Origin of the sequence: Myroides odoratimimus, assembly GCF_038039805.1 — a bacterium.
Taxonomy (GTDB): domain Bacteria; phylum Bacteroidota; class Bacteroidia; order Flavobacteriales; family Flavobacteriaceae; genus Flavobacterium; species Flavobacterium odoratimimum_B.
In genome coordinates, this window is the sequence record NZ_JBBPHK010000015.1 from 57672 (window position 1) to 105337 (window position 47666).

General features: G+C 33.4%; 40 protein-coding genes, 2 tRNA genes and 1 pseudogene. 33 read left to right on the forward strand and 10 right to left on the reverse strand.

Translation table 11 applies throughout. From position 1 onward, the window contains the following. Positions 1 to 283 precede the first annotated feature (283 nt). The 6 genes from AABL85_RS11915 (at position 284) to AABL85_RS11940 (ending at position 9456) form a co-directional block, all read left to right on the forward strand. Positions 284 to 1393: a sensor histidine kinase gene (locus tag AABL85_RS11915; protein ID WP_341310253.1), complete on the forward strand. Its 1110-nt coding sequence runs from the start codon at positions 284 to 286 to the stop codon at positions 1391 to 1393. A gap of 33 nt (positions 1394 to 1426) precedes the next feature. Next, a complete protein-coding gene (locus AABL85_RS11920) occupies positions 1427 to 2188 on the forward strand; it encodes a LytTR family DNA-binding domain-containing protein (protein ID WP_341310254.1) in 762 nt (253 codons plus the stop codon). 166 nt (positions 2189 to 2354) lie between these two features. Next, the gene (locus AABL85_RS11925) at positions 2355 to 3536 is read left to right on the forward strand and encodes an efflux RND transporter periplasmic adaptor subunit (protein ID WP_341310255.1); all 1182 of its coding nucleotides are present in this window, start codon (positions 2355 to 2357) and stop codon (positions 3534 to 3536) included. A 44-nt stretch (positions 3537 to 3580) separates the two neighbouring features. Beyond that, entirely contained in the window at positions 3581 to 6742 is a 3162-nt protein-coding gene (locus AABL85_RS11930) for an efflux RND transporter permease subunit (RefSeq protein ID WP_341310256.1), read from the forward strand. A 32-nt stretch (positions 6743 to 6774) separates the two neighbouring features. Next, positions 6775 to 8166, forward strand: coding sequence for an efflux transporter outer membrane subunit (locus AABL85_RS11935; protein ID WP_341310257.1), 1392 nt, complete (start codon positions 6775 to 6777; stop codon positions 8164 to 8166). A gap of 141 nt (positions 8167 to 8307) precedes the next feature. Further along, positions 8308 to 9456, forward strand: coding sequence for an efflux RND transporter periplasmic adaptor subunit (locus AABL85_RS11940; RefSeq protein WP_341310258.1), 1149 nt, complete (start codon positions 8308 to 8310; stop codon positions 9454 to 9456). A gap of 1091 nt (positions 9457 to 10547) precedes the next feature. On the opposite strand, the gene AABL85_RS11945 is transcribed toward AABL85_RS11940, so the two are convergent. Further along, positions 10548 to 10632 (reverse strand) — tRNA-Ser (locus AABL85_RS11945). A gap of 242 nt (positions 10633 to 10874) precedes the next feature. Here AABL85_RS11945 and AABL85_RS11950 point away from each other — a divergent pair. The 6 genes from AABL85_RS11950 to AABL85_RS11975 all read left to right on the forward strand — a co-directional run bounded on the left by AABL85_RS11950 (position 10875) and on the right by AABL85_RS11975 (position 15260). Beyond that, positions 10875 to 11453, forward strand: coding sequence for a Crp/Fnr family transcriptional regulator (locus AABL85_RS11950; RefSeq protein WP_341310259.1), 579 nt, complete (start codon positions 10875 to 10877; stop codon positions 11451 to 11453). A gap of 59 nt (positions 11454 to 11512) precedes the next feature. Then, positions 11513 to 11938, forward strand: a complete 426-nt coding sequence (locus tag AABL85_RS11955; RefSeq protein ID WP_341310260.1) for an acetyltransferase — start codon at positions 11513 to 11515, stop codon at positions 11936 to 11938. 324 nt (positions 11939 to 12262) lie between these two features. Then, a complete protein-coding gene (locus AABL85_RS11960; protein ID WP_006259332.1) occupies positions 12263 to 12439 on the forward strand; it encodes a histone H1 in 177 nt (58 codons plus the stop codon). Between the two features lie 69 nt (positions 12440 to 12508). Further along, positions 12509 to 13174 (forward strand): metallophosphoesterase family protein, encoded by a 666-nt coding sequence (locus AABL85_RS11965; RefSeq protein ID WP_341310261.1) that lies wholly within the window; start codon positions 12509 to 12511, stop codon positions 13172 to 13174. Positions 13175 to 13254: 80 nt separating this feature from the next. After that, a complete protein-coding gene (locus AABL85_RS11970; RefSeq protein WP_341310262.1) occupies positions 13255 to 14661 on the forward strand; it encodes a PLP-dependent aminotransferase family protein in 1407 nt (468 codons plus the stop codon). An 83-nt stretch (positions 14662 to 14744) separates the two neighbouring features. Next, entirely contained in the window at positions 14745 to 15260 is a 516-nt protein-coding gene (locus AABL85_RS11975) for a hypothetical protein (protein WP_341310263.1), read from the forward strand. A 75-nt stretch (positions 15261 to 15335) separates the two neighbouring features. Here the strand turns inward: AABL85_RS11975 and AABL85_RS11980 are convergent, their stop codons facing one another. Together AABL85_RS11980 and AABL85_RS11985 are read right to left on the reverse strand one after the other, a co-directional pair. Beyond that, on the reverse strand, positions 15336 to 16061 hold the full coding sequence (locus AABL85_RS11980; protein WP_341310264.1) for a hypothetical protein: 726 nt from the start codon (positions 16059 to 16061) through the stop codon (positions 15336 to 15338). Between the two features lie 240 nt (positions 16062 to 16301). After that, entirely contained in the window at positions 16302 to 17027 is a 726-nt protein-coding gene (locus AABL85_RS11985) for an SDR family oxidoreductase (RefSeq protein ID WP_341310265.1), read from the reverse strand. Positions 17028 to 17504: 477 nt separating this feature from the next. Between AABL85_RS11985 and AABL85_RS11990 the strand changes: the two genes are divergently transcribed. From AABL85_RS11990 to AABL85_RS12015, 6 genes are all read left to right on the forward strand, one after another. Next, a complete protein-coding gene (locus tag AABL85_RS11990) occupies positions 17505 to 18317 on the forward strand; it encodes an AraC family transcriptional regulator (protein WP_341310266.1) in 813 nt (270 codons plus the stop codon). Between the two features lie 66 nt (positions 18318 to 18383). Next, positions 18384 to 20063 (forward strand): alpha/beta hydrolase-fold protein, encoded by a 1680-nt coding sequence (locus AABL85_RS11995; protein WP_341310267.1) that lies wholly within the window; start codon positions 18384 to 18386, stop codon positions 20061 to 20063. Positions 20064 to 20132: 69 nt separating this feature from the next. Beyond that, a complete protein-coding gene (locus AABL85_RS12000) occupies positions 20133 to 20531 on the forward strand; it encodes a hypothetical protein (protein WP_341310268.1) in 399 nt (132 codons plus the stop codon). Positions 20532 to 20684: 153 nt separating this feature from the next. Next, on the forward strand, positions 20685 to 21254 hold the full coding sequence (locus AABL85_RS12005) for a DUF6090 family protein (protein ID WP_341310269.1): 570 nt from the start codon (positions 20685 to 20687) through the stop codon (positions 21252 to 21254). Positions 21255 to 21299: 45 nt separating this feature from the next. Beyond that, positions 21300 to 21740: a S41 family peptidase gene (locus AABL85_RS12010; RefSeq protein WP_341310270.1), complete on the forward strand. Its 441-nt coding sequence runs from the start codon at positions 21300 to 21302 to the stop codon at positions 21738 to 21740. 795 nt (positions 21741 to 22535) lie between these two features. Further along, positions 22536 to 23261, forward strand: coding sequence for a hypothetical protein (locus AABL85_RS12015; protein WP_341310271.1), 726 nt, complete (start codon positions 22536 to 22538; stop codon positions 23259 to 23261). 243 nt (positions 23262 to 23504) lie between these two features. Here AABL85_RS12015 and AABL85_RS12020 read toward each other — a convergent pair. Next, positions 23505 to 23589, reverse strand: a tRNA-Ser gene (locus AABL85_RS12020). Between the two features lie 504 nt (positions 23590 to 24093). Here AABL85_RS12020 and thrS point away from each other — a divergent pair. The 5 genes from thrS to AABL85_RS12045 all read left to right on the forward strand — a co-directional run bounded on the left by thrS (position 24094) and on the right by AABL85_RS12045 (position 27984). Beyond that, positions 24094 to 26046 (forward strand): threonine--tRNA ligase, encoded by a 1953-nt coding sequence (gene thrS, locus AABL85_RS12025; RefSeq protein ID WP_341310272.1) that lies wholly within the window; start codon positions 24094 to 24096, stop codon positions 26044 to 26046. Between the two features lie 105 nt (positions 26047 to 26151). Continuing rightward, positions 26152 to 26646: a translation initiation factor IF-3 gene (gene infC, locus AABL85_RS12030; protein WP_217645600.1), complete on the forward strand. Its 495-nt coding sequence runs from the start codon at positions 26152 to 26154 to the stop codon at positions 26644 to 26646. A gap of 54 nt (positions 26647 to 26700) precedes the next feature. Next, entirely contained in the window at positions 26701 to 26898 is a 198-nt protein-coding gene (gene rpmI / locus AABL85_RS12035) for a 50S ribosomal protein L35 (RefSeq protein WP_016361612.1), read from the forward strand. A gap of 105 nt (positions 26899 to 27003) precedes the next feature. After that, positions 27004 to 27348: a 50S ribosomal protein L20 gene (gene rplT, locus AABL85_RS12040; RefSeq protein WP_155093124.1), complete on the forward strand. Its 345-nt coding sequence runs from the start codon at positions 27004 to 27006 to the stop codon at positions 27346 to 27348. A 114-nt stretch (positions 27349 to 27462) separates the two neighbouring features. Then, positions 27463 to 27984, forward strand: a complete 522-nt coding sequence (locus AABL85_RS12045; protein ID WP_341310273.1) for a class IV adenylate cyclase — start codon at positions 27463 to 27465, stop codon at positions 27982 to 27984. Positions 27985 to 28076: 92 nt separating this feature from the next. Here the strand turns inward: AABL85_RS12045 and AABL85_RS12050 are convergent, their stop codons facing one another. Next, positions 28077 to 28766 (reverse strand): cell division ATP-binding protein FtsE, encoded by a 690-nt coding sequence (locus AABL85_RS12050; protein WP_006259285.1) that lies wholly within the window; start codon positions 28764 to 28766, stop codon positions 28077 to 28079. 447 nt (positions 28767 to 29213) lie between these two features. On the opposite strand from AABL85_RS12050, the gene AABL85_RS12055 reads away from it, so the two are divergent. From AABL85_RS12055 to AABL85_RS12100, 10 genes are all read left to right on the forward strand, one after another. Beyond that, positions 29214 to 29558, forward strand: a complete 345-nt coding sequence (locus AABL85_RS12055) for a CidA/LrgA family protein (RefSeq protein WP_341310274.1) — start codon at positions 29214 to 29216, stop codon at positions 29556 to 29558. Further along, the gene (locus tag AABL85_RS12060; protein ID WP_341310275.1) at positions 29555 to 30253 is read left to right on the forward strand and encodes an LrgB family protein; all 699 of its coding nucleotides are present in this window, start codon (positions 29555 to 29557) and stop codon (positions 30251 to 30253) included. Before AABL85_RS12055 ends, AABL85_RS12060 begins: the two co-directional genes overlap by 4 nt. A gap of 269 nt (positions 30254 to 30522) precedes the next feature. Further along, positions 30523 to 33546: a tetratricopeptide repeat protein gene (locus tag AABL85_RS12065; RefSeq protein WP_341310276.1), complete on the forward strand. Its 3024-nt coding sequence runs from the start codon at positions 30523 to 30525 to the stop codon at positions 33544 to 33546. A 24-nt stretch (positions 33547 to 33570) separates the two neighbouring features. After that, positions 33571 to 35334, forward strand: coding sequence for a TonB-dependent receptor (locus AABL85_RS12070; protein WP_341310277.1), 1764 nt, complete (start codon positions 33571 to 33573; stop codon positions 35332 to 35334). A gap of 169 nt (positions 35335 to 35503) precedes the next feature. After that, positions 35504 to 35956, forward strand: a complete 453-nt coding sequence (locus AABL85_RS12075; protein ID WP_341310278.1) for a hypothetical protein — start codon at positions 35504 to 35506, stop codon at positions 35954 to 35956. Between the two features lie 154 nt (positions 35957 to 36110). Then, positions 36111 to 38051, forward strand: a complete 1941-nt coding sequence (gene gyrB, locus AABL85_RS12080) for a DNA topoisomerase (ATP-hydrolyzing) subunit B (protein ID WP_341310279.1) — start codon at positions 36111 to 36113, stop codon at positions 38049 to 38051. Between the two features lie 76 nt (positions 38052 to 38127). Next, complete coding sequence (locus AABL85_RS12085) at positions 38128 to 39057, forward strand: malate dehydrogenase (RefSeq protein ID WP_341310280.1); 930 nt, start codon at positions 38128 to 38130, stop codon at positions 39055 to 39057. 143 nt (positions 39058 to 39200) lie between these two features. Next, positions 39201 to 42191, forward strand: a complete 2991-nt coding sequence (gene secDF / locus AABL85_RS12090; RefSeq protein WP_341310281.1) for a protein translocase subunit SecDF — start codon at positions 39201 to 39203, stop codon at positions 42189 to 42191. A gap of 213 nt (positions 42192 to 42404) precedes the next feature. Further along, positions 42405 to 42974, forward strand: coding sequence for a hypothetical protein (locus AABL85_RS12095; protein ID WP_341310282.1), 570 nt, complete (start codon positions 42405 to 42407; stop codon positions 42972 to 42974). A gap of 39 nt (positions 42975 to 43013) precedes the next feature. Then, positions 43014 to 43202, forward strand: a complete 189-nt coding sequence (locus AABL85_RS12100) for a DUF4177 domain-containing protein (RefSeq protein ID WP_341310283.1) — start codon at positions 43014 to 43016, stop codon at positions 43200 to 43202. A gap of 40 nt (positions 43203 to 43242) precedes the next feature. On the opposite strand, the gene lgt is transcribed toward AABL85_RS12100, so the two are convergent. From lgt to AABL85_RS12125, 5 genes and pseudogenes are all read right to left on the reverse strand, one after another. Next, complete coding sequence (gene lgt / locus AABL85_RS12105; RefSeq protein ID WP_341310284.1) at positions 43243 to 44175, reverse strand: prolipoprotein diacylglyceryl transferase; 933 nt, start codon at positions 44173 to 44175, stop codon at positions 43243 to 43245. 162 nt (positions 44176 to 44337) lie between these two features. After that, on the reverse strand, positions 44338 to 44562 hold the full coding sequence (gene yidD / locus AABL85_RS12110) for a membrane protein insertion efficiency factor YidD (protein ID WP_006259273.1): 225 nt from the start codon (positions 44560 to 44562) through the stop codon (positions 44338 to 44340). A 199-nt stretch (positions 44563 to 44761) separates the two neighbouring features. Then, on the reverse strand, positions 44762 to 46240 hold the full coding sequence (gene cysS / locus AABL85_RS12115) for a cysteine--tRNA ligase (RefSeq protein ID WP_341310285.1): 1479 nt from the start codon (positions 46238 to 46240) through the stop codon (positions 44762 to 44764). A 17-nt stretch (positions 46241 to 46257) separates the two neighbouring features. Next, complete coding sequence (gene folE / locus AABL85_RS12120; RefSeq protein WP_121965587.1) at positions 46258 to 46929, reverse strand: GTP cyclohydrolase I FolE; 672 nt, start codon at positions 46927 to 46929, stop codon at positions 46258 to 46260. Positions 46930 to 47170: 241 nt separating this feature from the next. Then, a pseudogene (locus AABL85_RS12125) lies at positions 47171 to 47389 on the reverse strand (hypothetical protein); the annotation flags it as partial. Positions 47390 to 47666 lie beyond the last annotated feature (277 nt).

Here is a 47666-nt window from a genome sequence, read left to right on the forward strand (position 1 = left end):
CTAAAAGTAGTATAGCTAGTGGATGTTATACTACTTTTTTGTTATTATATAATTAGCATATTGAGATGTGTCATTTGTATTAATCTCTGCTACTTTTGTTTATTTATGTTTTTTTCGTATTAATTGCATGGTTTTTGGGAATTAAAATAGGTGATTGGGGTAAGGAATACAAGTAGGTATAGTGTTTTTTCCGTTTCAAGCTAGAATATATCATTTTGAGTAAGGTAGCTTTCTAAATGTAAAAATATAAATTTACTTTTGTTGAAGAATTTAAATAAGGAAGATGGCGGCCAAGAAAGTAAAAGAGGAATCACTGTTTTTAAAACACTACCGATTAATGGTAGTGCCATTAGTATTTTTACTTTATTTGTTTTCTCATTTCTTACTTAATCCTTATGATGCGGATTGGTTCAGAATGGATGTGGGGGAGATGTGGGAATCAGCTTTTGTTCTTTTTCTGTATTGTATGGCTATCACAGAGATAAGCCTATGGTTGAGCAGAGCATTGAATAAGTTCTTACCTTGGGATAAACAACCTGTGATGCGTGTAGTAGTACAATTTTTCTTACTACTGTTCTTTATTTTCACAGTATATTTTGCTATTAACTTTGTGTATGTTTATCTATCTCCTTATGAGTCTTTTGAGTTAATAGACTTAGAGGCGAAGATAGATATCTGGCAGTCGTTAATTATTAGTTTGAATACAGGTATTTTTATTAGTGCTATTCACACAGGATATTTTTTGATTAATAACTGGAAAAAATCTATGGTCGATGCTGCAGAGCTTAAATTAAAAGCAGAACAGTTAGAGCGTATTGCGAGTCAGTCAGAGTTAGAATCACTAAAGATGCAACTGGATCCTCATTTTTTATTTAATAATTTCAGTACACTATCTGAGTTAGTAATAGAAGATCAGGATATTGCTGTTAAGTTTATAGATCACTTATCACTAGTGTATCGCTATATGCTATCTAATGTGAGAAAGAATACAATAAGCCTGTTAGAAGAGTTGACTTTCGTAGAGTCTTATTTCTATTTAATCAAAGAAAGGATGGGAGCGAAAGTACAGTTAAATATCAATGTGCAAGAGGAGCAAAAGAAAAACTTCTATGTGGCGCCTATTGCTATACAACTATTAGTGGAGAATGCTGTAAAGCACAATAGTGCCTCTAAAGAGAATCCGTTGAGAATAGATATTTATGTAGAAGAGAATTATGTGGTGATTAGAAATAATATACAAGAGTTAGTCGTGACTCTACCTTCTTCTAAAGTAGGGTTGACAAATATTAAAGAGCGCTATCGTCTGTTAAGTAAACACAAGGTTCTTATTCAGAAAACGGATAAAGATTTTGTAGTAAGGTTGCCTTTGTTACTTAATAAGAATGACAAATAATTAGAAATAATAGCTTAAGAAAGAAAAATATACATGATGAAAGTTTTGATCGTAGAGGATGAGGTAAGAAATGCTAATAAATTATCTCGCTTATTGCAGGTATTAGATTCTACTATAGAAATCGTAGCTGTAGTAGAAAGTGTAAAAGAATGTATAGAATGGTTAAAACATCATGAGGAACCGTCCTTGATAATGATGGATATTAGATTAGAAGACGGTTTGTGTTTTGAGATATTTGAGCAGATAGAGATAAAGGCACCTGTGATATTTACGACTTCTTATGATGAGTATGCATTAAAGGCATTTAAGGTGAATAGTATAGACTATATTATGAAACCTGTCAGAGAAGAAGAATTAGCGCAGGCATTGAATAAGTTTAAAGCTCTTAGAAGTTCTCCTGTATTAAGTGATTCGATTAAAGATATATTAGGTAGCTTACACAAGAAAGAAGCATTTTATCGTTCTCGTTTTTTGATTCCTTATAAGGATGGTTTTAAGACTGTGAAGGTGGGGGAGATTGATTTTATTTATTCAGAATTAAAGATTACTCACCTAGTCTTAAAGGATAAATCTACTGTAATTGTGAGTCAGACCTTAGAAGAATTAGAAGAAGAGTTGTCACCAGAGATATTTTTTAGAGCGAATAGACAGCATATCGTTAGTGTAGATAGTATAGAGCATGTACAGAACTATTATAATGGGAAATTAAAAATAGGCTTGTTAAAGGATCCTCAGAGAGAGGTGATTGTAAGCCGTGAGAAGGCACCATTACTTAAAAATTGGTTAAATTCATAAAGCTACATTAGTAGCTTTTTTTATGGCTATCTATAAGCATAAGAGCGTGTTTATTCAGGTAAGTAAGCTCTTTTGACGTTTCAGGTTCGAATTTTTACGCTTCGAACTGATTCTAGAAGTAGGAGCGGTATAATTTTTGATTTTTGTTGTGTTAAAAGCGTTAGAAATGAATAAAATTTATAGAAGTACGAAAGTTTTGTTTTTAGGAGGCCTATTATTTGGTTTATCTGTATTTTTCGTTAGCTGTAATAAGCAATCAAATGAAGGAGATGCAGGTCTGCCTTCATTAGAAGTTAGAACAAGTGTAGTAGAGAAAGGGGATGCCCTAGTCTTGAAAAAATATACAGCATCTCTAGAAGGAAGGGTGAATGTAGAAGTACGTGCACAAGCTTCAGGTTATATTGATAAGATTCTTGTAGAAGAAGGAAGTTATGTGAAGAAGGGACAAGCATTGATCTTGATAGACGCTCAACCATATAAGATTCAATTAAATAATGCTAATGCAAGTTTAAAAGCAGCTCAAGCGGCTTTAGTAAATGCACAATTAGAAAAGGATAAAGTACAGTCTTTATTAGATAATTCTTTTGTATCTCCAATACAGTTAAAAACGGCTATGGCTGTTTTAGATAATGCTAAAGCAAATGTAGCTATGGCTGAGGCGGCTGTAGCTGAGGCTAAGTTAAATTTGAGCTTTTGTACAATTACAGCGCCTGTAGATGGATTCTTAGGACGTATTACGAAGCGTGTAGGAAACTTAGTGACTGCAGGTGAATCGGAAGAATTAACTACGATGTCTGACATTTCTCAAATGTATGCATACTTCTCATTGACAGAAGCAGATTATTTTAATTTAGTAAAAGAAAATGGTGGTTCAGAGAATGTACTGAAGATGCCAATAGAGTTAGAATTAAGTAATGGTGACAAATATCCTATCACAGGTAAGGTAGATGTGATCAATGGTGAGTTCGATGCAGGTACTAACTCTATCAGTGTACGTGCAGTATTTGATAACCCAGATCGTCTGTTGAGAAATGGAGGTACAGGTATCGTTAATCTAATGGCTACACATAAGGATGCTGTACAAGTGCCAATCGCAGCAACTGCAGATTTACAAGATAAAATATTCGTATATGTATTAAATAAAGATAATACAGTTGATCAAAGACAACTTAAAATTATTGGAAAGAACTTACATACATACTTTATTTCAGATGGAGTGAAAGAAGGAGAGACACTTGTAACAACAGGAGTAGATAAACTACAGGATGGTATGACAGTGACAGTATTATCTGCAACTAAAAATGCGGAAGGTAGTACTAGTACAGAAATGGCAAAAGCAAGTGAGTAGGTAGACTCAAAAGATTCTTTATTTAATTAAAACAAACAGATCAAATGCTTAAAAAGATAATACATAGACCTGTATTAGCTACAGTTATATCTCTTATCATTGTTATATTAGGAGCAGTAGGACTTACGCAGTTACCTATGGCACAGTTCCCTGATATTGCACCACCGAGTGTAACTGTAATGGCTTCTTATCCAGGTGGTAATGCTGAGACAGTATTGAAATCAGTAGTGACTCCGCTAGAAGAGGTAATTAACGGGGTAGAAAATATGACTCATATAGAGTCTACAGCTAGTAATGATGGTACAGCAGCTATCACAGTATTCTTTGATTTAGAAACTGATCCTGATCAGGCAGCAGTAAACGTACAGAACAGAGTAGCTCAGGTGACAGGTATCTTACCTGCTGAGGTAATACAAGCGGGTGTAATCACTCAGAAAGAACAGAGAGGTATGATCATGGTAGTAGACCTTATCAGTGAGGACGCTTCTTTATATGATGAAACCTTCGTGCAGAACTATGCTCGTATCAATTTAGTGCGTGAGTTAAAACGTATTAAAGGGGTAGGTAATGTACAGCTATTCGGTGAGAAGGATTATGCTATGCGTGTATGGCTAGATCCACACAAACTGGCAAATAGAGGATTAACTCCAGCTGATGTAGAACGCGCTATCCAAAGTCAAAGTATGGAGGTAGCTGCAGGTAACTTAGGTCAGAATGCAGGTGGAGCAGTACAATATACCTTGACATACCCTGGTAAATACAATACTCCAGAGCAATTCGAGAATATCGTAGTACAAGCAGATAAAAGTGGTAACGTACTTTATTTGAAAGATATTGCACGAATTGAGTTTGGTGCAGTAGCGTATGATGAGGAGAATAAGATCAATGGAAAAGAGGCTGTGACTATGGCTGTGTTCCAAACAAAAGGGTCTAATGCAAATGAGATTCAAACTCAAGTGTATAAGGTATTAGAAGAATTAACTCCTCAGTTGCCAAAAGGATTAAAATACAATGTAACGTTCGCTAATAAGACACAATTAGATGAGTCTATTAATCAAGTAAAGACAACGTTAATTGAAGCATTCTTACTAGTATTCCTTATCGTGTATATCTTCTTGCAAGATTTTAGATCAACTATTATTCCAGCGATAGCTGTACCAGTGTCATTAATCGGTACGTTCTTCTTCTTGAATATGTTAGGGTTCTCGATTAATATGTTGACGTTATTCGCCTTGGTATTAGCTATTGGTATTGTGGTAGATGATGCTATTGTAGTAGTGGAGGCTGTACACAGTACGATGGAACTTGAAGGCTTAGATGCTAAAGAAGCAACTACTAAAGCGATGAGCGAAATCTCAGGAGCGATTATCTCGATTACATTAGTAATGTCAGCAGTATTCTTACCTGTAGGATTTATGGAAGGGCCTGTAGGGGTATTCTATAAGCAGTTTGCATATACACTTGCGATAGCGATTATGATTTCTGCTGTAAATGCCTTGACATTGAGCCCTGCTTTATGTGCCTTGTTGTTAAAGAATCACCACCATGATTTAGAACATACGGGAGAGGTAAAGAAAGATGGTTTTAAGAGAAGGTTCTTTAGATCGTTTAATGCAGGATTTACAGCATTAACCAATAGATATATAAAAGGAGTACATTTCTTAATTAAAAGAAAAGTATTGAGCTTCTGTATTCTAATAGGTTCTATAGTAGGAATGGTATTCTTAATGAATACAACTCCTAAAGGATTTATACCTAATGAGGATCAGGGATTTGCGATGTTTGCTCTATCATTACCTCCAGGGTCATCTATTGATAGAACAGCTCAGGTTCTAAAAGAAGGAGATGAGATCATGAGAAAAAATCCAGCTATTAAGTCTGTTACTACTATTTCTGGATTCAATATATTAGGTAACGCTGCCAGTCCTGCATATGGTATGGGATTCATTTCTTTTAAAGCTTTAGAAGAAAGAGGAGAGATAACGGATATCAATGAGTTGATTGCACAGCTAAACCAAGATTTGTCAGCACTAAAAGAAGGAGATTTCTATGTTTTTGCTAACCCAACAGTTCCAGGATTTGGAGACTTTGATGGATTAGAGATGGTAGTTCAGGATAGACGAGGAGGGGATATTACAGAGTTTGCAAATGTTGTAAATCAGTTTAACCAAGATTTAAGTGAAACTGATGAGGTACTAAGTGCTTTCACGATGTTTAAAGCAAACTTCCCAATGTATAAGATCATAGTAGATCCTGTGAAGGCAAAAATGCATGGAGTAGAAGTAAGTGATATGATGAGTGCTGTACAGTTATTCTATGGATCAGCACAGGTGAACGACTTTAACCGTTTTGGTAAACAGTTTAAGGTGTTTGTTCAGGGTGATGCACAGTTTAGAGCAGATGAAGAATCGTTTAAAACAATCTATGTAACTGCTGGTTCAGGAGAGATGATTCCGATTAGCTCTTTAGCACATTTAGAAAAAGTGTATGGTCCACAGGCTATCAGTCGTCATAATTTATTTAACTCTATTGCTGTAAATGGTATTATTAATCCTGGTACAAGTACAGGAGATGCAATGGCAGCAGTAGAGAAAGTAGCAGCAGAAAAACTACCTGCAGGATATAGTATTGAATGGTTAGGGTTAAGTAAAGAAGAGAAAAAATCAGGAGGACAAATGGTGTTTATCTTTGGATTATCAATCTTATTCATTTACTTTATTTTATCAGCACAGTACGAGAGTTATATCTTACCATTAGTAGTATTGTTATCATTACCTGTTGGTATTATGGGGGTTTTCTTAGCGATAGGGTCAGTGGGAATAGCCAATAATATTTATGTGCAAGTAGGACTCATCATGCTGGTCGGACTGTTAGCAAAGAATGCAATTCTGATTGTAGAGTTTGCCGTTCAGAAGCGTCAAGGAGGAATGAGTATTGTGGAGTCGGCTTTAGAAGCTTCGCGTTTGCGTCTTCGTCCTATCTTGATGACATCATTTGCCTTTGTAGCAGGTCTAGTACCTTTAATGTTTGTTCAAGGATCGTCAGCTCAAGGTAACCACTCTATCAGTATCGGTACAGCAGGAGGAATGGTATTAGGGGTTATTTTAGGAGTATTTGTTATTCCTTTCCTTTATGTCGCATTTCAGTACTTACAAGAGAAAATTAGTGGTAAGCAACCAGACGTTTCTGAAGTTGTAGAAAACTAAGAGATTAATGGTAGTTCAAAACAAGAAAAACAATGAGAAAAATAGTATATATAGCGATTGGTTCAACATTATTAACTGCTTGTAAAGTAGGTAAGAATTATGAAAGACCAACTGTAGACACGCCAGAGCAGTTTTATACAAAAACAGTTTCTGATACTACGGCTAATAATCTAGCGAAGTTGAGTTATTCGGAATTCTTCAAGAATCCAGAATTGACTAGTTTGATAGAATCTGCGTTAGAGCGCAATGCCGATTTACAAGTTGCTGTTAAAAATATCGAACAAACAAGGTTATTATTCACGCAGTCAAAAATGGCACTATTACCACAGTTGACTATGAATGTAGCAGGTAGTAGAACAGAATCTTCTAAGAATAGCCAATTAGCGGCTAGTGGGGCAGGACGTGTTAATGATGATTTTACAGCAAGCCTTGATTTATCATGGGAGTTAGATATATGGGGAAAGCTTAGACGAGAGAAGGAAGCTGCATTAGCAACTATGATGCAGACGGAAGAGGTAAAAAGAGCAATCCAAAATAGATTAGTAGCTGAGGTAGCTACTAGTTATATCAACTTACTTATGTTAGACGAACAGCTCGAAATAGCGATAGAAGGTATTGCACTTCGTGAGAGTACATACTTATTAACTAAAAAGATGTTCGAGGTAGGTAACGAGACTATTGTAGCGATGCAACAAGCAGAAGCACAGTGGTTAGAATCTAAGGAATTGCTACCTCAGATAGAGCAAGAAATTGCTTTACAAGAAAGTGGATTGAATTTGCTTTTAAATAATTATCCGCAGGCTATATCTCGCTCTGTTACAATTGGAGAATTAGATTTTTCTAAAGATTTAAATACTGGTGTTCCTGCGGATTTTTTAAGTACTCGACCAGATGTTCAAGTTGCAGAATACACATTAAAAATAGCGAATGCCAAAGTAGGCGCAGCACAAGGACAGATGTATCCTAATTTAATCATTTCAGCGCAGGGAGGATTAAATGCTTTTGAAAGTTCGGAGTGGTTTAAGACACCAGCTTCTTTATTTGGTATGTTTGGCGGTGGTTTAATACAGCCTATATTTAATCAAAAGAAGTTAAGAACAGCTTATGAAATTGCTGTTGTAGAAAGAGAAAAAGCAGGTATAGAGTTTAAAAATAAAGTGATAATAGGTTTTACTGACGTGCATAATGCATTAGTTAAAATTGACAAAATTTCTCAAAAAGAAGAAATGATGCAAAAGAGAGTGAATATTTTAAACACTTCTCTAGCTAATATTAAATTCATGTTTGAGATGGATAAGGCTTCTTACTTAGAAGTTATCAATGCTCAAAGTTTAGCGTTGCAAAGTAGTTTGAGTTTTGCAGAGTTAAAAAGAGATCATCTGGCATCGCTAGTTGATTTATATAGAGCTTTGGGAGGACATTAATAACTTTGAGTAGATTTTTGATTGAGGATGAAACCAATATTGTTTACAATATTGGTTTTTTTTATTGTAATTTAGACGTTTGGATTGTTTTTTTTCAGTCCTTTGTATCTGTTAGTTATCTTTGTAAGGATAAGAGTGGTTATGGATAAAAAAAATGTAAAGCTTCAGCAAATTATAATGACACTTCTAAGTATTGTATTCTTAGTAGGGGTAGGTTATTATGGAAATAAAGATAAGGGAGGAGAAAATGAAGTGATTGAACCTAAAACGATCGCAGTCACTGAAGAAATAATTCAACCTGAAAATGAGGTGACTTTAGAAGAGGAAGAGGAAGAAACAGAGGAGGTGAAAGTAAATGTAGCTCCTACTGTGTTAGTATTAAATAGTAAATATCATACCTATACTAAGGAATATCCAGCGAAGGTCAAGATGAAATATAGTACACCTGTCAGAGAATCTGTAGAAGGAAAGGTAGTCTCACTTTTTATAAAAGAAGGACAGGCTATCGCAGAAGGCCAAGTAATCTATGAAGTGGAGGTGGGGAGTTTACAGATTTCTAAAAAAGAGAAAGATAAAGAACAGAATGAGTACAAGGGGTTAAAGAAAGATTTAGAACGTGCTGAGAATCGATTACAGAAGTTAGCTAGAAGGGATAGTGTTGCTTTTGTTAAGCAACGCGAGGTTGTAGAAGAATTGCGCAAGAGTCTGGTTGAACTAAGTGAAAGAATAAACGCATCTGATACAAAATATAGTAGACATACTGTTAAGTCTGAATATAGTGGTGTTGTGAAGAATATTTCTGTAAAAGTAGGAGATATCCTAGCAGGTAATGACAAGCATAATTTGTTTACTATAGTAGGGTATGATGTGTTTTTTGAAATACCTGCTAATGATATGGTGCAGTGGAGACAAGGTATTACAGGACAAAATACCCTTGTAAGTTCATTTGAGACTAAAGAAGGGCAACGCATTCCTATCAAAGTAAACTTAAAGAATGATACGGATATTTTCTTTTTAGATAAATCTCCTCAAATAATGGAAGGATTAAAATTAAATGGAGAAGGTATTGCAGAGAATAGAGTGGTGATTTCATTGGTATATAAAGATGTTATAGAGATACCTTATTCTGCAATAAACTTAACTAGTGAAGGAAAACAGCTTATTACGATTATGGATACAAATGGCGTAGAAAGTAAAAAAGAAATAATTCCTATCAGGAAATATACTTCATATGTGTTAGTAAGTGATTCTACTTTAGAAGGAGTGTCTATTCAGAATAGAAGTAACTAATAAGATAAATTTTATATATAAATAAGCCCTTGTAGATAATCTATGAGGGCTTTTGACTTGACATTGTCTCTTAAAGTGTGTATATTTTTTTTAGAAGATTATCTTACTTTATTTTTATTTAGTATAAAAGGGGGGATGTAATCAATTATAGATTTCCATTTTCAAAATACCCACACCTTAGCACAGGTACACAGTTACTAATATTAAAATCACTAGCTAGTAAGACATCTTTATCAAATCCTCTATCTATTAATTCTTTTCAAAACTACATTCTTTAATATCACTTAGTAGTGTTTCTTTGCTATTTTTGAATATCGCTAGACTAGCCTTACTTTCTGGAGATAATCTACCTTCTAAATAAGAAATTATTGTTCCAGCTTCTATTACATCTTCAAGAGAGACTCTTAAAGAATTGTCCAGCTATTGTTCTCCTGCAGCAATTATAGATATTTTCTTTCCGTACTTTTTTGCAAAATTGGCTATTGCTTTTCTTAAGCAACCACATAGTGTTGGAGTATTTCCGGTTGTTAAACTAAGGGTTGCTCCATTAGGAGATGGTAAGACTAATTTTTGAAGAGGAGTAATATGGGTTAGAGAGGTTGGGGAAAGTGAAAAAACATCTGTATACTTTCGTTTAAAATCAGCTAAAATAGCTCCTACATTTTTAGCGTATTCTATAGCTGATTCATTTTTTCATTGATGTGGATAAATGAATGTACTTCTATTATTTGCAATATCTGCACAAGTAGAAAAAGACAAAACATCGATTATTATAATTACATCAGAAATAGGAGCAAGCTCTTCTACTTCCTTTAATCCCCATTCCATTCTTATATCGTATTCGTGTTGATTGTATATCATATATGTGGTAATAAAAAAGTTGTTCTAGATTTCGGTCATAATATAAATATAATCACTTCTTGTAGAATATAGATCTTCATAATACCAGTAAAAAGGTGCGCAATATATAAAGTTTATTTAAAGCACCTAATTAGCGTAGTTTATGGGATAAGATATTATATTTTTAAGTAATAGAGGGGGAGCAATAATGCATAAAAAAGCCCGATAACGAGTGTTATCGGGCTTTTCAGCGGAGAAAGAGGGATTCGAACCCCCGGACCTGTTACAGTCAACGGTTTTCAAGACCGCCGCATTCGACCACTCTGCCATTTCTCCAGTGGTCTGCATTACTTCCGTATTGCGAGTGCAAATATACTGCAAATACTGGGCTTTGCAAGGATTTTTGAATAAAAAAGATATTCTTTTTTATGGTGTTATTATAACTTGTTTAAAATGAGTTGGTAGTAATTATTTAAAATGTCAAGTTTTATATAATCTTGTACGAATGGACTTTTTCTTATTTTAACTCCTTGATTTCCCTAACTGTTTTATATATTTATCAAATTAATAAATAGGATATGCTTTTAGAGAAGTTATTAAAAGAGTTTGAAGTCGAATTATCTGTATTTACTTCTTCACAATATGCTTTGTTTGATGAATACTTTGAGCGAATTTCCATTTCTAAAAATGAATATCTAATAAAAGAAGGAGAGGTAGAACAATATAGCTATTTTATTTATGAAGGAATATTTAGATGTTGGACTTTAGATCCTAAAGGAATAGAACAAACATTTTGGTTTTGTAAAGAAGGAACATTTTCCATGTCAAATATTTCTTTTTCTCTTCAAGAGCGTGCAGACTTTTCTGTGCAAGCTGTTATGGATGCAGTAGTATATCGAATTAATAAAGAGCAAATAAGCGATTTATACGCTGCTATCTCTGGATTAGAGATAATGTTCGGAAAATTAACAGCAAGGCTTTTAAATCGTCTCCTACAGCGTAATATAGATCTGATCAAGTATTCTTCAGAAGAATATTATTTGAGAATGCAAGAAGAATATGGATTGACATTTAATTATATCCCCTTAAAAGATATAGCTTCTTATTTAGGAATTACCCCACAAGGGCTGAGTAGAATTCGCAAGCGAATTTTTTAACCCAGGTTCAGTAGATTGTATTTCAAAGCTTAGAAATTTGCCTTATTAAATTTACAATTATGATTAGAAAAGTAAAAAGTCAAGAATATCCAGTATTAGTGGAGATATGGGAAAGTGCGGTAATACATACTCATGATTTTTTAGCAAGAGAAGATTTCGAGTATTTTAAAAAGACCATACCTAGTTATTTTGAATTTGTAGAGTTGTATGTTCATCTTAACCAAGAGGGAAGAATGACTGGCTTTATTGGAGTTGCTGATGAAAACTTAGAAATGTTGTTCATACACAATGATTTTAGAGGACAAGGAATAGGAAAACTGTTATTAAACTATGCTAAAGATAGACTTCATATTACTAAAGTAGATGTAAATGAACAAAATCATCAAGCAGTTGGTTTTTATTTACACATGGGGTTTAAATCAGTAAATAGATCTGAGACAGATGGACAAGGAAAGCCTTATCCTATCCTACATTTAAGCTTGTAATTATTCCCACAAATGAAGAGGAACAATGAATGTTTTGTGTAAAACACGATAGTTTAAGGACTAAATTTATAGAAACTGCTCTCTTTCGAGCAATATCTGTTCACTTTTTTAGCAAAGTGTAGTAATAACGGTGGATTCGACGTGTTTAGCTTTGGTGTGTTGAAAGTGAGTAGGTTAGGTGATATTTACCACTTTGAATACAAGAATGTAAAAATATCAAGTGCCAAAACAGAGAGGTAAAGTGGTAAAAAAGTCAGTAAATACTGTGTATATGTGAGATTATATTCTATTTTTGTAATACATATTTAAAATGTAAAAATTACCATGAAAGAATTAATCGAAAAAATCAACGCTGAGTTTGAAGCGTTCCAACAAGATTCAGCTTTACAATTAGAAAACGGAAATAAAGCTGCAGGTACAAGAGCACGTAAAGCTTCTTTATCTATTGAAAAACTTTTAAAAGAGTTTAGAAAAGCTTCTTTAGATGCTTCAAAACAATAATAATAAAAACTCCTACTTTCTTAAGTAGGAGTTTTTTTATTCTTTAAGTTTGTGTTTTATAAAAAGAGCATGAACTATTTTATCATTGGTGATATACATGGTTGTTATCACACGTTTTGTTCTCTTCTAGAGCAGTGGGATTCTTCTAATGAGCATTTAATATTAGTAGGAGATTTAATAGATAGGGGCAATTATAGTTGGTTAGTCGTAGAGAAGTGTTTAGCCTTATTAAATGATACAACATTATCAGTAACTGTTCTTAAGGGAAACCATGAAGCTGAACTTATTCAGTATATCAAGGATGGACGTCATGAAATATGGACATCTCAGTGTGGTTTAGCCACTTTAGAAGACTTTCATAGGCATCATGTAGATTTGCAAAACCTTTTACCGCATTTAGAAAGACTACCACTTATGTTTGAGACTTCCTCATTTATTGTCACACATGCAGGAGTCTGTGATACGGCTAATCCTTATGAGGAGACTAATTGGGATGGGGTATTATGGACTCGTAAACCACTTGTTAATCTTCATAAATTACAAGTGCATGGTCATACTCCTTTAAAACAAAATCATCCTCAGTACACTGTAGATAGCCATTCGTATAATATAGACACAGGAGCTTATTATGGCTATGGACTAACTGGTATTAAGTTAGATCAAGTAGCTAATGTTATTGAGATTATTAATATACCTACAGATAGACGTGATATAGCATCAGAGAATAATGAATAATTGTATCTTTGATTGAGAGTAGTTTTTATTCTACTTACAAAATTGCGTTAAGTCATGAAGAATTTCTACATATTGATTATATGAGAATGAAGGAGTATAGGTATAGTGTTTTTACGGATAAAATAGAAGAGGGAATAAACAAAGGGTTGTTAAAGCCAGGAGATAAACTACCTTCTGTTCGAGCTATAAAAAAAGAATACAACTTAAGTATAAGTTCTGTTCAGAGTGGCTATGATTATCTTGTATTTAAAGGTATGGTCACTAGTATGCCTCGCTCTGGGTATAGGGTATCTGATCGTCTTGTAGAACAAAATTTAGAAGTAGAATTACCTATTATCCCTCGCGATGCAGTTTTTAGAAAGAAAATACATCTAATTACGAATCCTATAAGTGACACTAGTCAGACTATACTTAATGAGGCGAGTCCGTCTGACCTATTTATTCCTCAAAAATTAGTTCTCAAAACAATGCAAGAGGTAATAAGAGAAAAAGGAGCTTCTTTACTTCGTTATTATCCTAATAATGGGGCAGAAGAGCTAAGAGATTTATTAGTGAAGAGAGCTGGACTTCATGGAGCTTCCATATCATCAGATGAACTTTTGGTTACTGATGGAGCATTACAAGCACTATATATTGCTTTAAGCTCTATTACTTCACCTAATGATATTATAGCAGTGGAGAGCCCATGTATTTTCTCTATTTTAGAAGTTATTGCTAGTCTGAAGTTAAAGACTATAGAAATACCTGTTCGTGCGTATGATGGTTTTGATACAGATTATTTAAAAAAGGTCTGTGCAACTAATAATATAAAGGCGATTGTACTAACTCCTAATTTTCATAACCCTACAGGAATATTAATGACTGAGGAGAGCAAAAAAGCGGTTTATGCAACTGCTCTATATCACAATGTACCCATTATAGAAAATGATGTTTTTGGCTGTCTTTATTTTAAGGGAAGTAGACCAAGTAATATCCGTAATTATGATGAAGCAGGATTAGTAATGACATATTCGTCTTTTTCTAAATCGTTAGCGCCAGGTATTAGGCTAGGATGGTTAGCAGCGGGGCAGTTTTTTTCTGAGGCAGAGCGTTTGAAGTTCTCCTTAGGTCGTTCAGTATCTCCAATAAATCAAGAGGTAATGATAAAGCTTCTTCAATCTTCAGCTTATGATAAACACCTTAGAGTTTTTCGTCAGCAATTAGAGCATCAAGCATTACAGTTGGTAAGACAATTCATTCGCAGTTTTCCTGATTTTATTCATGTTCAACTTCCACAAGGTGGATATTGTACATGGGTTCAATTACCAGCGCATATAGATATGAACTTTTTCTATAAGCGATGCACAGAAGAAGGAGTACAGTTTACACCTGGAGAGACTTTCTCCTTTACAGATGTATATGATAATTTTTTTAGAGCAGTATTCTCTAAACAACTTACTTTACACAATCTAGAAGCCATAAGAAGAGTCGGAGAGTCTATATTATAGCGATGTACCGATGCTTTTTTAGAGTACTGTATCGAAACAGATGAATTAGAAAAGGATATGTTTGTAGATAAACATGAAATAATATGGATATAATATCGAAATTCACAATAGGAACTGAAGAAGGACTTGGTATTCTTTTTCAATTAAGAGAAGCTCAAATAAGAGAAATATATGCGGATACAGTGGAAGTAGAACGATTAAATCAATATATAACTCAACAATTAAATCATAAAGAAGCTGTATTAGAATTGAATAATCTAAGTACACAAATGCTAACAGTGTTTAAGAAAGAAGTACCTGTTGGTTTTGTGATGATTAAACAAGTAATGCAACCAGAAGTACTAAAGGATAAAAAAGTTATTAATCTCGAGTCTTTTTATATCAATTCGGATTATAATGAGGAAGAAGTAAGAGAGTCTTTATGGCAAAAGACTTTATCCTTAACCCGTAATTATGACGCAATATGGATAGAGGTGTTACAAAATAACCCTTTAATTCTTTTCTTGAAAGAGTGGGGCTTTGAGATTAATCAAGAGTCTGTTATAGAACCTTTTAATAAGCCTTCTTATATCATGATAAGATGGAAACCTAGTGAATAAGCTCTTTTGATAAGGAGTATATTTTATAACTTAACTTTGATTATGGCTGTGAACATGTGTTTATGGCCATTTTTATTATTGTATGTTAAGAGGCTCAAATCCTAGTTTTTTTCTTCTCTTATTTACTTTTTGAAGATTATCGTAAGGGTATAATATTAGATTTCCTTTATCATTATAAGTCGATTGTGTTCCATATTTTTGAGGTATTTCTTCCCCTGTAGCTATTTTATCTTGTAAGTATGCCAAGTGTTTTGGTTCTAAGTAGCCTAGTTTTATAGCCTTTTTTATTTGTTTGAAATATTTCTTTTGATATTTGGTATTAGCATGTAATAATATAATAAGAGCATGGTAACTACTTTCTTTTTTGTTTACTATCGCCGTATGAAAATCACAATGATCAAAGATGTTAAATAATAACCTTTGATTCACTACATCTATTTTCATATCCATTGTACCACTTGATCTGTTTTCTTTATCTTTTAAGTAAGTATCTTTTAGTAAACTATCTATCTGTGTACAGTCGATGTCTAATTTAGCATTTATAGTGTCAGTATATATCCCATAAGTTTGATACAACATCATCGTCTTTTTAAATGCTATATCTTTTCTAGTGATTTTTCTGAATTTTAAAACTATAGAATCATTTTGTTGGTCCACGTATCTATCTACAGTATATTTTTTTGGAGAGTATATAGTCGCTTGTTCATAATTTATGAGATCATTATTTGGAGATAATATTTTATAAACTTTATCATTAAGAGAATCTATTTTTATTAACTCTAGTATTTGTTGATTACTCATTTTTTGATACCTTCTATGTGAGGTACAACTAGTGAAAATTAAAGAGAATAATAAAAAGTAACTTATATATCGGAACATTGTATTTCGTTTTTATAAAGATAATGTATTTCAATCTTATCTTGTAACTTGTGTTTGTACAGATGATTATTTAATGTAAGACCAAGTGATTTCCAGATTTCAATGCACAATATAAAGTAAAAATAAACGCTTATAGTTTATAGCTATAAGCGTTTTGTTATTTTAAGCGTTTTGTTTTGTATCTGAGATAATCAGTTCTCGTAATAATACGCTCTGAGGTAAGTCGTAAGCAAATTTGATAGTACGAGCTACATCAATAGCTTGAATACGGTTTGCTCCAGATGATTTCATCCACTCTTTATAGTCTTCTTTAATGTCTTCACTAGTTGTGTGGCTTAAGAGTTCTGTTGCTACTGCTCCAGGCTCAACAGAAATAATACGCACATTATAAGGACTAAGTTCTAAACGAGCAGTTTGTGTTACTCCTCTTACAGCATATTTACTAGCACAGTAGGCAGCATGATTATGAAAGGGTAATACACCAGCTATTGAGGATACATTGATAATAGTCCCTGTTTGTCTATCCTTCATATCTCCCATTACAGTTTGCATACCGTTCATGACACCTAATACATTGATATCAAGCATTTGTTTCCATTCTTGAGGGTCCTGAGTAGCTAAATCGCCTAATAGCATTACACCTGCATTATTAATTAATAAGTCTGTCTTGCCATATATCGCCTCTGCTTCACGGATTGCTTTTTCGAAAGCATCTTTATCAGATACATCTACACTTTTGCATAGTGTATTTGGTAAGTTTAAAGCTTCCATTTTATCCAGTCTTCTCGCTAATAATAGTAGAGGATGTCCACTGTTAGCGAATTCTTTAGCTAGTTCCATACCGAAGCCAGAGCTAGCACCTGTGATTACTACTAATTTCTTTTCCATTGTCGATGAATTGTTTTATGCAATTTACTGACAATAATGGTTTTTACGTTTAATGTAGTAGCTTTTTTTTGATATATTTATCTCGTTATAAGGTGTGTACGATGTAGTATAAAAGGGCTTATCCTTTAAAACGACTATTGTGTTTAGCTATCCAAATTGTATTAAAAATATTTTAGAAAGATTGTGCTTTATTAAGCTTGCTAAAGAGGTTTTATAATACCTTCGTATAAAGGAGTTAAACTTACAGAGATGAGATTTATAAACGCAATAGAATTACTACCATCAAATTATGCTAAAAGCCACTATCAGAGTCCTATGGGGAGTACAGCAGAGTGCCCAAAAGAATAGAATGCTTACTGGAATAGAAGTTTGTCAGATAGTGATATAGAACCGATGGGGGATACTATTAAACGAGTGGACTTAATAATAGGGATAGAGTAGAGGTAAGTAATGTATAACTAAATAAATTAAGCGGTAATGAAAGAGATTTTTGAAACCTTTAGTCCTAAGAATGCTTTAGTAAAGAAGTATGTGGACTATTACTACTTAGATATAAAGCCCAATAATGAGGTGAGAGAGTACCAGTGCTTTCCTCATTATAATAATACGATCTCTATCTACGCCTCTCATCAACTAGCTAGTGATGGATCGATGGCGTTTAATAAAGGAGCAGATGATTATCAGATATTCACTCCTATTAGAGAAGACATACTTCATGTGAAGCAGGTGGGGAGAGTGCACAGAGTCGTTATTGTCTTTCACCCATTAGGGATACAGCAGTTTTATCGTCATTTAAGCTTTGTCAATCTGATTACTGATTATAAATTTATTGAGGAAAAAGAGTTAGCAAAAGTCTTCGCTACTACTGATGTAGATGTTATTACTACATTGTTAGATACAGCGCTAGAGAAGAAATATAAGCCATTCTCAAATAGCCTTCTAGAACAAACAATAGAGTATATCTTCAGTGAAGAGGATTACTTCTCTGTACAAGAGTTAGCAGATAGACTAGGAGTGAGCAGACAACATCTAAATAGAGTTTTTAAGGCTAATATGGGAGTATCTTTAAAGAGGTTTTATGATATCTATTTGTTTAGAAGAACGGTGAACCAGAAACTCTATACCTCTCCTGAAGAGAAGTTGACTGATATTGCTTATCGCTTTAACTTTAATGATCAGTCTCATTTGATTAAAACCTATAAAGCAATGACCAATAATTCTCCTAAAAACTTCTTTGAGAAAGGTACTAAGCTAGGAAGCAAAGATACTTTTTGGCATCTAGAGAAATAGATGTTCCATTTGTACAATTTTATTATTGTAGTGTTGTTTACATTCGCTTTATTAATAATTAGAATTATGAAGGGATATCATGTACTACTAGCATTTATGTTTAGTATCGTTAGTTTTGGACAGAATACATACTCTAAGTTGATCAATCAAGCAGATGATTTGTTAGAAGAGCACGAGGATGAGCAAAGTAAGAGACAAGCTTTTTCTCTTTATGAAAAGGCGTTTAAGTCATTTCCAGACAGTATAAAAGTAGCTGACTTATCAGAAATATCAATCATTGCCTCAGAGTTAAAAGAGGCAGATAAAGCCTTTGCTTATCTAGATCGGTTGATAAAGATAGAACGCGCACAATATGGCTTCCCTGGTTGGCAAAATGTAACAAATAAAAGTGCTCTTGAGGAATACAAGAACTTATTAGATGATCCTAGATGGGCTTCTATGATGAGTGAAGCGCATGCGTTAAAAGCTAAGTTTGATGTAAATCTAAAAAAGGAAGAGGAAGAATTCTATAAGGTGAAATCTACTAAAGAGTTAACCTCTACTAATGGAAAGAAATTATATGAAGAAATCAAAGTGTACAATCCTTATCTACCTAAGGCAAAACAAGATTATTCTATAAGCTTTGCTATAAATGATACGGTGAAGACGTCTTTCTTTATTCATTTGCCTAAGAACTATTCTCTAGAGAAGGAATATCCAGTGTTATTCTTTTTGCATGGAGCAGTTAGATATAATAATCTTCAAGAGTTTCAGACTAGAGAACTTAGTTTAGGAGGATGGAATAGATACTATACGAAATATGGAGATCTAGATGAGGTGATATTAATATTCCCAAGTGGAGGTAAGAAGTATAATTGGATGACATCTAATGATGGCTTCTTTATGATACCTGCTATGCTGAGAGAAGTTAAGAAGGCTATTAATGTAGATGATAATAAGGTGTTTATCGCAGGGCATTCTAATGGAGCTACGGGTTCATTCTCTTATTTGATGAAAGACTCTTCTCACTTTGCAGGATTCTATGGATTTAATACTCAACCTAAGATATTCACAGGAGGAACTTTTATAGAGAATATAAAGAATCGCTCTTTTATCAACTTCTCTACAGATGAGGACTATTATTATCCGCCTAACGCAAATGATTCTTTTACAGCGTTGATGGATGAGCTAAAGGCTGACTATAAAGAGTATCGCTATAATGGGTTTCCACACTGGTTCCCAGAGTTCGACGAGTCAGAACCAGCTTATGAGATATTGTTCAAAGACCTTAAGGAGAGACAACGCAAGAGCTTTACTAAAGAGTTGACATGGGAGTTTGATGACAATGTTTATGGAGGTGTAGATTGGTTGACTAATATCAAATTAGATACGCTTGGTCAGAAAGCAGATTGGCATAAAGAACGAAACTTTAAAATTACCAAATGGCTAGAGTATGATAAAGCTGAAAAGCTACAAACGGTAGAGGTAGATAAGAATGCTTTCGATATGCCACGCTTATCAGGTAAGGTGATTGCTCGTTATAAAGACAATGAATTTAGAATAGAAACATCACGTGTTAAATCCTTATCTATTGCTATTTCTCCTGAAATGGTAAACCTGAAGAACAAGGTTAAAGTATATGTCAATGGTAAGTTGTATTATGATAAGAAAGTAGATTACGATACTGCATTCATGCTAGATAATTTTGATAAGACTAGAGACAGAAAGACGATTTGGATTAATAAGATTGATATTACAGTAATATAAGAAAATAGAGCTAGTAGAAATACTAGCTTTTTTTGGTTTAATGTACTTTTAATAAAATAGGAAGAAACGATGGAGAGGATGTATCAGAATGATGAATTCGTTTGTGTAGAGTTAAATGGCTTGAGGATAGAGCGCGTAATAACGTGTATGAGTGATGAACGTGATAATGTAATTGTACTTTATTTAAAAGTAGAAGCTTTAGGTTGGTTTGACTTTTTTATTGACGCAGGTATTGCAGTGATGGAAAAGATAAAAGAAATAGAAGAGGACGATAGTTATATATACCTAGATAAATCCCAAGAATTAGAGGCCATCGGAGTGAGGATAAAAGGTATCTATTGTCAGTCTATTAAAAGTAGTTGTCGCTTGACTATAGTATTAGATAATAGTGTAAATCTAATATTACAATCAATTGATATGAAGGATTATGAAAGTAATGTAAAGCTGTTGCTTTTAGATCTTGGATAAAAGAGGGGCGGCTATCTCATCAGTGGATTAAGATATATTATCATTTATACAATACATTTTTTGTAGTACTATTCCCATCTTTCAATTATTTATTTAAATTAGCTTTGAGTTTTTAGTAATAAATCATCTCTAACTTTAACAAATAATCATTAGATGAAACAAAAGATTAAAAATTATAGTATTCACTTTATCAAAGAGATTATTCCTGTCGTGGTAGGTATTCTTATTGCTCTTTTTATTGATAATTGGAACGCTCATAGAAAAGACCAAGCCTATATCAATCAAGTGTTTTCGACTGTTCATAGTGAGCTAAAAGAATCTAGAGAAGAAATAGAGTTTATTCTCCCTATACAGAAAGATTTGGTCAAAGCCTTAGAAAAACACGCTGATAACGAAGAGAAAAGTCTACAACAGATAGTCATGGAGTCTAAGGGAATCTTCATCCCTCAGATTAAAACAACTGCCTGGCGCTCTATTGCTGCGACTAAGATTGATCTCATCGATTATGATAAGGTAGCTGCTATGACTAATATCGAAGACTTAAAGCAAATGTTAAGTAATAAGAGTGCTTTCCTAATGAATCTTTTGTATTCTAATATGGATAAGACGGATAAGAGTATCAAACAGACTTTTAAGATGGTCGTATTAGATATTATTCAGACGGAAAATACGCTAGAACAGCGTATAGAGCTGATGGAGAAAGAAGGGAATAAGAAAGGATAACCGTGGTGTTTCTTCCCAATGTATAACCGAGTGAATTAACTGTTTATGAAGTATGTTTTTTCTTTTTATAATTCCATTAAAGATAACCTTCTAAGCAAATACCTTATTCTCGATTTAAGAAATAATAGTGGAGGAGGAGACAAGAGCTCTGCACAGTTTTATAATCTGTTTAAGAAGTATAAAGGAAATATATATGTACTTGTAAATTTTAATACCATTAGCAATGCAGAGCAATTCACACTAAAATTGAAGAAATTAAATAATGTAATGGTTTTAGGTGATAATACCAGAGGAATGCTTACTTATGGTAGAAATCATGCTGTAGATAAGGTAAGTCCTTCTGCTCTTTTTAGAATACATTTTACGGATCTAAATACGCATTGGCGCAAGTATTTACCCTATGAGGGAAAAGGAGTGACACCTGATTTCTATTTATCATCTACTGAAGACTGGATAGAACAGGTAGTCAGAAAGTATTGTGAATGACAGTAATGTAAATAGTAGAATGTATAGATTTTCTACTGTTTATAATTATTAGTTTCTCATCTTAGATCATCTTTTATTATTAGCATAATTATAGTGCTTGATAGGGTGTGGCTAGCTTTAGTTTGTCTAAATTTTCAACAGGAGGAGAGTCCCTGATCAATAGAAGAAGCATTCATCGACTAAGGGATCCTTAGCTTCACTATGTACGGGGTATTCTCCACTAATTGTCGAGCAACTTAAGGTGAATACAGGCTGTTATTGGGATTGTGAAGAATATAGAAAATTGATTAAAATGAGTTAATAATTGTAGTGATCTGAATATTAACTAGTTGTTGTTTTTTAGCTGCTAAAAAAGTATAAGCATTTTTTAGTTTTAAGTACCTAAATAGCTAGGAAGTGGAGTTTTTTTCTAAAAATAGTAGAACTAAATGGTAAAATAGGTGTAGTTTAGGTCGGAAGAAATCACTTTTTTAAAAAAATAGTGTAGGTTTTTTAATAGAGATGTATAGTGAGGTATTTACGAGCTGTTGTTATTTTAGCTTCTAAATAAGTTGGAGAGATCTTTCAAATTTAAATACTTAATTTTGAGACATGAAGTACAAGAAGAGGAGTGTGGGAGAAAAGTAAAAAAATAGATAGCTGTGAATTTAGGAAGTAGTGTTGATGTAAAATTTGGTGTTCATGTTGTTTGTAAAGAACCAAATATAGGTGAGGTTGAGCTTGAAAAAAGCACAATGAGAAAGTAATGATCTACATCTTGTATAGTAATACATAATGAATTTAAATGCGTGCAGTATGAAACAGTTAAATGTCTTTTTTTTTATTTTTTTTACACTTACAGCTAATTATATCTTAGCTAGTAGTAAAGTAATCATTAGTTGTACTCAAAAATCTACAAAACTTGATTTGTCTAATAGAAAACTTGTAGAGATTCCTAATGATTTATCTTCAGATATTGAAGAATTAGATTTATCTCATAATTATATATCTTATATCGATGCAAAGAAGCTTCCTAGTAGTTTGAAAAAACTGAATTTATCATATAATAATCTGACGTCTATTGATAATATTAAAGAACTTATTGAATTAGATCTTGTAGAACTTGATTTATCAAATAATAGCATTAAAAATGAGTCAACAGCTGGGGAATTAACTTTTTTGTTTAGAAGTAAAATTCAGAAGATTAACTTAAGTTATAATGAGTTAAAAGGAAGTATATTTATTAATTATTCTAAAAGTAATAAAATACCTATTTTAAAAGATTTAGATTTATCTAATAATAAGCTAAGCGTAATAACGATACATCGTCCTTTAGAAAAGCTTAAGGTAAACAATAACAATTTACTTAGTATTTATTTAGATAGTTCTCTATTAGTGTTTCTTGATATTTCTAATAATAAAGAATTAGGTAGTGTTCTAGGCATGAAAAAGCCTAAACATCAAATTAATATTATCCACCATAATATTAAAGATAACAAAGAACTTCGATACTCATCTGCGACTCTTAGTACTATTAATTAAGAATATGTTAGTATCAAAATCTGCTTGGTTTAACTAAACCCTTAGATTAAGTTTATTTAGTTCTATCATATCGGCTATAAAACAATAAGATAGACGTAACTAGCTTTCTGAATTGGAACGATTTGAACAAAATAATTAGAAGTGTCTCGTTGTAAAAAAAATTATAAGACTTTATAATGGGTGCAAAAAAGGTGCACAAGGGCATAAAAAAAGCCCGATAACGAGTGTTATCGGGCTTTTCAGCGGAGAAAGAGGGATTCGAACCCCCGGACCTGTTACAGTCAACGGTTTTCAAGACCGCCGCATTCGACCACTCTGCCATTTCTCCAGTGGTCTGCATTACTTCCGTATTGCGAGTGCAAATATACTGCAAAGTCTGATGTTTGCAAGCGTTTTGAAGTAAAAAAATAAGTTTTTTGAAGTGTTTTTTTGTAACTAATTTATTTTGAGTTGGTAATGAATAAAAAAAGTGTATATTATTTACTAGAAATACAAGCCTCGTAGGTAGATTACGTTAATAGGGGATAGATGTGATGAGTGTTTATAGTCAGTTTGACAAATGTTAATCTAGATAAGTGTTTTATGACGATTTAAATAAAGAAGAAGAATCTTAGTCTAATGTATTTGGATATAGAAGTATGTTTGTATTTTTAATTAGAGATAAGAGTGAAATCTTAAAAATAGAGGGATTAATAAAATCTTGTTTTTTAGCAGAGTAGACCTATAGAGCACAAACTTTTTTGTACTGTTAAAAAAAATGAGTTAAGAGTGGCTAATTGTTGCGATTCTATGGTAAAACACGTATATTTGCATTTTATTTTTTAAAATTATTATGATAAAAATTACATTACCAGACGGTTCAGTGAAAGAGTTTGCTTCAGGCGTAACTCCTTTCGATGTTGCAAAAAGTATAAGCGAAGGTTTAGCTAGAAATATTATTTCTGCAAACTTCAATGGTACCACCATCGAAACCACGACACCTATGACCACGGATGGTAGTCTAGTTTTATATTCATGGAATGATGATGAAGGGAAAAAAGCTTTTTGGCACTCTACTTCACACGTAATGGCGCAAGCTTTACAAGATTTATATCCTGGAATCAAGTTAACAATAGGGCCAGCTATCGCTAATGGATTCTATTATGACGTAGATTTCATGGACTATAAAGTGACAGATGCTGACTTTAAGAAAATAGAGGATAAGGTTTTAGAGATAGCACGTGGGAAGCATGATTTTACAATGCGTTCTGCTACTAAGGCTGAAGCTTTAGAGTTTTATAAAAAAGAAGAAAATCCTTATAAAGTTGAGTTAATAGAGAACCTAGCTGATGGTACGATTACTTTCTGTGATCATGATACTTTTACAGACTTATGTCGTGGAGGTCATATTCCTAATACAGGAATTATTAAGGCATTTAAGGTATTATCTATTGCTGGTGCATACTGGAGAGGAGATGAGAAGAATAAACAATTAACTCGTGTTTATGGTATTTCATTCCCTAAACAAAAGGATTTGACTGAGTATTTAGCTTTATTAGAAGAGGCTAAAAAACGTGATCACCGTAAATTAGGTAAAGAGTTAGAATTGTTTACATTCTCTCAAAAAGTAGGACAAGGGTTGCCATTATGGTTGCCAAAAGGTGCTGCATTAAGAGATAGATTAGAGCAGTTCTTGCGTAAAGCACAGAAGAAAGCTGGATATGAGCAAGTAGTTACTCCTCATATTGGGCAAAAAGAACTATATGTTACTTCTGGACACTATGCAAAATATGGAGCAGATAGTTTCCAACCAATTAATACTCCAGTAGAGGGAGAGGAGTTCTTGTTAAAACCGATGAACTGTCCTCACCACTGTGAGATATACAATGCAAAACCATGGTCTTATAAAGATTTGCCTAAGCGTTTTGCTGAGTTTGGAACAGTGTATCGTTATGAGCAATCAGGAGAATTACACGGATTGACTCGTGTAAGAGGATTTACTCAGGATGATGCACATATTTTCTGTACACCAGAGCAATTAGATGAAGAGTTTAAAAAAGTAATTGATTTAGTGTTATATGTATTCGGATCATTAGGATTTGAGAACTTTACAGCACAAGTATCAGTACGTGATTTAAGTAACCCTGATAAGTATATCGGTAGTGTAGAGAATTGGGAAAAAGCTGAGAACGCTATTATCAATGCAGCTAAAGATAAAGGACTAAATTATGTGATCGAGAGTGGAGAAGCTGCTTTCTATGGTCCTAAGTTAGACTTTATGGTAAAAGATGCATTAGGTAGAAGCTGGCAGTTAGGAACCATTCAGGTAGACTATAACTTACCAGAGCGATTTGAGTTAAGTTATAAAGGATCAGATAATGAGTTGCATCGTCCAGTGATGATCCACAGAGCACCATTTGGTTCTATGGAGCGTTTTATAGCGATACTTTTAGAGCATACAGGAGGTAATTTCCCACTATGGTTAATGCCAGAGCAGGCTATAATCCTGTCTTTGAGTGAGAAATATGAAAAATATGCCGAAAAAGTTTTAAATTTGCTAGAAAATAGCGAAATTCGCGCGCTGGTAGATAACCGTAATGAGACTATCGGTAAAAAGATTAGAGAAGCTGAAGTACAAAAATTCCCTTACATGTTAATTGTAGGAGAAGATGAAGAGAAAAACGGTACGATTTCTGTAAGAAGACACGGTGATTCTGGTAAATCTAATCAGACAATGAAGATAGAAGATTTTATCGCTCAAGTACAAGAGGAGGTAAATAGTTCTATTAAACAATTTGGAGAGTAAAAATAGTATAACGCTTGGTGAACAAGCACAAAAAATTTTATAGCCATAGCAATAAGACAAAACAGAGGAAGAAATCCTCGCGAAGAAAAGAAAGATGCGCATAGAATTAATAATGCCATCCGCGTTCCTGAAGTTCGTCTTGTAGGAGACAACGTCGAAACAGGTGTATATAAACTTGCTGACGCAATGCGTTTAGCAGAGGAGTTAGAATTGGATTTAGTAGAGATTTCACCAAATGCTGAACCTCCTGTTTGTAAAATTACTGATTACAACAAATTCCTTTACGAACAGAAGAAGCGTGAAAAAATGCTAAAGGCTAAATCGACTCAAATCACTGTAAAAGAGATTCGTTTCGGTCCTCAAACAGATGAGCACGATTATGAGTTCAAAAAGAAGAATGCAATGAAATTCTTGAAAGAGGGTTCTAAGCTAAAAGCGTTTGTATTCTTTAAAGGACGTTCGATTATTTATAAAGATCAAGGACAAATCTTATTATTAAGATTAGCTCAAGATCTTGAGGAATTCGGGAAAGTGGAAACTATGCCAGTTTTAGAGGGTAAACGTATGACTATGTTTATCGCACCTAAAAAGAAAAAATAGTATTTAAGTATATTAAGATAGTTAAGTAAGATAATCATTAATACCTAGGAAATAATGCCTAAAATGAAAACTAAATCTAGTGCTAAGAAACGTTTCAAGTTGACTGGTTCTGGAAAAATCAAAAGAAAACACGCTTTCAAAAGTCACATTTTGACTAAAAAATCTAAAAAGCGTAAATTAGCTTTAACACACTCTGGATTAGTGTCTAAAGCAGATACAAACAGTATCAAAGATCAATTAAGATTAATCTAATCTTAATTCCGGTTAAAATAATTTAATAACCCTGGAGTGGAGCAAATGAAAGTTTAGAAGTGTTTGAAATATAACCGCCCACTACAAAAAACACATTTTTAAGAAATGGCAAGATCAGTAAACTCAGTAGCTTCAAGAGCAAGAAGAAAAAGAATTTTGAAGCAAGCCAAAGGATTCTTTGGAAGACGTAAAAACGTTTGGACAGTAGCTAAAAACGCGGTAGAAAAAGCAATGGTATATGCTTACCGTGATAGAAAACAAAAGAAAAGAAACTTCCGTTCATTATGGATCATGCGTATCAACGCTGGTGCTAGATTACACGGAATGAGCTATTCTCAATTCATGGGTAAAATCAAAGCTAACAATATCGAATTGAACCGTAAAGTTCTTGCAGATTTAGCTATGAATCACCCAGAAGCTTTCGCAGCTATCGTTAATAAAGTAAAATAATAAACGTTTGTCAAATCTGATTTATCTTACTTAATATATTTAAAAGCCTTACTGTATGCAGTGAGGCTTTTTTATTTTAATCGTTTATATTTGCTAGAACCTAAAAAGAGAGAGATGGAATTACAGAATGTGGAATTTAAAGCTTGTGTAGCTGATTTAGATAGCATAGAAGATAAATTAAAAGGAATAGAGCTCGTTCTAGAAGGAGTTTATAGACAAGTAGATACTTATTATAATGCTCCTATAGGAAGAGTTAAGTTGCGTGAATATGGAGAGTTTAGTTCTCTGATTTATTATGATAGAAAAAATGGAGAAGAAGCGAAAAGCTCAGATGTTATTTATTATAAGCATGAGAACAATCCAGCATTAGGCGCGATATTAGAATTACAGTTTGGTATAAAAGTGAAGGTGTCTAAAATACGTAAGGTTTTAAAGTATAAGAATGTAAGTATTCACCTGGATCAGGTAGACGGATTGGGGTGCTTTGTTGAAGTAGAGGCTTGTAATGTTGGGGTAGAAAGGGGAGTAGACTTAAAACAGCAATGCGATGATTTCTTCAAGTTGATGGAGTTGACTAAAGAGGATTTAGTAGCGGTATCGTATAGTGATCTAATTCTTCAGTTGAACGAAAAATAATGCTAACTTATCTTTTACTCTTTATTAATATAGAGTAGACAGAGTTATGATAATAAAAAAGACTATCGATGCTGATAGTCTTTTTTTGTATATTAATTTTGAGATGTTCTGTGTACTACTTCGAATAGGGTACCATCATCACATTTTAATGTTTTAGCGGGGAATTTTAACAACAATGCATAATCATGTGTTACCATGATGATCGTTCTACCATTCTTGTTAATTTTAAGTAGAAGTTCCATTACTTCAGCACTAGTCTGAGGATCTAAGTTACCTGTTGGTTCATCAGCTAGGATTAGATCAGGATCATTTAGTAATGCTCTGGCTATAGCAATACGCTGTTGTTCTCCTCCTGATAGTTGATGAGGCATTTTTTCGATATGCGCTAACATATTTACATTGTCTAATACTTCGTGTATTTTTCTATCCATCGCTTCTTTTTCTGACCATCCAGTTGCTTTTAAAGCAAAGTGTAGGTTTCCATAAACCGTTCTGTCAGGAAGTAGTTTAAAGTCTTGGAAGACGATACCTAGCGATCTTCTTAGATATGGAATATCTTTTTCTTTTAGAGTCTTCAAGTCGTAGTCTACGATAGAACCTTCACCTACTTCTAAAGGAAGGTCTGCGTACAGTGTTTTCATAAAACTACTTTTACCAGCACCTGTCTTTCCGATTATATATAAAAATTCTCCCTTATTTACTTCTAAGTTAACATTAGAAAGTACTTTATGTTTGTTCTGGTAGATATCAACTCCTTGTAGGGATAAAACTGTTTTAGACATAATAATCGTGTATTTTGTGGTAAAAATACTAAGATAAACAATAATAAAGTATAGTTGAACTGAAAATATCTATATCTAATGTAGTTTTTAAGAAAAAAAGTACTTAAGGTCTTATTATGGGGAACTATGATATAAAATTAAATGGTGTAATAAGTGGTTAAATCAAAAGGAGAGATCTGATATAGACCTCTCCTTTTGTTCTAACTAACCAATTTAACTTATATCTTATTTACATATTTTTCTTTTTGTTTACATGACAAAATTGCTCTAATTTTTTGAATATAAGATTAACTAAAAGTTACTAAAAAGCTAAGTGATTGGTTCTTTTTTGTTGTTTAAATTATTTCTGTTGGTTCGATGTGTAATTGTTAAATAATTTATTTTTATCTGTTTTGGTTCTTTTGAAGGAATTGTATTTAGTAATTTTGTGATAAATATTTAAACAAAATGAATTTAATTAAGCAGGTAGCAATCGTAATAGGTTGTCTAGCCTTTGGAGAGTTAGTGGTGTATCTCACAGGATTAAAATTACCATCAAGCATCATAGGTCTAATCACATTATGGACAATGTTAAAAATGAGGTGGGTAAAAGTAGAATCAATAGGTGGTATTACTAATTTCTTAATTAAAAACATGGGGATATTCTTCGTTCCGCCCTGTGTGGCTATGTTGAATTATTTTGGAATTCTTAGTCGATCGATTGTACCTATTGTAGTTGCTACGCTTGTGAGTACAGTGATTGTGATTTTTGTAACTGGATTTACTCATCAATTATTAAGAAGAAAGAAATGAATTTTTTAGCCAATCCAACATTTTTATTATTCCTTACTTTAGCTTTATACGCTTTAGGAATATCTTTAAGTGAAAAGAAAAAATGGATTATATTTAATCCTATTATTTTATCAATGGTTATCTTGATGGGGTATTTGTATTTTTTAGAAATACCGTATCAAAATTATGAAGAGGCAGGTAAGTATATAGATTTCTTTCTGAAGCCATCGATTGTTGCCTTGGCAGTTCCTTTATATGTGCAGTGGGAAAAGATTAAAAAGCAATTGATTCCAATTCTTATTAGTCAATTAATTGGATGTGTTGTAGGGGTAGTGTCAGTAGTGATATTAGCTAAGATGACAGGCGCAGATCAAGAGATTATCTTATCACTTGCTCCTAAGTCAGTTAGTACGCCTATAGCTCTAGAAATATCTAAGTCTGTTAATGGTATTCCGTCAGTAACTGCCGCTGCTGTTATGATAGCGGGAATCTTTGGTAGTATGGTGGGATTCAAGGTGCTTAACCTTACCCGAATAAGCAATCCGATGTCACAAGGAATAGCTATGGGGACTTCTTCTCATGCTATGGGAACAATGAAGGCAATGGAGGTGAGTAATAAGTATGGTGCTTTCGCAAGTGTAGGAATGATTTTTAATGGAATTTTTACTGCTGTATTAGCTCCTGTTATTCTTGGTCTGCTATCCGGTTATCTGTAATGAATACTTTTTTATATGATCCCAATTCTTAAGAATTGGGATTTTTTATGCCAAGGAGTATTGTTTTGGTATGTTTTTTACTATTTCTTGTTGAATGCGATTTATTAAAGGTCAAAAGACAAGATTTATTATGTTTTTTTATTGCTGTGGAAGAGGTGTAATTTCAATTTAAATATATTTTTGATAATATTTAGGGCAATATATTGCTGAAAAATAAGTTTAAAAGAGTATAAAATGATATATTTGACGTTATATAAAACTGAATGGAAATGCACAAAAATAATAGGTTAACTTTATTAACTCTTGCACTGGGGAGTATAACTGCAAGTGCTCAACAATCAGCTGCTTATGTAGAAAGATTAGCTGATTATAATCATGCTGTAGCATTGTATAATGAGGAACAATATTTAGCTGCACAATTATTATTCACGAAAGTAAAACAAGCTCATTTAGGTGAGAATACGGAAGTAGAGGCTGATTGTGCTTATTATATCGCATATTGTGCAATTAAACTAAATCAAGAAGGAGCTGAAGATAAGATCGATGAGTTTGTGAAGAAATATCCTACTAGTTCTAAGCAAAATCAGGCTTATGTAGAAGTTACAGATTATTATTTCAGCAAAGGGGATTTTCCTAAAGCGATGCAATACGCTGCTAAAGTAAAAGAAAATGCAATTACTAATGAGAAGAAGTTAGATCGTTTTAACTTTCAGAAAGGATATAGCTACTTCTATACAAAAAATAAAAAAGAAGCAGAGCGTTATTTAAAGAAAGTTAATACTCGTGGTGAGTGGGGAGAGCAAGCAACTTATTACCTTGGATATATTGCTTATGACTCAGATAATTTTGACGATGCAAAAAAATTGTTTGATAAAGTAGAAACTAAGTCTTCTTACCAAGAGAAAATGGGATACTATCAAGCAGACATGAGTTTTAAGACAGGGAACTTTCAAACAGCTATAGAACAAGGAACTTCTCAAATGGCAAAAGCGACTCCACAAGAGAAATCAGAGTTGTCTAAAATAGTTGGGGAGAGTTACTTTAACTTAAAGCAATATGATAAAGCGCTACCTCATTTGTTAGCTTATCAAGGTAAAGGAGGGAAGTGGAGTAATACTGATTTCTATCAATTGGGGTATACTTATTATAAATCAAAAGATTACCCTAAAGCTATTGAGCAGTTTAATAAAATTATCAGTGGCGATAATGGTATTGCACAGAATGCATATTACCACTTAGGAGAGAGTTACCTTCAAACGCATAAGAAGACACAAGCTTTAAATGCTTTTAAGAATGCTTCTGAAATGCGTTTTGACGCAGGTATCCAAGAAGATGCTTTCTTAAATTATGCGAAACTTAGTTATGATATCGGGAATGCTTATGAGAGTACACCTGCGGTATTAAATGCTTATATTAGTAAATATCCTAATTCGTCTTACCGAGGAGAAATAGAGGGGTTGTTAATCGACTCATACGTTTCTTCTAAAAACTATAAAGAGGCTTTAGTTCTATTAGAAAAGAATCGTTCTGTAGGAAATAAAGAAGTGTATCAACAAGTGACATTCTTGCGTGGTCAAGAATTGTTCAATGAAGGGAATTATAAGGAAGCATTAAGTCTTTTTGATAAATCTCTAGCAGAGAAACAGAATTTGAAATATACTGCAAAGGCACAATATTGGAAAGGAGAGACGTTGTTTTATTTAAATGACTTTAATGAATCTATTGTTCAGTTCAAGGCGTTTGATCAAAACACGGCTTCTAAAGGTTTGTCTGAACGTAAGAATTTATATTATAATCTAGCGTATTCGTATTTTAAATTAAAAGAGTATACAACTGCAGCAGAATATTTTAAAAAATATACTGAAGAAACGCCTAAAGACGAGGCTCGTCTTCTAGATGCTTATTTGAGACAGGGAGATTGTAACTTCGTGACAGGGAAGTATTGGCCTGCAATGGAGGCATATAATAAAGTTATTGAGGCAAATAGAGTTGATGTAGAATATGCACGTTTTCAAAAGGCGATTAGTTATGGTTTTGTAGATCGTAACTCTCGTAAAATAGAAGACTTAACGAAGTTTGTGAAAGATTATCCTACTTCTAACTTGGCTGATGATGCGCAATATGAGATAGGGGTAACTTACGATGTCATGAATCAAAGTCAGAAGGCTTTAAGTGCTTTTGATAAGATGTTGAAAGATTATCCTACTTCAAGCTATAAGGCTAGAGCTATCTTGAGACAAGGATTGATCAATTATAACGATAATAAACCAGATCAAGCTTTAGCTAAATTTAAACAAGTGGTAAAAGAATCTCCAGAGTCTTCTGAAGCTATTGAAGCGGTTCAAAATGCCAGACTAATTTATGTGGATAATGGTAAGGTAGATGAGTATGCTGCATGGGTTAAAGGGCTTTCTTTTATTCAAGTAACCGATGCAGAACTAGATAAAGATACTTACGAGTCAGCTGAAAAACAGTATATCCAAAATAATACACAATCGGCTATAGACGGATATGAGAAATATCTAAAAAGCTTCCCGACAGGACAGAAGGCGTTACAAGCTCATTTCTATTTAGGACAAATGTATTTTGCTGAAAATAATGTAGAGAGGGCTACAAGTCATTATGAAACAGTAATCTCTAAGGATAAGAATGAGTTCTCAGAGATTTCTCTTGCTCGTTTAGCTGAAATTTATTTGAAAAGTAAAAATACTGCTAAGGCTATAACCACTTTAAAACGTTTAGATGCAGAGGCTGCACAAGAACAGAATGTAGTATTTGCCAAGTCTAATCTTATGAAGTTGTTCTATGAGCAAAATAACTATAGTGAGGCCCTTCAATATGCTGAAGCTGTATTAAAAATGGCTAAAACAGATAATAAAGTAAAAGGTGATGCACAAATAGTTATTGCTAGAACGGCTATGGCTACTAATGATGAAGCTAAAGCTAAGAAAGCATATCAAGAGGTATTGAAAATAGCAAAAGGAGAATTAGCTGCGGAGGCAATGTATTATGATGCTTATTTTAAGAATAAAGAGGCTAAATATGAAGCGTCTAATGAAAGTGTACAGAAATTAGCAAAAGAGTATTCAGGCTATAAGTATTATGGTGCTAAAGGATTAGTATTGATGGCTAAGAACTTCTATCAATTAAAAGATAGTTATCAGGCTACTTATATTCTAGAGAGTGTAACTAAGAACTTTACTGATTACCCAGATGTGGTAAAAGAAGCTAAAGATGAACTTCAAAAAATAACAGCACAAGAGGCTAAGCGAAACTCTTCGATTGCTCAATAATTTTTTAATATAGAAGATATTATAATGAACAATAAGAATATATATACAATATTATCTGTTTTAACTCTAGGGGGAATAGCAGGTTATGCACAGGATAAAAATACAGAAGCTAATAAGTTAGGTACTGAAGTGGTGAATGTAGTAAGAGCTTATGATGCAACAATTTCAGATGCTTTTAAAGTTCGTACTACAGCGAATAATGACGATGAGACAACAGGTAATAAGAAGGATGTAATTTATACTATTAGCTCTTTTCCTGTAGCATCTACTTTTGTGCCAGAGAAAGGAAAAGCTGCAGAGGTAGAAAGAACAAGTAGGCTGAAAAGCTTTAATAACTACGCTCTTTTTTCTGCTGGTAATTATACTAACCTGAATGGTGAGGTGTTCTTAAGTCAACACTTAAATAAGAATAGCTTTTTAGCAGGGTATGCAAGTCACTTCTCTTCTCAAGGAGGAATTAAGAATTTGCTTTTAGACGATAGTTTCTCTAATACAAAAGGAGGTTTAGTTTATGGTGGACAATTAAAGAATTTTGGTTGGACGGTAGAAGCAGGTGCTAGGTACCAATTGAGTAATTATTATGGATTACCAATAAAACAAATCGACTTTAATCAAGGGGATATTTCTGGAATAGATGAATCTCAACACTATAAGAATGTTTTTGTAAATGGAGCTTTAGAGTTTAGAAATAGTCCTTTTACAGGATTGGATTTTAGATATGATTATTTTTGGGATGATTTTGGAACAGTAGAGAATCGTTTTAAGATTAGACCAAACGTAAAAACAGCTTTAGATTTAGGGGAATTGAATGTTGGAGTTGTTGTTGATTATGTAGGAACGTCATATAAAAACTCGTTTATAGGTGAGACGACGAAGTATAATCATTTAAATCTTGGGGCGCAACCTAGTCTTACATTTAGAGATGATAACTATTCTGTACAAGTAGGAGTGGGTGTCTTCTTTAACAATGGAGAATTAGCTGGCAAATCAGAGAATAATTTTTATATCTATCCTCAGGTTAAGGCTTCTTATGATTTAGTTCCTGGATTATTAGTTACTTATGCAGGAATAGAAGGAGGGTTACAACAGAACTCTTTTCAACAGTTTTCAGAAGAGAATCCTTTCATTTCTCCAGATATTCTAATTACACCTACAGATAAGAAGTATGATATTTATCTAGGATTAAAAGGAAAATTAGATAATAATATCTCTTATAATATTAAAGGTTCTTATAAAAGAGAGAAAGACAAAGCTATGTTTTTGCACAATGAATATACTTTGAATAGAAGTAGAATACCATATATGTTTGGCAACTCATTTGGGGTGCAATATGGAGATGTGAAGACATTAAATTTATTTGGTGAATTGCGTTTTGATTTTGAAGAGAACGTTTCTATAGGAGTCCATGGAGAGTATAATAACTATAATACAAATTCTTTAGAAGCTTGGAATTTGCCTAAAGTTAAAGCAGGTGCTGATTTTAAATTTGATTTTACAGAACAGTGGTTTGCAGGAGTGGATGTGTTTTATGTAGGTAAGCGTAAGGATGTTTTTGTAATTGATTCTACAGGACTTATAGGTGACTATAATACTTGGGAAGATCCGACTGTAGTAGATGTAAAAGATTATGTTGATTTAAATATGAAAGTAGGGTATCGACCAACTAAGAATTGGACTTTATTCTTAAAGGCAAATAACCTGTTTAATCAGAAATATAATCAATGGGATAACTTTAAGGCACAAGGTGTACAAATAATGGGAGGAGCAATGTATAAATTCGATTTTTGAGATTTTGTAATCAGAAAAAAAGCTAAAAATTGATAATTTATGACTAAAAATCGCTAAAACATGCACAATACTGTTTTTTTTCAATGATTAATAACTTACTTTTGTCGTTACAAACAACAAAACATGTATTTTCTTTCGATTTCGCAAAGAAAGAAATTTTAAAGACGTAATGATGACATTAAAAAAGAAGTTAAAAACAATTTGTTTAGAACGGTTAAATGACAAGGTGGAAGCGTTGCAAGGAATTGTAGAAGATTTGACAATCGACGCGCAGAACGACGCCAAAAGTTCTGCTGGTGACAAACACGAGACAGGCTTATCAATGATGCATTTAGAACAAGAAAACTTGAGTAAAAAAATTTTAGAAAACATAACTATGCGAGATATAGTTGCTAAAATAGATGATGAAAAAGTGAGTTCTGTAGTAGAATTTGGAAGTCTAGTACAAGTAAATTCAGTTTATTTATTTTTCTCAGCAGCGTTGCCGAAAATTGTCTTAGATGACCGTTCTGTATTAGCCGTTTCTATGGATGCTCCAATCGCCAAGGAGTTATTAGGAAGAAAAGTACATGAGAGATTTACATTTAATAATTGTGAATTTACAATTCATGAATTAATGTAAGAGTTCTTTATAAAAAAGTGTAAAACGCAGGTGTGAAAACATCTGCGTTTTTTTGTTTTTTATTTCTAATAGATATGTATTTTAGGCTTGTTTAGAGTTGATAAAGTCTTTGATAATTGTTATATTTGTACGTTAGATATTTTAGATTATTATTATGAGCCAAGAAACAAATAAGAATAATTATTCAGCGGATAGCATTCAAGCTCTTGAGGGAATGGAACACGTAAGGATGCGTCCTTCGATGTATATTGGTGATGTAGGAGTAAGAGGATTACACCATTTAGTATATGAAGTGGTTGATAACTCAATTGATGAGGCTTTAGCTGGTTATTGTGATACAATAAGCGTTACTATAAATGAGGATAACTCTATTACTGTAGAAGATAATGGACGTGGTATCCCAGTAGACATCCACAAAAAAGAAGGAGTGTCTGCTTTAGAAGTAGTAATGACAAAGATTGGTGCTGGTGGGAAGTTTGACAAGGATTCTTATAAAGTATCTGGAGGTCTTCACGGAGTAGGGGTATCGTGTGTGAACGCATTATCTGATTTGTTAAGAGCAACTGTTTATCGTGAAGGTAAAATTTACGAACAAGAATATTCGCGTGGTAAAGCTTTATTTCCAGTAAAAGTTATTGGTGAAACAGATAAACGAGGAACATCGGTTACATTTAAACCAGACCATACTATTTTTACGCAAACTCTTGAGTATTCGTATGACACTTTAGCTGGACGTTTAAGAGAATTATCTTTCTTAAATAAAGGACTTAAGATAACACTTACAGATAAGCGAGTTATTGAAGACAACGGTGAAGTAAAAAATGAAGTATTCTTCTCAAAAGAAGGGTTAAAAGAGTTTATCAAATTCTTAGATGGTAGTCGCGTGCCAATTATTGAAGATGTAATCTCAATGGAACTTGATAAAGGAGAAATTCCTGTGGAAGTTGCATTAGTTTATAATGATACTTATGCAGAGAATATTTATTCTTACGTGAATAATATTAATACGCATGAGGGAGGAACACACTTACAAGGGTTCCGTATGGGGCTTACTAGAACATTGAAGAAATATGCAGATGCTTCAGGAATGTTAGATAAGCTTAAGTTCGAGATTACAGGTGATGACTTTAGAGAAGGATTGACTGCAATTGTTTCTGTAAAGGTAATGGAGCCTCAATTCGAAGGGCAAACAAAGACAAAACTTGGAAATAGAGAGGTTGTATCTCCTGTGAGTCAGGCAGTAGCAGAAATGCTAGAGAACTACTTAGAGGAACATCCAAATGATGCTAAGATTATTGTTCAAAAAGTTATTTTAGCTGCTCAGGCTAGACATGCTGCTAAGAAAGCACGTGAGATGGTTCAACGCAAGACTGTTATGGTCGGTGGGGGACTACCTGGAAAGTTATCTGACTGTTCTGAACAAGACGCTTCTAAATGTGAAGTATTCCTAGTGGAGGGAGACTCTGCGGGAGGTACTGCAAAACAAGGACGTGATCGTAACTTTCAAGCAATTCTACCATTAAGAGGTAAGATTCTTAACGTAGAAAAAGCAATGGGGCACAAAGTATTCGAAAACGAAGAGATTAAGAATATCTTTACTGCTTTAGGTGTTACGATAGGAACAGAAGAGGATAGTAAAGCATTAAACCTTGAGAAATTACGTTATCATAAAGTAGTAATCATGTGTGATGCCGATGTGGACGGTAGCCACATCGCAACGTTGATTTTAACTTTCTTCTTCCGTTATATGAGAGGGTTAATAGAGAATGGATATGTTTATATTGCTACACCACCATTATATATGGTTAAAAAAGGGCAACGTAAAGAATATGCATGGACAGATGAAGAGCGTCTTGAGTTAATGGAAAAAATGGGAAGTGGATCAAGTGTTCAGCGTTATAAAGGTCTTGGAGAGATGAATGCTGAGCAATTGTGGGATACTACAATGAATCCAGAACATAGAATTCTTAGACAAGTAACAATAGATAGTTTACAAGAGGCAGATAGAGTATTCTCTATGTTGATGGGAGATGAAGTTCCACCACGTAGAGACTTTATTGAGAAAAATGCTACTTATGCTAAAATTGATGCTTAGTATTTAAATATGTAAAATTATAAAGGTCAAGCATATTATATGCCTTGACCTTTTTTTAATAAAAAGATATAAAGTTATGAAAGTTACAATTATTGGAGCAGGAAATGTTGGGGCTACATGTGCTGACGTTATTGCTAATAGAAGAATCGCGAGTGAAGTAGTTTTAGTTGATATTGCAGAAGGATATGCAGAAGGTAAAGCAATGGATATCATGCAATGTGCATCTAACTCTAAATTTGATACTATTGTTAAGGGAAGTACTAATGACTATAGTTTAATAGCTAATAGCGAGGTGGTAGTAATTACTTCTGGAATTCCAAGAAAGCCAGGAATGACTCGTGAAGAATTAATTGGTACTAATGCATCTGTAGTAAAGTCAGTTATGGAAAGTGCTTTAAAATACTCTCCTAATGCTATTTTCGTGATAGTGACTAACCCTCTTGATACAATGACTCTAGCAGCTTTAAAAATATCAGGTTTAGATCGTAAGAAAGTAATAGGAATGGGAGGAGCTTTGGATTCATCTCGTTTTAAATATTTCTTATCTCAAAAACTTAACAAGCCTGTTGGAGATATTGAAGGTATGGTAATTGGAGGACATGGGGACACTACAATGATTCCATTAATTAGATTAGCTACTTATAAAGGTATTCCTGTAAGTGAAATGTTATCAATAGAAGAACAAGAGGAAGTTTGTAAGTCAACAATGGTTGGTGGAGCTACTCTAACGAAGTTATTAGGTACTTCTGCTTGGTATGCACCAGGAGCAGCTGTAGCTAATGTTGTGGATAGTATCTTAAATGATTTTAAAAAGTTAATCCCTTGTTCTGTATATTTACAAGGTGAATACGGGCAAGAAGGATTGTGTATAGGAGTTCCTTGTGTAATTGGAAAAGGTGGAATAGAAGAGATTGTAGAATTAAAATTAAATGAAGCGGAATCTCAGAAGTTCACGGATAGTGTAAATGCTGTTAGGGATACAAATAAGGAATTAACAATTGAATAGTAAAAGATTGTTTAATTGTTAAAATATATGTAATAGAAAAAAGCTCTTTTTGCTGATATTCTTAGCCAAAGAATTGCTTAATCATTGTCTATATCATATATTTGCTCGTTTTAAAAAAAGTAAATAATTAATTTTTAGTAATAATGCAAAACAAAGGACTCGTTAAATTTTTTGCAATTATCTTTGCATTGGTAAGTATTTACCAACTGTCATTTACCTTTGTTACCAACCATTATGAGGATAAAGCGAAAGCTTTTGCTGGTGGAGATTCGACAAAAGAATTACAATACCTTGATTCAATTGGTAACCAAACGGTATTTTTAGGACAAACATTCAATGAAGTGAGAGCTAAGCAAATCAATAAAGGATTAGACTTAGAAGGAGGGATTAATGTTACGTTGCAAATATCAATCAAAGACATTTTAAAAGGTTTAGCTAATAATTCAAAGAACGCTACGTTCAATAAAGCGTTAGCAGAAGCTGAATCACAAAGACAAGGTAATCAAAGTTACTTAGATGCTTTTTACACTGCTTTTGATAAAGAATCAAAAGGAAATGTAAAATTAGCATCGGCAGATATTTTTGCAAACAGAAACTTAAGTGAGATTACTGTTGGAATGTCTGATAGCCAAGTAAAGTCTATCTTAGATAAAAAAGTAAAAGAATCTATAGAGAGTGCTTACCGTGTATTCAGAGAGCGTATCGACAAGTTCGGTGTTTCTCAGCCAAATATTCAAATGTTAGGGGATACAGGGCGTATCTTAGTTGAGCTTCCAGGAGCAAAAGACGTAGATCGTATTAAAAATTTATTACAAAGTACTGCTCAGTTAGAGTTTTGGGAGACTTATAAAGTAGACGAAATAGGTAACTATATCATGGCTGCTAATGAGTACTTAAAAACAACTGAAAAGCAAGCTAATCAAAAAGAGACTGCTACTGATAATACAACTACTAACTCAGATGTTGAAGCATTGTTAGGTACTGTAGCTAAAGACTCTATGGGGAATGCAGCTAATAAAGAGTTTAATCCTTTATTAGATTTATTCGCAATGGGTGGACAACAAGGAAGCCCAATCTTAGGGTATTTCCAAACGAAAGATACTGTTAAAGTAAATGCTTATTTAAACAGAGCTGATGTACGTAACTTATTACCTGCTGATCAAAAATATGCTCGTTTTGCATGGGGGAAACCAAGTAAAAAAGCACCAGATTTAGTAGAGTTATATGCTTTAAAAACAAATAGAGAAGGTATTCCTCCTTTAAGTGGAAGTGTTATTACTGGTGCTCAAGATGAGTATGATCAATTTAGCCGTCCTGTTGTAGGAATGACAATGAGTCCTAAAGGAGCTAAAGTATGGGAAGAGTTAACAGGAAAAGCTTATGCAGAGCATTCTAATATTGCTATTGTATTAGATAATATTGTTTATTCAGCTCCAGGTGTTACTAGTGGACCTATCTCTGGTGGTAGATCTTCTATCTCAGGTGACTTTACTGTTGCTGATGCAAAAGACTTAGCGAATATCTTACGTGCTGGTAAATTACCTGCAGGTGCGGATATCGTTCAATCTGAAATTGTAGGACCATCATTAGGACAACAAGCTATTGATGCTGGTATGTTGTCAGCTGTGGCTGGTTTAATTATTGTAGCTGCTTGGATGGCTTTCTACTATGGTAGAGCTGGATGGTATGCTAATATTGCTTTATTAGCAAACTTATTATTCTTATTCGGAATCCTTGCTAGTTTAGGTGCTGTATTGACATTACCTGGTATTGCGGGTATTGTATTAACAATGGGTACTGCGGTGGATGCGAATATTATTATTTCTGAACGTGCAAAAGAGTGTTTACGAAAAGGAATGAGCCTTGCCGATACGATTAAAGAATCTTATAGTTGGCATGGTGCTATGCGTCCGATTGTTGATGCTAACGTTACTCATATCTTAACAGGGGTAATCTTATTTGCTTTTGGTTCAGGACCTATTAAAGGATTCGCTACAACATTGTTAATCGGTATTGCTACTTCATTATTTACTTCAATCTTTATCGCTCGTATCTTTATGGATAGAGACGTTAAAGCTGGTAGATCTTTAGCATTCTGTACAAATATTACTAAAAACTGGTTCACAAACTTCCATTTTGATTTCTTAAAAATGAAGAAAGCTACTTATGGTTTATCGTTAATCATTGTAGTGGTTTCTTTTGCTTCATTTGCAATCAACGGATTTGACCAAGGAACTGACTTTGTTGGAGGTAGAACATTCCAAGTTAAGTTTGATAAAGAGGTGACTGCTAACGAAGTAAGTGATAAGCTTGGAGAAGTATTTGGAGTAAACGTTGAAGCGAAAGTATTTGGAAATAAAGAACAGTTAAAACTTACTACTAAATATAAAGTAGAAGAGGAAGGTGCTGCAGTTGACCAAGAAGTAAACGAAATGTTATACGAAGGGTTAAAAGGGTACTATTCATCTCCTATGTCTTATGAAGAGTTCGTTAATGCTACTGAAGGAAAAACATTAGGAGTTATTCAAGCTTCTAAAGTTGGACCAAGTATGGCTAAAGACGTTAAACAGAATGCATATTGGGCTGTATTAGGGTCTATGGCAGCTATCTTTATTTACTTAGTTATTTCTTTCAGAAAATGGCAGTATTCATTAGGAGCTATTGTTTCTGTTGCGCATGACGTTATCTTCGTATTAGGTATTTACTCATTGACATATAAGTTTATGCCATGGCATATGGAGATTGACCAGCATTTCATTGCTGCAATCTTAACTGTTATTGGTTACTCTATGAATGATACCGTGATTGTATTTGACCGTGTACGTGAGTACATTGCAGGTAAAACAAAAGGTGATTTCAATAAAATCGTTAATGATTCAGTAAATACTACATTATCGAGAACTATTAATACTTCGCTTACTTTAATCCTAGTATTATTAATCATGTTCGTATTCGGAGGGGATTCAATTAGAGGATTTATCTTTGCGATGTTAATCGGTATTATTGTAGGTACTTATTCTTCATTATTCTTAGCTACTCCAGTATTAGTGGATACTATGCCAAGAAAAGATAAAGAAGAAATCGAAAGAAGACATAAAGAAGCTCAAGAAGAAATGTTAGTGGAGAAAAACTAATTCTTTCTTAGAACTTGTATTTATATGAAAAGCCACTCCCTTATGGAGTGGCTTTTTTTATTACCTCTATCATGTACAGTATATTTGATAAATTATTATGTATATTTTGTCTTATTAATAGCTGTAATTTTACACTATGAAAAGACAATAAAAATTGCTAGTAAATAGAGGAGGTAGATTTTATTAATTATTAAAAAGTATAGTATCAAATATATGATTAGAACTATTCTTATGTATGGTATCGGATATTTAATTCTTGTGATGCTAATTGTGATGGTCATGCCTGTATCTTCAAGTGTAATGATTATGGTATTATCATTGGCAACGTGGTTATTGGGCAGTGTAATTCTTTATCAAGTATTAAAACGTAAAAGGCTTTATAGTAATACGTCCAATAGTCATAAATCACAAATGAAGACTTTTATAGATCCAGTAGATTTAAGTGATTATAAGAAGATTTCATCTAAAGTACCATTATTCTTTAAGAGTGCAGTAAGTGATATCGAGTTATACTTTAGTTCAAATAGCTTATGTATAGTTTTTCCTAACGATGATAAAGCATATTATCCCTTAGAAGCTATTGTAGAGCTAAGACGTACAAGTACAAGAATTGCAAATTCGTCAGTTTGGAGTATTTCTATTAGTAAGGATGAAGAGGTAATGACCTATTCCTTTATCCATAATATGCGCTTGTGGAATAAGGATTTTAGAGTCTTTTATAGTTTACTATTAGAAGTAAATCCAACGGCAGTAAAATCAAAGTGTAATTGGTTAAGTATATAATAGAAAAAGATTATCTTAGAATGAATTAATTACAATATTATGAAACGATTTGAATACAAAACAATTGAAGTAGTGACTAGTGGATTCTTTGCAAAAATGGAAATGAAGGAGACTGATGATACACTAAATGATCTAGGAAGTCAAGGATGGGAGCTAGTGTCTACAGTCCCTTGTACTATGGGGAGTACAACACAAAGAATCTATTATACTTTTAAGAGAGAAATATAAAAAAAGAGAGCTAATCAATCTAGATTAGCTCTCTGTATATTTATGATTCGTATACTCTATTCTTGGCAGTAACCCATAAGTAAATCCCAACGATGATAAATGGAATACTTAACCATTGCCCTGTTGATAGAATATTGCCTAGTTGATCTTCAAAACCTCCTTGACTTTCTTTCATATATTCTACTATAAATCTCACCATCCACAGTAGTACTAAGAACACTCCAAAGATATAACCTAACTTTTTGCGTGCATCTGTCTTCCAGAACATATAGTAAACAATTATGAAGACAAGTATATATCCAAAAGCTTCATATAGTTGAGTAGGGTGTTTAGCTACCACTAGGTTTAAAGCTTCTGCAAATTGTGGGTTGTGAGCTATCGCATCATAAGCTTGGTTATAATCAGGTATTCCTGTAATCTCCATTGCTTCTCTAGGAGAGAATTTATCTCTTAAAAATCGAATACCTAAAGCATTCGTGGTTTCGTGTCCTATAATTTCTGAGTTAAAGAAGTTCCCTAAACGAACAAAAACTCCTCCTATTGCCACAGGGATAATGACTCTATCTAGAATCCAAAGTACAGGTTTTTGAATAATCTTTTTACTGTAAAAATACATAACAGTGATAATAGCAATAGCAGCACCATGACTTGCTAATCCACTAAAACCAACGATTTCAAACTTAGGTGTGAAACGCACTGGTGATATAATCTCAAATAAGTGGTCTTTATAGTAATCCCAATCGTAGAAGAATACATGTCCTAGACGAGCTCCTATTAAAGTTGCTAATACAGTATAGATAAATAATTTGTCTAGTTTTTCAACACTTAGTCCTTCGCGGTCATATATTTTTTTCATTAAGTACCATCCTAAACCGAATGCGATTACAAACATAAGACTGTAATATCTCAGTTTAATAAATCCTAAATCTAGCCCTTCTGATGGGTTCCAAATCATATGTAATGAATGTATCATAGTTTTTTATACTGTTAGATGATAAATGTATGAAATAATCTTTATTCTCAAAAGAGTAATTGTGGTTTACACCCAAGAGTACTTCATTGTTTTTTGTTTTCTATTTCAGTTACCAGTTCTCTGTGTTGCGTTCTCCAGTTCCTAGTTTACCTAAATTAAGTATTAAGGCACTGGATCATATCCTTTACCTCCCCATGGTCCACAACTAGCAATTCGTTTTATAGCTAACCAACCACCTTTAAAAAGTCCATGTTTTTTTAGCGCCTCTAAGGTGTATTGTGAACAAGTAGGGCTGTATCGACAAGCAGGAGGGAAGAATGGTGAAATAGCCAGCTGATAAAAACGGACTAATATTACAAATGGGAATATTAATATTTTCTTTAGCATAGTATTAGAAATATGAAAGTGTACAAATGTACGATGAGTTTAATTATAGCGCTAAAAGTAAGAATTTCTTGGTTAGAAATAGGTAGAATTAAACAGTTTTAGCAAGACGATTTTATAATCAAAGAGTATTAACTTAACTATTGTAGATGAGGTATATATAAAAAAAGAGGTTATCCATAGAATAACCTCTTTTGTGTATTTATAGAGAGAAGGAAGTACCTTCTTTACCATCTTTTAGCTGAATACCGATTTTAGCTAGTTCATCTCGAATGTGGTCAGACATAGCGAAATCTTTATTTGCTCTAGCTTCATTACGCATTCCGATAAGCATATTGACTACACCTTCTAGTTTTTCGTTATTAGCACTTGCTGTTTCAGTGTTTTCTAAACCTAATACATCAAATACAAATGCGTTCATGCTGTGAATTAAAGTATCTAAATCTGTAGCCGAAATAGTTTCTTTATTATCCTTAATCAGGTTAATAAACTTAACTGCTTCAAATAAGTTTGCAATTAAAATCGGACTGTTAAAGTCATCATTCATTGCGTCATAGCACGATTGTCTCCATTTTGCAATATCAACAGAAGAGTTGCTAGAAGTTTTCAAATCTTTTAGAGATTTAATAGCCTCCATTAATCTTTGGTATCCTCTTTCAGATGCTAATATAGCATCATCAGAGAAGTCTAGGATACTTCTATAGTGTGCTTGTAAAATAAAGAATCTTGCTACAGCAGGAGCAAACCCTTTGCTAAGGATATTGTTCTCGCCAGAGAATAATTCATCAGGAAGAATATTATTCCCTGTAGATTTAGCCATTTTCTTACCGTTTAGCGTAAGCATATTAGCATGCATCCAGTAGTTTACAGGTGAGTTACCTGTAGAAGCTTCATTCTGTGCAATCTCACATTCGTGGTGTGGGAATTTTAAATCCATTCCACCTCCGTGTATATCGAAGTGTTTACCTAAGTATTTTGTACTCATAGCAGTACACTCTAGATGCCATCCAGGGAATCCATCTCCCCATGGAGAAGGCCATCTCATGATATGCTGAGGCTCTGCATTTTTCCAAAGTGCAAAGTCCAGTGGATTGCGCTTGTCAGATTGTCCATCTAAGTCTCTTGTATTAGATAACATATCTTCTATCTTACGACCACTTAATATTCCATAGTTATGTGACTGATTGTATTTCTCTACATCGAAGTACACAGATCCGTTCACTTCATAAGCAAAACCATTGTTGATGATCGCTTGTATGATTTCTATTTGCTCGATGATATGCCCAGTAGCCGTTGGTTCAATGCTAGGAGGGAGGTTATTGAACTGTTTTAGAATATTGTGAAAGTTCAAAGTATATTTCTGAACTATCTCCATTGGTTCTATCTGCTCAATACGTGCTCTTTTAGCGATTTTATCTTCTCCTTCATCTACATCGTCTACCATATGTCCTACGTCAGTAATATTACGAACGTAACGCACAGCATACCCTAAGTGTTTTAAATAACGATATACCAAGTCAAAAGATATAAAAGTACGACAGTTCCCAAGGTGTACATAGTTGTAGACTGTTGGTCCACATACATACATTCCCACTTTACCCTCATGGATAGGTTTGAAAACTTCTTTCTCTCCAGTGATGGAGTTGTACATTTTTAATTGCTGTTCTTGATATAAAGGCATAATATAATTTGTAATGTTTAGAACTTAGTCTCTAATTGAATATAGTTTAAGAACTCTTTACGAACGTTCTCATCTTGGAATTTTCCTCCGAACTCAGCAGTAACAGTACTACTTTCGATATCGCGGATTCCTCTTGAGTTTACACATAAGTGTTTTGCATCGATGATACATGCCACATCTTCTGTGTTTAATACACGTTTTAATTCATTTACAATCTGAATTGTTAAACGCTCTTGTACTTGTGGTCTTTTTGCATAAAAATCAACGATACGGTTCATTTTAGAAAGCCCCACTACGGTACCATTAGAAATGTAAGCTACGTGAGCACGCCCAACGATAGGAAGTAAGTGATGTTCACAAGTAGAATAAACTACAATGTTCTTTTCTACCAACATCTCGTTGTATTTATATTTATTGTCAAATGTAGAAGCGCTTGGCTTTTTAGCAGGATTTAATCCTCCAAACATCTCTTTTACAAACATTTTAGCTACACGGTTAGGCGTTCCCTTAAGACTGTCATCTGTCAAGTCTAATCCTAAAGTGTTTAAAATGCTTTCTACATCTTTTTTTATAGATTCTATTTTTTGATCATCTGTAAGGTCAAATGCGTCACTTCTAAGTGGAGTTGCATCACTAGATGCGATGTGGTTGTCTCCCATTTCATCGTGAAACTTTTCGTCTGTATTCATTCTATTTCTTTTTAATACATATTGTTATAACTCGCTACAAATATAAATAATAATTATAGATAAACTCTGACACTTATTTATAAATAATCTAGCTCTAAGTGCTGGAATTAGTTAAAGTTTATACTTCTGTTTTCTTGAGTGTAGAAGTGATTGTAAAACTGATGTCAATTATAATTTATTAGATGATGTAATGAGTCGCATTATTAAAACTGTATTCTTTACATTTCAATATCATATAGCTTTAAAAATCATCAGCAAACCACTCTTCTTCTAGATCATCATCTTCATCATGTATTGTATTTGTATTGAGTTGAAGTCTATCTATAAAGTTTTCAAAACTATTCGCTATCAGATATAAACTATTAGTAGGTAAATCATCATGAGCATAATAATAGATACTTCCATTAGGCATATTGATTAAGATATAATCTCCAGGGGGGCCTTCTACAAATACATAATAATGATTTGGATATAGTGTAGTATATTAAAATTAACGAGTACAGCTATCTAAAGCATATCATACATCTCCACTCGTTAGGGTTATGGATTTAAAGAGTGACTTACTGTGAATTAACCTCTGGTATCTCACTCTCTCTGTTTCTCCTCAGCCTTCAGTGCTTCTAAGATAGAGCGCGCTTCATAGACCACACCTTCATGCGCATTATCACTAGAAGGCAAAGGCTCTCTAGACTTTATTTCTTTTATGATTTTCTTTCTGACTTGACGGATGAGTCCAG

Excerpts from the sequence above, each read along its gene's own strand:
- AABL85_RS11915 (WP_341310253.1), top strand. The coding sequence starts at position 284 with ATGGCGGCCAAGAAAGTAAAAGAGGAATCACTGTTTTTAAAACACTAC.
- AABL85_RS11920 (WP_341310254.1), top strand. The coding sequence starts at position 1,427 with ATGATGAAAGTTTTGATCGTAGAGGATGAGGTAAGAAATGCTAATAAA.
- AABL85_RS11925 (WP_341310255.1), top strand. The coding sequence starts at position 2,355 with ATGAATAAAATTTATAGAAGTACGAAAGTTTTGTTTTTAGGAGGCCTA.
- AABL85_RS11930 (WP_341310256.1), top strand. The coding sequence starts at position 3,581 with ATGCTTAAAAAGATAATACATAGACCTGTATTAGCTACAGTTATATCT.
- AABL85_RS11935 (WP_341310257.1), top strand. The coding sequence starts at position 6,775 with ATGAGAAAAATAGTATATATAGCGATTGGTTCAACATTATTAACTGCT.
- AABL85_RS11940 (WP_341310258.1), top strand. The coding sequence starts at position 8,308 with ATGGATAAAAAAAATGTAAAGCTTCAGCAAATTATAATGACACTTCTA.
- AABL85_RS11950 (WP_341310259.1), top strand. The coding sequence starts at position 10,875 with ATGCTTTTAGAGAAGTTATTAAAAGAGTTTGAAGTCGAATTATCTGTA.
- AABL85_RS11955 (WP_341310260.1), top strand. The coding sequence starts at position 11,513 with ATGATTAGAAAAGTAAAAAGTCAAGAATATCCAGTATTAGTGGAGATA.
- AABL85_RS11960 (WP_006259332.1), top strand. The coding sequence starts at position 12,263 with ATGAAAGAATTAATCGAAAAAATCAACGCTGAGTTTGAAGCGTTCCAA.
- AABL85_RS11965 (WP_341310261.1), top strand. The coding sequence starts at position 12,509 with ATGAACTATTTTATCATTGGTGATATACATGGTTGTTATCACACGTTT.
- AABL85_RS11970 (WP_341310262.1), top strand. The coding sequence starts at position 13,255 with ATGAGAATGAAGGAGTATAGGTATAGTGTTTTTACGGATAAAATAGAA.
- AABL85_RS11975 (WP_341310263.1), top strand. The coding sequence starts at position 14,745 with ATGGATATAATATCGAAATTCACAATAGGAACTGAAGAAGGACTTGGT.
- AABL85_RS11980 (WP_341310264.1), bottom strand. The coding sequence starts at position 16,061 with ATGAGTAATCAACAAATACTAGAGTTAATAAAAATAGATTCTCTTAAT.
- AABL85_RS11985 (WP_341310265.1), bottom strand. The coding sequence starts at position 17,027 with ATGGAAAAGAAATTAGTAGTAATCACAGGTGCTAGCTCTGGCTTCGGT.
- AABL85_RS11990 (WP_341310266.1), top strand. The coding sequence starts at position 17,505 with ATGAAAGAGATTTTTGAAACCTTTAGTCCTAAGAATGCTTTAGTAAAG.
- AABL85_RS11995 (WP_341310267.1), top strand. The coding sequence starts at position 18,384 with ATGAAGGGATATCATGTACTACTAGCATTTATGTTTAGTATCGTTAGT.
- AABL85_RS12000 (WP_341310268.1), top strand. The coding sequence starts at position 20,133 with ATGGAGAGGATGTATCAGAATGATGAATTCGTTTGTGTAGAGTTAAAT.
- AABL85_RS12005 (WP_341310269.1), top strand. The coding sequence starts at position 20,685 with ATGAAACAAAAGATTAAAAATTATAGTATTCACTTTATCAAAGAGATT.
- AABL85_RS12010 (WP_341310270.1), top strand. The coding sequence starts at position 21,300 with ATGAAGTATGTTTTTTCTTTTTATAATTCCATTAAAGATAACCTTCTA.
- AABL85_RS12015 (WP_341310271.1), top strand. The coding sequence starts at position 22,536 with ATGAAACAGTTAAATGTCTTTTTTTTTATTTTTTTTACACTTACAGCT.
- thrS (WP_341310272.1), top strand. The coding sequence starts at position 24,094 with ATGATAAAAATTACATTACCAGACGGTTCAGTGAAAGAGTTTGCTTCA.
- rpmI (WP_016361612.1), top strand. The coding sequence starts at position 26,701 with ATGCCTAAAATGAAAACTAAATCTAGTGCTAAGAAACGTTTCAAGTTG.
- rplT (WP_155093124.1), top strand. The coding sequence starts at position 27,004 with ATGGCAAGATCAGTAAACTCAGTAGCTTCAAGAGCAAGAAGAAAAAGA.
- AABL85_RS12045 (WP_341310273.1), top strand. The coding sequence starts at position 27,463 with ATGGAATTACAGAATGTGGAATTTAAAGCTTGTGTAGCTGATTTAGAT.
- AABL85_RS12050 (WP_006259285.1), bottom strand. The coding sequence starts at position 28,766 with ATGTCTAAAACAGTTTTATCCCTACAAGGAGTTGATATCTACCAGAAC.
- AABL85_RS12055 (WP_341310274.1), top strand. The coding sequence starts at position 29,214 with ATGAATTTAATTAAGCAGGTAGCAATCGTAATAGGTTGTCTAGCCTTT.
- AABL85_RS12060 (WP_341310275.1), top strand. The coding sequence starts at position 29,555 with ATGAATTTTTTAGCCAATCCAACATTTTTATTATTCCTTACTTTAGCT.
- AABL85_RS12065 (WP_341310276.1), top strand. The coding sequence starts at position 30,523 with ATGCACAAAAATAATAGGTTAACTTTATTAACTCTTGCACTGGGGAGT.
- AABL85_RS12070 (WP_341310277.1), top strand. The coding sequence starts at position 33,571 with ATGAACAATAAGAATATATATACAATATTATCTGTTTTAACTCTAGGG.
- AABL85_RS12075 (WP_341310278.1), top strand. The coding sequence starts at position 35,504 with ATGATGACATTAAAAAAGAAGTTAAAAACAATTTGTTTAGAACGGTTA.
- gyrB (WP_341310279.1), top strand. The coding sequence starts at position 36,111 with ATGAGCCAAGAAACAAATAAGAATAATTATTCAGCGGATAGCATTCAA.
- AABL85_RS12085 (WP_341310280.1), top strand. The coding sequence starts at position 38,128 with ATGAAAGTTACAATTATTGGAGCAGGAAATGTTGGGGCTACATGTGCT.
- secDF (WP_341310281.1), top strand. The coding sequence starts at position 39,201 with ATGCAAAACAAAGGACTCGTTAAATTTTTTGCAATTATCTTTGCATTG.
- AABL85_RS12095 (WP_341310282.1), top strand. The coding sequence starts at position 42,405 with ATGATTAGAACTATTCTTATGTATGGTATCGGATATTTAATTCTTGTG.
- AABL85_RS12100 (WP_341310283.1), top strand. The coding sequence starts at position 43,014 with ATGAAACGATTTGAATACAAAACAATTGAAGTAGTGACTAGTGGATTC.
- lgt (WP_341310284.1), bottom strand. The coding sequence starts at position 44,175 with ATGATACATTCATTACATATGATTTGGAACCCATCAGAAGGGCTAGAT.
- yidD (WP_006259273.1), bottom strand. The coding sequence starts at position 44,562 with ATGCTAAAGAAAATATTAATATTCCCATTTGTAATATTAGTCCGTTTT.
- cysS (WP_341310285.1), bottom strand. The coding sequence starts at position 46,240 with ATGCCTTTATATCAAGAACAGCAATTAAAAATGTACAACTCCATCACT.
- folE (WP_121965587.1), bottom strand. The coding sequence starts at position 46,929 with ATGAATACAGACGAAAAGTTTCACGATGAAATGGGAGACAACCACATC.